We start from the raw sequence: 55719 nt of genomic DNA, 5'->3' as shown, positions 1-55719 counted from the left end.
AGCGAACGTCCAACTAAGCCAGGCACAGGACCAGGCTTCCAATGAGGCTGTTACAGCACCTGCCACAGGAGAAGTCTCTACTATGAACGCCGGCGAAGGAGACTTTGTTACGAACCAACAGCCTTTTGCCACAGTCGTCAGTTTGAACCCGATGACAGTCACAGCATCTGTCACGGCTGAACAACTGCCTTTGTTTGAAAAAGGAGAAGAAATAGAGGTAGAGATTTCTTCTTTAAATCAGAAAGTGACAGCAACAGTAGCTTATGTATCGTCCGTACCGGATGATACCGGTCTGTATCCGGTGGAAGCTACTGTCGGTAATGATAAAGAAAAAATTAAGCCAGGCATGATGGCAACATTCCTGCTGCCGGAAAATGTGGTTGAAGATACGTTAATAGTGCCGACTGACAGCGTTGTAGAAGAAAATGACGCCACTTATGTGTACCACGTGGTGGATGAAAAGGCGGTACGTGTGGATGTCGAAGTTTTGGAAGGGCAATCAGATTTCACTGCTATTTCAGCTGATCTCCCGGAAAATGCTGAAGTGATTACGACGGGCCAGTTGACCCTTTCTGATGGAGATAAGGTGAGCATCATGAAGGAGGAAGACTCTGATGAAGCTCGTTAATCTTTCTGTCAAAAGACCAGTTGGCGTCATTATGGTTGTTGCGGCTATTCTTGCTCTTGGCTTCGTATCACTGAGGAGTTTGACCATCGATCTTTATCCTGAAATCGATTTGCCGATTGCTGTCGTTTCTACATCTTACGAGGGGGCGGCCCCTCAAGAGGTGGAAAAGCTCGTCAGCCGACCTGTGGAATCATCGGTAAGCAGTATTGAAGGGCTTGAAGTGCTTCAGTCGCAATCTCAGGCTGGAGCTTCACTCGTTTTATTACAATTTAACACAGGTGTGGATTTAGATAGTACCTTGCTCCAAGTCCGTGAAAATGTCGATCAGGTTACAGATCTTCTTCCGGAAGGAGCTACAGATCCAAGCGTACTGCGATTCGATCCCCAGCAACTGCCGATCATGACTGTCGGATTATCAGGAGACACGCCGGCAGAACTTCAGGAAATCGCTGAAAATCGGCTCGTACCTTTTCTGGAAAGGCAGGAAGGTGTCGCTTCTGTAAGTGTTGAGGGTGGTAAAGTCAGTGAAGCTCAGGTTCTTGTTGATAGAGCCCAGATGGCTCAGTACGGCCTTGATTCTCAAACGGTGATTCAAGCGCTGAATGCGAGTAACCAGTCCGCTTCAGCAGGGAGTATCGAAAAAGGACAAAAAGATCTGCAAATTCGTATAGATGGGGAATTCGGTTCCATTGACGATGTGAAAAGTACTATTATTCAATCGCCGACAGGGGCTCAAGTCACGCTTGATCAAATTGCCGAGGTCAAAGAAACATTGACCAATTCGAATACAATCAGCAAAGTGAACGGATCTTCCTCAGTAGTATTGTCCATCCTGAAAAAAACGGATGCGAATACAGTGGAGACATCCGATAACGTACGCACGGCTATGGATGAGTTGGAAGGCGATCTTCCAGAAGGTGTCGGAACAGATATCGTGCTCGACACGTCCGAATTCATAAAAATATCCATCAATAGTGTCGTTTTGAACATCATCCTTGGTGGGATTTTCTCGGTACTCGTGCTCCTGCTTTTCCTTAAAAGCATACGAGCAACCCTTGTCATCGGGCTATCGATTCCGATTGCCATCATTTCCACCTTCACCTTAATGTACTTCACTGGAGAAACATTGAATGTGTTGACGATGGGAGGCCTTGCTCTCGGGATCGGAATGATGGTGGACAGCTCGATCGTCATTTTAGAGAACATCGTCAGTTATCGGCAGAGGGGTTACTCGATGGTGGAGGCGGCCAAAGAAGGAGCGTCAGAGCTTGCTCCTGCAGTTGTAGCTTCTGCAACCACTACACTAGTGGTTTTTCTTCCGATTATTTTTGTTGAAGGCATCGCTTCAGAACTGTTCACACCGCTGGCGCTGACGATCATGTTCGCTTTAATCGCATCACTCGCTGTTTCTGTAACGTTGATTCCGATGCTTTCGTCAAAATTGCTTACCAAATCATTAAAAGAGAACGGGCGCCGCTATTGGTTCGATCGGTTTCTTGATAAAGTCAATGATGGATACCGATCGATATTACGCTGGGTGCTGAAATTCAGGAAAACCACACTCGCGATCACCGCTGCACTCATCGCAGGCAGTGTCGCTTTAATTCCGCTGATAGGAACAGAGTTCATTCCGCCTTCTGATCAAGGACAGGTCGAAGTCCGGGTCAACATGCCAGAAGGTACGTCAATGGAAGAAACAGAGGCGCTCACTGAGGAAGTGGATTCCCGTATCGAGGATTTCCAGGAGATCATTGATGTCAGTTATCTGTCGATCGGCGGTGGCGGCATGGGGAGTGTAGGCAATGGGTCTTCAGATTTTGCCTCCTATACGATCCAGCTTGTCGAACCAGGAGAACGGGACAAAACGACACAGCAAGTGATGGAAGAAATAGATGAATCTCTATCAAGTATCCCAGGAGCTGAAATTCAGGTAAGTGAGATGGATGCAGGTCTAGGCACTGGTGCACCATTGCAAGTTCAATTGAATGGTGCTGAATATGAAGTGTTGGACCAGCTGGCCGGCCAAGTTGCTTATATGATGAATGAAATTGATGGAGTCAATAATGCCACCTCATCGACTGAGGAGGGCCGTCCTGAAATGCAAATTGATGTCAATCAAGAGAAAGCGGCACAGTATGGTTTGACCGATCAACAAGTGATTGGACAAGTCCAACTGGGTTTCAATGGGCAAATTGCGACACGATATCGAGATGGAGCGGATGAAATCGATGTCCGATTCATTTTACCGGAAGAAGAGAGGCAGACCATTGCAGATTTAGAGGGGATGCCTGTGCAAACACCGAATGGTGCCCTGATTCCATTAGCGACGATAGCTGAGCTGAATCAAGTTCAAGGCCCTGTATCGCTTCTCCGCCAAAACCAGCAGCCTCAAGTGAATGTGGAAGCGGAAATCGGAGATGGCGATTTAGGTACAGCAACAGAAGAAGTTAGAGCTGAATTGGAGAGATTGAATTTTCCTGATGGGTATTCCTATAGCATCGGGGGAGAAGCTCAGGATATGCAGGATGCCTTTGGTGACTTATCTCTGGCCCTGATTTTTTCAATCTTTCTTGTTTATGCTGTAATGGCGATTCAGTTTGAAAACTTCCTATTTCCTTTTATCATCATGTTTTCACTCCCTGCTACTGTCATTGGAATTTCAGGCGGGTTGTTTATGACAGGATTGCCATTCAGCCTGCCTGCCTTTGTCGGGATCATTATGCTGGCAGGTATTGTGGTCAACAATGCGATCGTCTTAGTAGATTACATTAATATTCTAAGACGGAAATCCTACGATCGGTATGAAGCAATTCTGGAAGCAGGTCCTAACCGGATGCGTCCGATTTTGATGACGACATTGACGACAATCTTAGGAATGGTCCCACTGGCCATTGGTATTGGTAGAGGGGCAGAAGCTCAGCAGCCACTAGCAGTCACGATCATTTTCGGGTTGACCGTTTCAAGTTTCTTTACACTTGTGCTTATCCCGGTCGTCTATACGTATTTCGATGATTTATCGACGAAAGTGACAGAATTCTTCCGTCGCAGAGCAGCAAAGGAATAAATGGAAATTCAAGGGACCTCAAGTCATCCAATATTTGGATGACTTGAGGTCCCTAAAAAAAGCCAAATAAAAGAGCCTCCATTATGGAGACTGTGATTCCAACAGTGGATTTGTGACCTCATCAAGTGAATCTCCAAGTTGTTGGATGATATTTTTCAAACGTTCCGGAAATCCGAATACATGGACGCCACATGTCATGTTTTGGTCTTCCATTTTCAACCAAATGACTCTGCCTTCTGCTGTGAATGTCTCATTTTCATAGATGAACGAAAGAAATACTTCATCTTTCGTGGACAAGCCGGGTTCGGGAGCGGCAGAAAAACGTAAGCCGTTCATACTTATATCATTAATGCTTATAGGACCGGATATATGTCTGTTGGTTTTTTTGTTATAAAACCCCGGGAGTGGTACGTGGAAGGGGTAACGGAAAGGCTCATGTCTGCGTTCGTGCAAAATCGAACATTCCCTTCTCCAAATAGTTGTTGCTTCCATCATATACCTAAACAGCCGGGCGTTCAATCATGTTCCTTATGATTCTGATAAACAGATCATTCATCGTCCTCCTGGCGGTCGACTTTAATCAAATCCCATGTTGTGACAATACCCATCGGCAAGTCATCAGGACTTCCTGACTCCGTTAAAATGACAGCTTTTAGCTTCCGATCCTCATCCAAGCTTTTTTCGAAACGTTCTTCGAGCTCGAAAACGGTCGCATTTGCTCCTAAAAACTCTACATTAGTATTTTTTTCGTGATGTAACACCTCTTTTGGGGTGATGTCTTCCAACCGTGCATGGCCGTCTACCATCGTTTGAGAGAGCCAGCGAACGATGCCATCATTTGTGAGCAGCCCGAGAAAATTCCGCTCTTTAGTATAAATAGGAAATTGCGAAATTCCGTGCTGATCAAAAGCTTCTATGATATGTGTAATAGCTGTATCTTCTTTAAAGAAAAGGACGGGACGGGTCGCAAAATCAAGGGCTTCAGGCGGTTGATCAAGCGTTTGTTTAATTTTCTTCAAATGCTCGACAACATCTTTATGAGGTGTTGCAATAAAGTAATCTCCACTGATCCGCTCGTGCACGATTGCATTTCTCAACTTCGCATATTGCTTCAGTTGATCGAAGTGAACACGGATCACACTGTGCTTCAATTTTGATCGTTGTAGGAGTTCAGCGAAATTATCATTTTTCGGGAAGCCGTTCAATTCCTTCAAATGCTGATGGATTTGATTGAATGTGACTTCGAACTGTTCCACAATTTCATTCATCTTGCTCACCTTTTTCCTCGTTTCCCTATAGTATATCTTTTCTGGCCACATCTCACTCATATTGGGTAAAAAGAACAAAATATGCCCAGGACTTAAATAATCATTAAGAAGAGACGATAATAAAAGGTGAGGAATACGGAGTATACATTTGTAACTTGATTGAACAAATCTAGGACTCCCTCAGGATTTTTGTGCTTTAAATAGAACGAACCTTTAAAATATGCTATACTCAAATTACTAAGAAAGAAGGTGAGAGTATGATCGGTGAACGAATTAAGAAAATACGTAAAGACCGACATATGTCGCTATCTGAATTAGCTGAAAGAGCGGGTGTCGCCAAATCTTATCTAAGTTCGATCGAACGGAATATCCAAACGAATCCGTCTGTTCAATTTCTGACTAAAATATCCCAGGAATTAGATGTCTCTATAAATTTCTTGTTACATGGGGAAGCAGAACCAAAAGACGAAACACTTGATGAAGATTGGACGCACCTCGTGCAAGAAGCTATGAACTCAGGTATATCAAAAGAGCAATTCCGCGAGTATCTGGAATTCAATAAATGGAAAATCCATCAGAATAAATAAATCGGCCTGTCTCATTACAAAGAGTCAGGCTATCTTTATATGCTCAGCGGACTTTGTTATCAGTTCCATATAAGCAGAATAAAAGAAGGTCGTGAAAACCACGACCTTCTTTTATTTCTGCTCTGTTAAATTTCAGTGTTGATTTTTTGATATAAGCTCTCTTATCTGGAAGACTTGATTTCAAGATGTTTAGTGAGTGGGTCGAATCGGCGGGGAATGACTCGCTTTCCGCGGGAGCGCGGTGAGATTCCTCAGGCTTTCGCCTTCCGGGATCTCACCAAGCACTCTCTTCCCGCAGGAGTCTCACCATTCCCCGCCGACCCTTGCTATAATTGTTTCTCGAAATCACTTTTTCAGTATAGAAAACTTTCAGTACAAGAGGAGAGTTTAACATATCCCACCCACCATCCACTCTTACAAGTATCTCGAAACTATCTTGATTGTAGGGAGCTTTTGCGAATTAAAAATGCTACCATCCCAGCGCTTAAGTGTGGGTTTTTTCCACCAAGTGAAGGAAAGGTCTTGCGTGAGAATTGTACTGGAGGACGCTTTCTTCTAGAGCTTAAGACTCATCTCGCAGGGTTCGTTCATTCCATGTTGAAAGGGGTGGCTATGAAATGACGAGACTCCCCCGCAGGAAAGTGTTCAAATGCGGAATTGCCCTGGAAGACACGACTGGCATAAGCAGAACATCAACGGAATGTGCTTTTTCGTTCCTTTGATGTTCTGCTTATGACGCGAGTGTCTGGGCAATGGAACTGGACGAGTTGTTTCAAAGCCACCCCTACACCATATTAGGAAACGAAACCCATTATCTCGAAATAGAGTCTTTAAGAATCCTGCCATATAAGTGAATAACTCTCATAAGAAAAATCAACTGCAACCTTTAACAAAGCCTTTATTTCTGTAAATGTGGAAACTTCTCCTTCAGGTAATTCATGCTGACCTCAAGACTCTCAAGAGGGCTTGTGCGACTTTCGTCCTGCTCGACAATCCACCACTTGACCCCAACCTTTTCGCCCAAAACAAAAATGGTATCTAAATCAACACCACCTGTCCCTAACTCAGCAAAAAATTGCTCTTCATCAAGTGTCATGTCTTTCAAATGAATAAGGGGAGCCCTTCCCTTGTAGCGATCGATCCATTCAGAAGGCTGCTCGCCTGCTTTTTGCAGCCAGTATATATCAAACTCGGCTTTCACTCTATCTTCATCCGTCTCTTGAAAAATCATATCCAATGGTTTGCGGCCATCTTTAAAGGATTCCAATTCGAAATCATGATTATGATAGCAAAGAGTAATGCCCTCTTTTTGACAGGCTTCGCCGATGTCATTAAGATCCCTGATTAAAGTCCGGTAATCCTCTTCCTGACGCTTTTCAATGAAAGGACATACCACATAGCTGCTCCCGATCGTTTTTTGGTCCTCTAATACTTGAGGTAAATGGTTCTTCAATTCCTCTAGAGGTACATGACTGGCTGCGGCTTTTAAATTTAACTTGTCCAAAAGGTTTTTGACTTCCCTGGCGGTCATTTCTCCAAAACCAGCAAATTCTACAGCTTCAAACCCTAAATCAGCGACTTTGCGCAGTGTGCCGGCAAAGTCTTCTGCTGTTTCTTTACGTAATGTGTAGAGTTGAACGGCGAACGGTATCTTACTCATCTAATCTCCCCTTTTAACACTGATTAAAGAAATCCATCAAACGCTTTTGATCCATCCAGCTCCAGCGCCCAGCCTCTCGAGGTCTTAAGTCCAATCGTATAGTGAAGAAGACCGCTTCACTTTACGTTTGTTCTTAAGCTTGTCGAGGCTGATCAGGGCGCTTGCGCTTTTAATACTGGTTTATTACAAAGTTAGTTATTGAGCGTCAATTCTCCTCCTGAAACGGCAAAATTTCCTATAGAAAAATCATAAACTTCTTATCTCTGGGTGGATGTTTCTGATATTCGGCTATTCGTCTGGTTTGGAAAATTCCTTTAAACTATTGATAAGAAAGGGGGAGGGGACAGATGAGTTCTATTGAAGAGAAACTGAAGGAAATGAGAAACATCAGCTCAGTTTGTTGGAAGTGTAAAATCGAATTGAGAGGTGAGGATATGATTTCAGTGACAGACCGGCACAGCATAACCATTGTTCTGTGTCACGACTGCTACGAATTTTATCAGGAAGTGAGAAGTACATGGTCTTCAGAGGGTTAGGCACATTACTCCGTTTAAAGAATAGGATATCACAACAAAAGGTGAGGTGAACTTGAATGCCCGTATCCGTAGTGTTCAATCAGATTGCAGTGAATTCACTCAATGATAATGCGAGTATCTCAACTGGTCAAAATAATCAACCGGACTGGTCCTGGCAAGGGAAAAATAATAATGCAGCAGGTCTTACCGTCGGTTTTTTCATAGCGACTAATAATGTAAATACGATTATTGACAATGATTTAGCAGATACACCTTTCTATAACCCTACGATAAATAACCCTCAGCCGAACATTCAATATTAGGGGGCGAGGACATCAATATACAGTTTGATTCCATCTACGTAAACCAGATCATGAACAATTCTGGTATTTTTGTCGGTCCCAATACCCAAAATCAGTGGGATACACATGAAAAGCATAATGCTGCGTTAGGAACCGTTGTGGGAGAAGCTAACATCTTGGCCTATAATATCAATGTCATCCATGATGAGGATATGGTAGATATGCCGATAAGGAAAGAAAACGGCGGCTCTAAACAAAAAAAGGAAAATGGAGGAGGTCATTCTTCTGATTGACCCTCGTTTTCCATTTTCCTTTTTATCATGGATTCCACCCAATCAGGGATGTCATGCTCTTTGTCTGTCATCATCATATCCAGAATAGCTGAATCACTCAGGATTGACCGCAACCCTTCAAGCGTATTCCCATCACCATGGACCGTACCGAATCCTTGATTTAACTTTTGGTGACTTTCAAATCCGTTCGGCACATTATTCCCCATATTCAAACAAGAAGCATTTTCGATCGTGCCGATTCGGATATTACCTATGAAGAAATTCGGAGATAATAAGGGCATATTAGTCCTCCTTTGATTTGAAGGTGAACTTGAACCCATCCTTCGTATTTTTTAACTCAGGAGGGGATGAATCTTTAGGTTTGACATGGACACCGAAGTTGTTCCCCATATTCAGTGCACCACTGAGTTCTTCAATATCCAGGTGATCTAATTGGAAAGTGAGCTGTTCAAGGGTGGGCTCATGGACATCCACTTGATCAAAGTGAAAATGATACTCAATGTTTTTCTCGTTTCCACTCATTTCTTGAATTGTTTTTTTAAGCTTTGTGATTTCTTTGTATAATTCATCAACGTTCACGGAAGGTTTCGGGCGTTTTTTGAAGAAGAACATACCGGCTATTCTCCCTGTGAATCCGGCTTCTTGATCACTAAGTGTCTATTAGCCTGGAGGGTATTTCGATCGCCGACAACTCTTCCATTTCCTTCAAATTTAGTTTGTTCAGCTTTGAATTTGGACTGGGCGTTAGTGCCTGAAAAGATACCTGATGAATTGGATACTCGATCGACGGATAAGTTCTCAAAGATGATTCGGCACATGATGTCACCTCCTATCACTAATGTATGAAAGGAAAAGGTAAGCATGAAAGACTTTATGAATTGGTTCAACCCATCAGGAAATAAAGGGGAGCAAGGAGAGGCGCCTTGGGGAAATACATTTTCTGACCCGATGGCTGATATGAAAAAGATGAATGATTTTGTGCAGAAGTCGATTGAAGAGGCTTTTTCGCCTTCACAAAAAGGAAATACTCCCTTTCAAATGGGGAGGAAAGAAACATCCGAACATAAAGTGATTGAATTAATGAATGAAGTGATTGTCAAAATACAAGTCCCTTTAGAAATAGATATCGAGTCCATCCGTCTTGCTGTTGGGAATGGGAAGTTGTTTGCTGATGGGATATCCCAGGAAAGGATAGCCATCGCCCTGCCTGCTCAAACAAGCCGTAGAAATATCCATGCTCAATATAATGATGGAGTGATCGAAGTCAGGCTGCCGAAAAAACATTCGGACGAAAAAGAAATTTTCATTCATTATTAGGGTCTAGTTGAACGATGATTTCATTGTTTTTGTGCTGTTTATATATTGTGACGACAAGCAAGCCTTCATTGTATGAGGTAATGACATCTTCAAAGGAAAAGTGAAAAGGAATCGGTATGGTCCGTTTGAACTTGCCGATCAACCTTTCATTGTGAAGTAATTTTTCATGGGGTACAGGATACGGGTAGAGGATTTCGCCCTGAACAATGATATGAGTGCCTTCCTGGGTCAAATGGAGGGGGTGTTCCTTAGTGAGACCAGGCAGTTCAATGACAATCACGCCCTGTTCTTCGGTTTCGAAAAAGTCATAAGAAGGACCTCTCTTTGGGATGACATGGTGCATGTCGTTCCAAAAATCTTCTCCTAATACCTTTTCGACATTCTCAGAGAAAGCCTCCCAGTCCAACTTAGCGCTTTTCTTTTTCATGATTTCTCACCTCATGATTTAAAAGTATGTGAGAAACCCTTTGTTCATGCATAAGGCGAGTTCGGTATGTGTTGAAAGCGCTCTCTATTTATAGAATTATTTGAAAATGATGTTGTATTTGTCATATCTGCGTGTTATGATTTATTCAACTTCACTGATCAATGAATTTTATGCAAACGTATTCACTTATAATTTATAGCTATTTTCCAACTCATTTATGTACAAGCTAATGAGTTTTTAAAATGTCAGTTGTGCAAACGTATGCGCATGTATTTGCACAGGCGTATTAGAAACTCATTTTTAAAAAGGTGATATGTAAGCGGATTCATTGATTAATAAATTTATAGGAGTGGATGAGATGAAAAGAAACAAATTTTACTCGGGTATTGCGACAGCTTTGTTAGCTTCAACTGTTGCTCTTGCGGGATGTTCTTTCGGTTCCGATGAAAGCAGCGGTGATTCAGACACAGGCGGATCTTCAGGAGAAAGTGTAACGGTTGATGTATTCCAATTCAAAGTCGAATTCAAAGAGCAATTTGAAGAATTGGTATCCAAGTACGAAGAAGAGAACCCTGATGTCAACATCAATGTGAAAACTGTCGGGGGAGGTAACGATTATGGTGCTTCCTTGAAGACATCCTTTTCATCCGGAGAAGAGCCGGACATCTTTAACGTTGGCGGACCGACAGACGTAGATGAATACGAAAGTTACTTAGCAGATTTATCAGATACAGCAGCTGCAGATGCCGCTTTGGAAGGTACACTGACAGGTGTTTCACGTGACGACAAAGTTCTGGGACTTCCATTCAACCAGGAAGGATATGGATTGCTTTACAACAAGCAGGTTTTTGAAGAAGCAGGTATCAATCCTGATGAAATCACAACTTTTGAAGCGTTGGAAGAAGCGGTTCAAACATTGGATTCCCAAAAAGATGAACTGGGAATTGACGCACCATTCGCTTTCCCTGCCAAAGAAAAATGGGTAATGGGTAACCACCTGGCTAACGCTTATTTAGCAGATGAGTTCAACCATAGTGTGATGGAAGCATATGAAGCGGATACAGTAGAATTCGCTATGGGCGACCAGATGAAACGCTTCACAGATCTCCAAAATGAGTATTCTGTACAACCGACGTTGAGCCTGGACTATTCACAACAAGTTGAGGAGAATTTCTCTCTAGGTAAAGTCGCGTTGATTCAACAAGGAAACTGGGTGTATAACACGATCGAATCCATGGATCCTGAATTTGCTCAAAACAACGTAGGGCTTCTTCCTATTCCAGTTGAAGGTTATGAAGGAAGTATCCCTGTAGGCGTACCGAACTACTGGGTAGTAAACAAAGAATCTGACGATGAAGTTGTACAAGCAAGTAAAGATTTCCTTGATTGGATGTACACATCTGACACCGGTAAAAAATTCGTAACGGAAGAGTTCAAGTTCATTCCAGCTTACGAAGGTTATGAAGATCTTGAAATCGCAGATCCGATTTCCCAAGAGATTTATAACTATGCGAAAGAAGGAAATACACTTGGCTGGGTATTCTTAGGTGCTCCTACTGGATGGACGGAAGGTGCTCTGGGTGTAGCCATGCAAGAGTACATCGCAGGTGACATCACTTGGGATGAGGTAGAACAAAAAGCTACAAAAGCTTGGGAAGAGTCCCGTCAATAAATAGAAGTTGGTACAGCAGCCAAGAGACCTGCCAGGGTTTCTTGGCGCAGCTGGCCAAGGCGCGATTGTTTTGGAAATTACAAAATATCTCCTCTATTAAAATATTTACATAGTCAGGTATGTTAATGGATGAGATGTTTTGTTTTAACCAGGTATGAAATCGATATCACACACTCACGGACTAAGTTCCGTATACAGTATTGGAGGAGTTGGACATGCAGAATCGCAGCTTAGCATTTTGGTTGTTTTTGACCCCTGTTATTCTCGGCTTGGGAATTGTTGTCGTCATCCCATTCTTTTATGGTCTTTTCTATTCATTCACCGATTGGAACGGGATAACGGCTGACAGATTTTTAGGTTTTGAAAATTACATCAACCTGTTCCAGGAAGATGAATTTATGAGTTCCATTTGGTTTACCGTGAAATTCGCTATCGTTACGGTCATTTTATTAAATATCATGGGGCTTGGTTTAGCTCTGTTAGTAACACGCAATATTAAGTCCAGCAACTTGCTGCGTACCGTATTTTTTATGCCGAACTTGATTGGTGGTCTGATTCTAGGCTTTATCTGGCAGTTCATTTTCATCAGTGTATTCGGGGATATTGCGGGTTTGACAGGCATTGAAGGCTTGAATGGCTGGTTGTCGACCACGAATACCGGTTTCTGGGGACTTGTCATTTTGACAGCTTGGCAAATGGCCGGTTACATTATGATCATTTACATTGCATATTTGGAAAACATCCCCAAAGAGTTGATTGAAGCAGCCAAAATTGATGGAGCAAGCAGTTTCCAACGTTTTAAAAACATTACGTTCCCTCTAGTGGCACCAGCATTCACTGTAAGTATGTTCTTGACGCTGTCTATGGCTTTCAAGATATATGACCAAAACTTATCGCTGACAAATGGTGGTCCGTTCAACTCCACACAGATGGTGGCAATGGAAATTGTGCGAACGGCATTCTCTGATAACCAAATGGCGTATGCCCAGGCGAAAGCCGTCATTTTCTTCCTGATCGTGGCTGTAATTGCAATGACCCAAGTGTATTACAACAAGAAGCGGGAGGTTGAGATGTAATGAAAAAGAACAATGAAAAGAGAAATCTGATTTCTATTGAAATTCTCGGCCTTCTGCTTGGCCTGATCTGGCTGGCTCCCTTTTACTTAATGATTGTGAATGCTTTCAAGACGAAACGCGACATTTTCAGCGGGGTGCTTGGGTTTCCAGAAGAACCTGTTTTCGCAAACTTTGTCGAGGCTTTCATCGACCTTGCGTTTCTGAAGTCTTTGTTCAACTCCGTGTTGATCACAGGTCTCAGCATCGCCATCATCATCCTGTTTTCTTCGATGGCTGGCTATGCACTGGCCAGGAACAAAAGTAAAATGAGCGGCATCATGTTTTTCATATTTGTCGCTGCAATGTTAATTCCGTTCCAATCTGTCATGATTCCGCTTGTTTCGATCTTCGGCCAAGCGAATATGTTGAATGCAGGTGGCCTGATCTTTATGTACTTAGGTTTTGGATGTAGTTTGTCGATCTTCCTTTATCACGGGGCGATGACAGGCGTATCGAAGTCAATGGATGAAGCGGCGATTATTGATGGAGCAAACCGCTTCCAGTTGTTCTGGTATATTATTTTTCCATTGTTAAAGCCTATTTCTGTGACTGTCGGCATTTTGAATGTCATCTGGATTTGGAATGATTATTTACTTCCTTCCCTTGTACTGAGTGAATCGAATGCTACAATTCCATTGAAGATGTTCTACTTCTTCGGCCAATACACGAAGCAGTGGCATTTAGCACTGGCAGGCTTGACCATCGCCATTCTTCCGGTTATCATCGGATATTTCTTTGCACAGAAACAAATTATCAATGGCGTATCAGAAGGAGCTGTTAAATAAGTACGGAGGGAGTAGATCAACGTGTCTGTAACGATTAAAGACGTTGCCAAGAAGGCGGACGTCGCTCCATCTACGGTCTCTCGTGTCATTTCGGACAGCCCGCGGATCAGCGAAAAGACGAAACGGAAAGTAAGGAAAGTGATGGATGAACTTGGCTACCACCTTAACTACAATGGGCGGGTGCTGGTGAGCCAATCAACGCAGACGATTGGTATCGTCACAAAAGTTTCATCCGTGCATTCCTTTGAAAATCCTTTTTTTTCAGAATTGTTGAGGGGAATCAGTGATGCATGTCATGAAAGTGATTACAGCATCTATTTGACGACTGGGAATACAGAGGAAGCCATTTACCAGGAAGTTGTAAAAATGGTTCAGGGCAAGAGGGTTGATGGAGTCATCGTCCTCTATTCCCGGCAAGATGACAAAGTCGTCCCTTATTTGCGGGAATGTGAATTTCCTTTTGTCATGGTCGGCAAACCAGTTGATCGTGCCAGTGAAACGATGTTCGTCGACAACGACAATATTCAAGCCAGTAAAGATGTGACGGAGTATATGATTGCTCTTGGCCATGAAAAAATCGGGTTCATTGGTGGAGATTCGCATTATGAAGTGGCACGGGACCGCTTAGAAGGATTCAGATTAGCCTTATCAAACCATAATCTCAAAGCGAATGAAGAATTACGGAAAAACATACATCCCGGAAAAGTAGATGCAGATGAAGTGGTGAAGGAATTGATGGACTTACCTGATCCACCGACAGGGTTAGTGATTACAGATGATTACAATGCCCTGCTTGTCATGCGTGCTTTGGCAGCAAGAGGTGTGAAGCTGCCCGAGGACATGAGCATCGTCGGTTTCAACAATACGATGATCGCCCAACTGTCCAACCCTCCGCTGACTACTGTTGATACACAGTCCATACAACTTGGGCATGAGTCCGCTCGGAATTTGATCGATTTACTAAATCGTCCGGATATGATCAAAAAAAGCGTCATTATCCCGACAGTGATCGTCGAAAGGGAATCCTGCAAAGAACGGTGGATTTACCCGCAAGAGTAATAGTTTTTCAGATTAAAAGGAAAAGTGAATGAATAAAGAGAAAAGGGGAATGAACATGAATGTACTCGTATGGAATGAAAACCGTCATGAAAAAGAAAACCAGGTCGTTGGAGATATTTACCCTGAGGGGATCCACGGGGCCATTGCTGAATTCTTAGGAGAAGACCACGGAAATGTCAAAACAGCGACATTAGATGAGAAGGAACATGGTCTCACAGACGAAGTGCTTGCTGACACGGATGTCCTCGTATGGTGGGGACATAAGGCTCATGATGAAGTGGAAGATGAAATCGCTGAAAAGGTGAAACAGCGTGTCCTTGACGGAATGGGACTTGTGGTCCTTCACTCGGCGCATTTCTCAAAACCGTTCAAAAAGCTGATGGGTACCTCCTGTGATTTGAAGTGGCGTGAAGCAGACGAGAAAGAACGGATTTGGGTCGTCGAACCGACACACCCGATAACAGAAGGAATCGGCGAATTTATTGAAATTGAAAAAGAAGAAATGTATGGCGAGCACTTCGATATCCCGACACCGGATGAATTGATTTTCCTCAGCTGGTTTGAAGGTGGGGAAGTCTTCCGGAGTGGTGCTACCTTCCGACGCGGGAGAGGGAAAGTCTTTTATTTCCGACCTGGACACGAAACATATCCGACTTATTACAACAAGGAAGTGCAAACAGTCATTAGAAATGGTGTGAAATGGGTGAACAATACCGAAACACCTACACCTGTCTATGGGAATGCTCAACCTTTAGAAGAAATTTCAAATAAATCGTAAAGGAGCTTTTCAAAATGACAAAACTAAAAATTGCTGTAATCGGTTGTGGAAGCATTGCTCAAAATCGTCACTTGTTAGAATATGAGGCTAGTGATCATGTGGAAATCACAGCCGTTTGCGATATCGTGGAGGAACGCGCACGAGAAATTGCTCAAAAATACGAAGCAAAATCCTACACAAGCTATGAAGAACTTTTAGACCAAGAGACTGTAGATGCTGTGAGTGTTTGTTTGCCGAACTATTTGCACGCACCTGTGTCGATTGCTGCTCTGAACGCTGGATCCCATGTCCTTTGTGAAAAGCCGATGGCCACCTCTAAAGAGGAAGCGGAAGAAATGATCCAGGCAGCTGAAAAGAATGGGCGGAAATTGATGATTGCCCACAATCAGCGGTTCGTACCGTCTCATGTAAAAGCGAAAGAACTGATTGAATCCGGTTCTCTCGGAAAAGTGTACAGTTTCCGTACGGCATTCGGCCATGGTGGTCCGGAAGGTTGGAGTGCTGAAGGAGAAGATAGCTGGTTTTTCAAAAGAGATCAGGCATTCATCGGTGCCATGGGGGATCTCGGAGTACATAAAGCGGATTTGCTTCGTTACATCCTCGGTGAAGAATTCGTCGATGTTGCAGGTTTTATTGAAAACAATGCGAAAGATAAGATCACGGTTGATGATAACGCGGTTTGTATTCTCCGTTCAGAGTCCGGCGTTGTAGGTACGATGGCGGCAAGCTGGGCATATAACCCGCAAGAAGACAACTCGACCGTCATTTATGGAGAGAAAGGAACATTGCGTTTAGAAGATGATCCAGTCTACTCTCTTGTCGCTCAATATACGAATGGAGACACGGTCAATTATCAATTAGGAAAGATCCAGTCGAATGAAGATGGCGGGCAGAGTGACACCGGTGTCATCAATCATTTTGTTGACAGCATTCTTAATGACAAAGAACCATTGATTACAGGACAGGAAGGATTGAAGTCCTTAGAAGTCATCCTTGGCGCACTTCGTTCTGGTGAAACGAGACAGATCAGCAGCCTGGAGAGGGTTTCTAAATGAGTCAGTTAAGAATGGGAATGATCGGAGTAGGGGGAATTGCCCAGGGGAGGCATATTCCCTCTTTCCTTGAATTAAAAGATAAAGTCGTTTTGAGTGCAGTGCAGGATGTGAACGAAGAGCGGGCGAAAAAAGTGGCTGAGAAATATAACATCCCACAGGTATTCAGTGAGTACGAAGAAATGTTCAAAGAAGTGGATGCAGTCACCATCTGTACTCCGAATAAGTTTCACGCAGAAATCTCGATCGCTGCGCTCGAGGCAGGTGTCCATGTTTTATGCGAAAAACCGATGGCGATTACAACGGCAGAGTGTGAGGCCATGATGGAAGCGGCCAGGAGAAACAACCGCCTGCTTTCAATTGCTTACCACTACCGTTACACACCAGAAGCTCAGCTTGCGAAAAAGGCGGTGCTGAATAATGAAATCGGTGATCCGTTAGTAACGAGAGTGCAAGCGATGCGAAGGCGGAAGGTCCCTGGGTGGGGTGTTTTCACTAATAAAGATTTGCAAGGTGGAGGCAGCTTGATCGATTTCGGGTGTCATTTACTTGATTTAGCGTTATGGCTGCTGGATGATCCGAAACCTGTAGAAGTGATGGGGAAAACATACGACCGCCTGAGTAAAACGCCAGGACAAGTCAATGATTGGGGGCCCTTCGATCACGAAACCTTCAATGTAGATGATCACGTAACGAGTTACATTACCTTTGAAAACGGGGAGTCCATGCAGTTCGAATGTTCATGGGCTGCCAATATCAAAGAAGACCATACCTCATTGACCATATCTGGTGTGGACGGTGGAGTCAGTGTCTATCCCTTTGAACTCTATCAAGCGAAATATGGAGCGCTTCTTGATAGTACGGCAAAAATCAGAGAAGGTGAGCCAAGTCCTGGGCTTCTCCAGGCGAGCAACTTCGTGGATAGTTGTCTAGGAGAAGACGAACTGATCGTTGAACCAGAGCAGGCGCTCAAAGTGACGAAGTTGATGGAAGCCATTTATGAAAGCAGTCAAAAAGGTTCAAGTGTGAAATTAAACTAAAAAAGAGCGGAGGAATTCAAATGAAATTAGGCGTATTTACCGTTTTGTTCTCTGATCAGTCTTTTGAAGAAATGCTGGACCATGCTGAAGCATCCGGATTGAAAGCTGTAGAAATCGGCACAGGGGGCTATCCGGGGAATGCTCACTGTAATGTAGACGAATTGTTGGAAAGTGAAGCGAAGCGTGAGGAATATTTGGGGAAAGTTCAGGAACGCGGCTTGACTATCAGTGCTTTCAGCTGCCACGGGAATCCGATTTCCCCTGATCAAACGTTCGCTCAAGAATCTCATGATGCATTCGTCAAATCAGTAAAGCTGGCCAATTTGATGGATGTTCCAGTCGTAAATACATTCTCTGGCACCCCTGGTGGTCATGAAAACGACACAGCGCCAAACTGGCCGGTGACTCCATGGCCGCCGGAATATTCGGATGTGTTAGAATGGCAATGGAATGAGAAATTGATTCCATATTGGAAAGAACAAGGGGAATTTGCTGAAGAGCATGGTGTTAAAATCGGTCTTGAATTGCATGCAGGCTTCCTTGTACATACACCACACACGATGCTGAAACTACGCGAAGCTACGAGTGACAGCATTGGTGCAAACTTGGACCCGAGTCATTTATGGTGGCAGGGAATCGAGCCTGTGGCAGCTATCAAGATTTTGGGTAAAGAAAATGCCATCCACCATTTTCATGCGAAAGACACGTATATCGACCAGGATAATGTGAATATGTACGGACTTACAGATATGCAGAACTATGCAAACGTCCAAACACGGGCATGGAGTTTCCGCTCAGTCGGATATGGACACGGAATACAGGAATGGTCGAATATCATCAGTGCACTAAGGACCTACGGCTATGATCATGTCGTAAGTATCGAGCACGAAGATCCAATCATGTCTATTAATGAAGGATTCAACCAGGCGGTCAAAAATCTGAAAGCCGTATTGATTGAAGAGCCAGCGGCAGAAATGTGGTGGGCTTAAGCAGCCAATTGAGAGAACCCCTTTGCAACGTGGAAAGGGGTTCTCTTCAAAGAGGAAGGGGAAAACTATGAATCAAACATCAGGAATCAAAGGTGGTCTTTATGCTGTAAGTGAATGGATCATGAGATTTTCGCTCACAAACCTGCAATGGGCATTGTTCAATTTGCCGGTTGCGCTTCTATTGTTGAGCTTATTGAACATCAGCAGGACGAGCGATCTCTGGTACTTGCTTCCACCACTAGCTATCCTCACCCCTTTCATCTTCTTTCCTGCTACCACAGCGATGTTTGCAAAAGCACGTGAATGGGTGAGAAAAGATCACAAGGAAACACCTGACCAATCCTTTTTCAGTTACTACAAAGAGAATTATGTAGGAAGCCTTAAAGGTGGATTTATATTGACAGTGTTGTGGGGGATTTTAATCGCTGATATCTCCTATTTTTCAACGAGCAGTCCGCTGCTCATGAACATCTTCTTCGTTCTGGGGATTCTTTTGTTCGTATTCACCATCAATTTCTTCTCGGTGAAGGTCCACTTTGCTATGAGTGTGAGAGATGTGCTGAAGCAGGCTTTTTTGATTACTTTTGTCAGCCCGATCCTGTTTCTGACTGTGAGCATCAGTTGTGGATTCATCTTGATGATCAGCCTTTATATCTTTCCTTTGATCATCCCGATCTTCTCTGGAAGCATCATCGCCTTTCTGTCTTTTTCAGCGTTCTACCGCTTATATCTAAAAATGAATGATAAGGAAAAAAATGGATGACCTGAGGAAGAGGTCATCCATTTTTTTCCTTATAGAATCAGCAGGAATGAACCTGCGATGATGAAAGTGACGCCGATCACTTTCTTGAATGTGATGATTTCTTGCAGAAAGAAATACGATAACAACAATGTCCACACATATGTGATAGAGGTAAGAGGGAAAACGATGGTGTAAGGGAGATAATTGAGTGTAATGATATTCAATATCGCACCTGCACCATAGAAACTTCCGCCTATGAACAAATGTTTAATGAAATAGCCGTTGAGGGCAAATCCATGAGTCGTAGCCTTCTTGAAAAAATACCCGCCGATGGCACCGAATAAAGTGAAGAGAGCGACAACCAGAATCCATTTAATTGTCACCACCTCCGATCAATGCAGCTCCTACGATAATGAGAAAGGTTCCTATCAGATTGCTCTCCGTAATCGTTTCCTGCAGGATGATGCTTCCGAAGAAAAGTGCGAAAACATAGCCGATACTCAAGAGTGGATGGAGCACGGATAGGCTTCCGAATCGGAAAGAAACAATCATCAGAACAGCGCCAAGTGAATAAAGGAAAAAGCCGAGCAGGAGATAAAAGTTGATCTCTCCGCCGGACATTTTCCAAAACATTTGCCCAAGAGCGGTTTGCAAAGCAGCCAGTACCATTAGAGAGATGCCTAAACCGTTGTCTTTGATCGACCGGGTGAATTTATTCATGTTGGACCTTCTTCTTATTAGAGTCAAAATCAATGAACATTACCCCGACCATTATAAACGCTACTAAGACGTTTGCGAATTGGTAGCGGAAATCTTGAGCAGGTGTAGCCAGCAACATGGTACCTGTATTAAGCAGGACAGGTAAAATGATGAGTAATGCTTTCGCGCCGTTCCTTATTGTTAGTACAGTGCCGGCAAGAAGGATAATGGCCGTATAGAAGGCTGGGCGTAATAATGGTTCCAATAAATACGTTTTAATTTTTTCTAAATAACTATTAACAACCTTGTACACACCTGAATGCAGGGGATCTGTTTTCAGGTCGTAATCATTGTACAGATAAACATTACGGGCATAAGTACTTGTGTAACCATCTTCAGGTTGATTGATCTGCCATATGATTGACGTCTGGTCTAAATATGCTTCTACGGCTAGACCGAAGTTATTAGAAACGACTGAGGCCCATGTTTTCAGATAATATCCAAAGTCATCAAAGATAACATCTTTATCATATTTTCCGGAAAATTTTATCGGATTTGTTATATAAGGATCATAATTTTCCTCCCATAATTCCAAAGGGAAAATATCGTCAAGATAAGCCCTTTGCTCCTGGGTAAGATCCCCATCTTCTGAAACGATATGAGCGAACTGCTGAGTAGGAATACTCAATGCCTCATTCGGATCTGTACCCCGGACTTCCATATAGTTGAATAAAGGTCCTGTAATGAGGAAGTAGCAGGTGACAACGAATAATACTGTAACGAAAAGTCTCAAAAGATAAGCTCGATAAACAATTAATAATAAGACGGCCATGACTGCGAATATCGGCAAACCATTACTCCTCATTAAGGATATGGCTAATGCATTGATCGCTAATATCAGCAAGTGCCAAGGAGAGTGCAGCCACCGTCCATTAGTAGATACAATATTATAAATCAATATCGTGAAAAGGAAGATGAAGCCGCTAAAGAATATGTCCTTCCATATAGCGATTGGGAAAATCCCGTTCAAAGGGTACGCGGAAAATAGTAAAACGCCTATCCAAACCCATGTAGTGGACAGGCCGGTCTTTTCTAAGCGATAAGCCCCGTATCCACCAAATAAAGCCAAAATGACGATCTGAGAGAAAGCTACAATCGCAGGAGTCTTCCATATGGAAGTGAGAAGCATGATATACCACGTGTACACTACAGGATGCCAATTACTGAAATCATAGGTGTGAATCTGCTCCCAATGCAGAAGTGAATCTGGTGTCATTGTACCTGGATAATAAGCTACTAAATAAATCGACCAAAAGAAAATCGGCAATAGAGCATAAATGATTATTTTCCATTTGGATGCTTCGGTATATTTTCCTGATATGGAAATGTTTGAAAGTGAAATCATAAGCCAGCAGACGATGAAAAATAACGTCAAATACGATAATACAAGTACAGCACTTCCGGTAAGGAGCGATCCTTGTATGGGAGTAGCACTTGGATCTTTAAGGCTCCATAGCAGTACAAAAGAAAATATAATCCCAAAGACTAATAGTGGAAGTCGTTTGATTTTCTGTAAAATCAGCTCGGGGTTATTCCTGATTGATATGAACATCAGGTAGCCCAGGGTAGACAAGACGATAAAAGTAAAAACAATCACAATCAATAAAGTGTGGTCAAGCTTCTGGTACCATGATATAAGTGATGCGGTACTCAGGGCACCGAAGAGAATACTGAATATCAAAGATATTAAATAACGGTTCATTTTATAGTTCCTTCATATCTTGTTTGATTTTATTCAATTCCCATTCAAACTGTTTCTTGAAGTTTGCAGCTACGGTATCTAGAATCAATCCACATCCGAAAGATAAAACGGATAAAATAACGAGCCCTACGGCAAGAATCGCTGAAGGGACTTTTGTAATAAATCCGGTATTAGCGAATTCTACAAGGACAGGGATTCCTGCTGCTAACCCTAATACCAATAGAATGATCGACCAGAAAGAGAAGAATAACATCGGTTTATATTCTTTGAATAAAGTGAAGATTTTGTTCAACACTTTATAACCATCACTGAAGGTGTTGAGCTTGGATTCGCTTCCTTCAGGGCGGTCTTGATAGTCGATCGGAATTTCCTTGATAGAAAATCTTTTATCAAGCGTGTGGATCGTCATTTCTGTTTCAATCTCAAACCCTGGGCTCATCACTGGCATGGATTTGACGAACAGCCGGTCAAATGCACGGTAGCCGGTCATGATGTCTTTTAAATCACTTTTATAAAGAAAGTTGATGAGTCCGCGGACGAGGTTATTCCCAAGGTTATGGAATTTTCTCTTATTCTCTTCGACATACGTCCCGTTTGATAACCGGTCGCCGATGACGATGTTCGCTTCCTGGCGTCTCAATGGCTCTAACAATTGATGGACAAATTTGGCTGGGTAAGTACGGTCACCATCAGCCATGACATAGTAATCCGCATCAATATCTCTGAACATGGAGCGTACAACGTGTCCTTTTCCCTGGCGCATTTCTTTTTTCACAATCGCCCCATGCTCGGCAGCGACTTCTGATGTACGATCTTTTGAATTATTGTCATAAACATAAATGTCTGCTTCTGGTAATTCTTTTCTGAAATCCTCTATAACTTCACCAATGGTTTGTTCCTCATTATAACAAGGTAAAAGAACAGCTATCCTCACATGAAGACTCTCCTTTAAATATAAGTTAAAAAAATACTACAACTTAAACAATATAGCAAATTTTGCTATAAAATTCTACATTTGCCTTCCTTATTATTAAAATATATCGCCTCTCTATTCAGAAAAGGAATTGCAGTCTGTAAGGAAAGCGGTTACAATTTAGTTAGTGAATAGTGATTAGCTGGACGGAAATGTGGTGGAACAATGACGCAAACGGTTAAAATCGGAAAACTTGCTATGCTTTTGGCATCACTCTCAGAAGAAGAGTTGCTTCCATTTGCTTCCTCCCTGGAAAAAGTGGAATATTGCCAGGGCAAAGCAGGTTCGATGGAAATACAGAAAGTGATCGCTGCCGTAGAAACAGCAGCGAAGCGGAATGAACTTATTTCAGAAGATGTCTACAGAGAAACCCATGCCTTATATCATGCGATTTTAGAATCCTTAGAGGGTGTGATGAGGGGGCAGTTAGGCGTTGGCGATATGATGAGGACGGTCGGACTCCGGTTCGCTGTCGTCCGCGGGGAACCTTATGACCGCCCTGGAGAAGGCGAGTGGATTGCCGTCGCTTTTTACGGGACGATCGGTGCGCCGGTGAAAGGTTTGGAACACGAGACATTTGGACTTGGTATTAATCATATATAAAGTATAGGTGGCCTATAGTCATGAGTTATGAGGAGGCGACAATGGTATTTCCCATGCCATTGTCGCCTCTTTTTTTAGAATATCCACCATGATCTTTTCATAAGAAAGGGGGATGTGGATGATTGAATTGACGGGAAAGGACCTTACCATTGAGCAGATGAAAGCTATTTGTTTTGAACAGGAACCTGTCACATTATCCGAACAGAGTCTTATTGACGTAAGGGCAAGCAGAGAGACAGTTGAAGAGATCGTTCAAAAAGGGCATACGGTTTATGGCATTAACACAGGGTTTGGCAAGTTGAGTGATGTACGGGTAAGAAGTGAGGATGTCAATGACTTGCAGCGTCATTTAATCCGTTCTCACGCCTGTGGGGTCGGCGAACCTTTTCCTGAAATCGTCAGCAGGGCGATGGTTGTTCTGCGCTTGAATGCACTTATGAAGGGGCTGTCAGGGGTGCGGGAAGTGGTTGTGAAACGCCTGAAGGATTTGATCAACCTGGGGATCCATCCGAGAATCCCATCACAGGGTTCGTTGGGGGCCTCGGGCGATTTGGCGCCATTAGCCCATTTAGCACTGGTGTTGATGGGAGAGGGCGAGGTTTTTTACAAAGGGGAGATCCACGAGACTGAAGTTGTGTATGACCAGCTTTCGATAGCGCCACTTCCTTTGAAAGCGAAAGAAGGGTTAGCGTTGATCAATGGCACCCAGGCGATGACGGCTGTAGGTGTGATCAATATGATCGAAGCAGAACAACTAGCTTTGCAGTGTGATTGGATTTCCGCGATGACCCTTGAAGCCTTGGAAGGAATCCGCGACGCTTTTCATCCGAGTATCCATGAAGCTCGTGGATATCCCGAACAAATGGAAGTGGCAGCACGCATCCGCCGCTTGATCCATGGAAGTCAGCTCGTTACGTATCAAGGGGAAAAAAGGGTGCAGGATGCCTATTCCCTCCGCTGTATTCCACAAGTACACGGAGCGACATGGCAGACACTCCACTATGTCAGGGAAAAGTTGACGATCGAAATGAACGCAGCTACAGATAATCCACTTATTTTGGAAGATGGAAAAGTGGTCGTCTCCGGTGGCAACTTCCACGGTCAGCCGATTGCCCTGGCTATGGATTTTTTAAAAATTGCGATGAGTGAATTAGCCAATATTTCAGAACGCAGAGTCGAACGGCTCGTCAATCCGCAGCTGAACGATTTCCCGGCTTTTCTAAGTGTGAATCCAGGGCTGCAATCCGGATTGATGATCGTCCAATATGTCGCGGCTTCACTCGTTTCTGAAAATAAAACGCTCGCCCACCCGGCAAGCGTCGATTCGATTCCATCATCAGCCAACCAGGAAGATCATGTAAGTATGGGGACGATTGGAGCTAGGCATGCTTCCAGCGTCATTGGAAACAGCTATAAGGTTTTGGCGATTGAACTGATTTGCAGCATGCAGGCATTAGAATTCCGAGGTGTGGAACGTGCTTCCCCATTGGCGAGGCAGCTATGGGAAGCAGCCAGGACCGTGGTGCCTGAAATCACTGAAGATCGTGTTTTCTCAACAGATATAGAAAATTTGGCCGCATGGTTGAAAGGTGAATTTTTTGATTGGAAGAAATGGAGTTCTGTTCACGAAGGGGGAAGTTCATATGTCGACAACGCGTAATGTGAAAGCGAAAACGGGGATGGAGCTTGAATGCAAAGGGTGGGAACAGGAAGCTGTCCTGCGCATGCTTTGCAACAACCTGGATCCATCCGTAGCGGAAAAACCTGAAGATCTGGTCGTTTATGGAGGAATTGGAAAAGCAGCTCGCAGCTGGGAGGCTTTTGATGCGCTTGTTTCAACATTGAAGCGGTTGGAAAAAGACGAAACAATGCTTGTCCAATCGGGTAAGCCTGTCGGTGTTTTCAAAACGCATGAAGCAGCGCCGCGAGTGCTGTTATCCAATTCTGTACTAGTTCCGAAGTGGGCGAACTGGCAGCATTTCCACGAACTGGACCGCAAAGGCTTGATGATGTACGGCCAGATGACTGCTGGAAGTTGGATTTATATCGGCTCCCAAGGGATTTTACAAGGAACGTATGAAACTTTTGCATCTCTTGCTGACAAACATTTCGGTGGTTCGTTGCGAAGTACCATCACATTGACAGCTGGACTCGGCGGCATGGGTGGTGCTCAACCATTAGCGATCACCATGAACGGAGGAGTCGCACTTGCCGTGGAAGTTGATAAGGAGAAAATCAAGAAACGCATCGATTCCGGCTATTGTGACCGGATGACCACATCGATTGATGAAGCGTTATTATGGGCGACAGAAGCGAAGAACAAAGGAGAAGCGTTATCTATCGGTTTACTGGGGAATGCGGCTGAAATTCACGAACAATTATTGCAAAGAGGAGTAGACATCGATATTGTCACAGACCAAACTTCTGCGCATGACCCATTGAACGGATATATTCCAACAGGGTACTCCTTGGAAGAAGCGGAAAAGTTGAGAACTGAGAATGCTGATGGCTATGTTGAAATCGCATCACAGTCGATGGCTGCCCACGTAGAATCCATGCTCGGCTTTCAAAAGAAAGGGGCGGTTGTTTTTGATTATGGGAACAACATCCGTCAAGTCGCTTATGACGAAGGTGTGAAGCATGCCTTTGATTTTCCCGGATTCGTTCCTGCCTATATAAGGCCGCTTTTTTGTGAAGGAAAAGGACCTTTCCGCTGGGTCGCCTTGTCAGGAGATCCAGAAGATATCTACCGGACGGATGAATTGATCAAAGAACTTTTTCCAGACAACGACAAGCTCTTGCGCTGGATTGATATGGCACAGGATAAGGTGCAATTCCAAGGGCTTCCATCGAGGATATGCTGGCTCGGTTATGGGGAGCGCGTGAAGATGGGGCTTGCGATCAATGAGCTTGTGAGAAAAGGAGAGTTGAGCGCACCCGTCGTCATAGGCCGGGATCATTTGGATTGTGGATCTGTCGCCTCCCCGAACAGGGAAACAGAAGCGATGAAGGATGGAAGTGATGCGGTAGGGGATTGGGCGGTGCTGAATGCTTTGATTAACACGGCTGCCGGTGGCTCCTGGATTTCTTTCCACCACGGAGGCGGTGTCGGTATGGGGTATTCCTTGCATGCCGGTATGGTTGCGGTTGCTGATGGTACCAAGCTTGCCGAAGAACGGTTAGAACGCGTATTGACTACGGACCCTGGGATGGGTATTTTACGGCACGCGGACGCCGGATATGAAAAGGCAGAAGAACAAGCAGAGCAGAACAACATCGATATTCCGATGGGAAGGAGGCATCCATAATGAGCTATGATACGCTTTTATACAATATTGGCGAGTTGATTTTACCTGCACCCGGACCGTTGAAGGGGGAAGGTATGAAGCAGTTGAAAATCAAAGAGAATGCTGCCCTCGCAGTCAAGGACGGAAAAATCGCCTGGATCGGTTCTCATGAAGAAAGCATACAGCAGCAAGCAGAAACAAAGGTCGATGCTGGAGGGAAAGTCGTGTCACCAGGTTTGGTCGACCCGCACACACATCTTGTTTTTGGCGGGTCGCGTGAGAATGAGCTCGCATTGAAACAAGCAGGTGTGCCTTACTTAGAAATTTTGAAAAAAGGTGGAGGCATCCTTTCGACTGTTCAGGCTACAAGGGAAGAGTCGGAAGATAAACTTTATGAAAAGGCCGGTCGGTCGTTACAACGGATGGCTTCGTTTGGGGTGACGACACTTGAAGCTAAAAGCGGGTATGGCTTAGACCGTGAAAATGAGCTTAAACAGCTGAGAGTCGTCCAACGTTTGCGTGATCAAGGGTCTCTCGATATTGTTTCGACGTTCCTCGGACCACACGCAATCCCACCAGAATATAAACAGGATCCGGATGGTTTCCTTGACGAGATGGTGAAGCTGCTCGCTGAAATCCGTTCAGAAAATCTTGCAGACTATACCGATATCTTTTGTGAAACAGGTGTATTCACGATCGAACAATCCCGGCGGTTCATGAAAGCATCACAGGATCTGGGCTTCCAAACGAAAATCCATGCTGATGAGATCGATTCGCTTGGGGGAACCGAACTTGCGGTAGACATGGGGGCAGCTTCGGCTGATCATTTGGTCGCTGCTTCTGACGAAGGGATTTCCAAGCTGGCAGAAGGACAGACGGTTGCGGTGCTGCTGCCGGGGACGACCTTCTACTTAGGGAAAAATGAATATGCGAAAGCAAGGAAAATGATTGATCAGGGAGCGGCGGTCACATTGGCTACCGACTTCAACCCGGGCAGCTGTGTCACAGACAATCTGCAAATGATCATGTCTCTAGCTGCCTTGAAATTGAAAATGACACCTGAAGAGATATGGAACGCGGTGACGGTGAATGCCGCCCATGCGATCGGAAGAAGCGACAAGGCAGGAACACTTGAAATTGGATCCGCAGCCGATCTTGTCCTGTGGGATGTACCGAACTATCAATACATTCCGTACCATTACGGCGTCAATCATGCATTAGCAGTGTGGAAGCATGGCCGGAAAATTTGGGGAAGGAGGGACGCTGATGTCTTTTCGGTACCTCAACCCGAAAGAGAATACTAAATTCAAAGACCGGCACACAATCAAAGCGGAGGACCGAAAGCAATGGTACGAAAAAGGGAAGAAAGCCGATGTGGGTATCATCGGTCTCCCTTTTTCCAAAACATCGATTTCCTATTCGACCGCTTCTGAAGCCCCTTCGACTATTCGCAATGCCCTTGGATCATACACGACCTATTCAGGGGAGAAGGATGAAGATTACAGCAATGTAACGATGTTGGATTATGGAGATGTGCCCATCCATCCGACGGATACAGAGGAAACACTGAAACGGCTCCAGGTCAGTGTGATGGAAATGCTTGAAACAGAAGCCTGCGAAAAATCGATCATCCTGGGTGGTGATCATGGCATCAGTTTCCCCTCCATTTCCGCGTTTCAACAAAAGTATGGAAGTATAGGTGTCATTCAGTGGGATGCCCATCATGATTTGAGGAATTTGGAAGATGGGGGCAGAACGAATGGGACCCCTTTCCGCAGCTTGCTGGAAGCCGGTGTGATAGAAGGAGAGAATTTAGTCCAGGTGGGCATCAGGGATTTCTCAAATGCCAAAGCCTATGCCGAATATGCCAAAGAGCATGGGGTGCACGTCCACACGATGCAGGATGTAGAGGAGAAAGGGATTCGATCGATAGTTTCTGAAGAGATAGCGAGATTGAAAGAATCAGTAGATATGATTTATCTTTCTGTTGATATGGACGCCGTCGACCAATCCTTCGCCCCCGGCTGTCCAGCGATCGGGCCAGGAGGGTTAACCGCTGGAGAATTGTTGGCGAGCGTTGCGCTTGCGGCAAAAGAACCCCTTGTCAAAGCGATGGATATCGTTGAAGTGGATCCTGGCAAAGACGTCAGGGATATGACCAGCCGCCTCGCCGCCCACGTCATGCTCCGGTTTATGTATACGTGATATGGAAATTAAACCCACCTCAAGTCATCCAGATATTGGATGACTTGAGGTGGGTGTTTTTGGAAATAGATAGGCAGGGGAGAGGGAATATGGTAAAGTGTTTTTAAGTAATGTTCGTTTAGCTTGTAAGAATAGGAGATTGATTAAATAAGCGATGAAAGAAATGATTATATTATTAGCTGATGTAGTTAACGTTTGGCATGATGTCATCCAGAAGTTCTCCCGGATGATGGGGTGGGACTTTTCTGATAAGGACCTGCATTTTTGGGTGATTGGGATCCTGGGATTCGGCGGTCTTATTTTCGTGGATATTTTATTTCATGCCTTAGCGAGATTGAGCATTACAGCCATATCGTTCCTGTTCACATTTGCCATGGTGCTCGTTTTTGTATTTGCGGTGGAAATCCAGCAAAAAATCACCGGCAGCGGCAACATGGAATTCGGAGATGCCCTCGTGAGTATACTCGGGTTTTTCTTATTTTGCGGTATATACTTTGTTTTCCGGCTTATCGGTAAAGGAATTAAATTATATAGACAGAAAAATGAAGATGAAACCGCCGCTTAAGTGGCGGTTTCGTTATGTGAAAAACGATTTGATCAAACGTCCGTTTAAATAAGGGGGCATGCATAGCGCATGTTTCTAGACTGATAAAAAGCCCTTTTCTTTTTATTAGGCTTTGTTAAGGTTGTTGATTTTTCATATGAAGTTATTCAATTATATGGCAGGATTCTTGAAGACACGATTTCGAGACATTTTGGGAGAGGATCGGGGCGGCGGGGAATGCTTCGCTTTCCGCGGGAGCGCGTTGAGCCTCCTCGGACGCTGTCCTGTGGGGTCTCAACATGCCCTCTCTTCCCGCAGGAGTCTTCGCATTCCCCGCCGCCCCTTGCTATATGTTTTTCTCGAAATTCGTTCAGAAAAATACTGACATATGTGAGTGAGAATCAAACATCTTACGCTTAATTACAGGGTTTCCTCCATGAATGCTCCCCTTGAGATGTAGTTTCGAGAGTCTTCCTAATCGTATGGTTGGCTGGGAAACACGAACTGCCACAGGAAAAGACGAACAATAGAGTGGAATGGATCAAATGGAGCGTAGGCAACATACGTAGACTCCTGCGGGAACAGCACGAGCGGAAGACCCCGGAAGAAAGCGGTCTTTGCTTTCTGAGGAGGCTGAGGCCGTGCCCGCGGAAAGCGAAGTATGTTGACGGAGCGGCGTATGCGTTTATTGCTACATTAAGAAAACCCGAACGAATTCGTTCGGGTTTTCCAGCGGAAAAATTCTTTTGTCCCAGCCTCTGAAAACAGTTATTCAGATCCGAAATCAACAATCATATCGTGAGTTTTTTGTACTTCTTCCTCGGACATGAAAATCAAGTACATGCCGTTCACCATTCTTCCATCACCTTCCATTTGGTAGGTGGAAGAGTTTTTGCGGGCACTGCTGTAATTCGTGGCAAGTCTTCTCATGTCTCCGAATTGCATGTTCGTACTCACGTTGTCTCCGAGTACGTCCATGACATCACCGACTTTGTTGACAACATCGAGCCGTGCACCTTTATCGATGATTCCCTGAATGACCTGACGTTGGCGTTCATTACGTCCGATGTCTCCTTGTGGGTCATTCTTTCTCATGCGAACGAAGGCCAGCGCTTCACGGCCATCCAGTTTAATTTCACCTTTTTCAAAATCAAAACTGCCGGAGCTGAATGCGCGATCGTTTTGAACCGTCACACCATCGACAGCGTCAACGACTTGGGAAAGTCCTTCCATATTGACGCGGATATAATAATCCAGGTTAATATCCAAGAAGTTTTCCACTGTATCGACCGCCATATCACTTCCACCATAGGCATAAGCGTGGTTAATGCGGGTAGTGCGTCCGTCCCCGGCGATTTCTACACGTGTATCTCGTGGAATGCTGACCATTTGCATTTGGTCATTGTTAGGATCCAGGGTCATGACGATCATCGTGTCTGAGCGACCGACATCGTTTTCCCGCTCGTCCACCCCGAGCAATAGAATATTGATCGGTTCTTTTTGGTCGACTTTTTCTTTCGTTTCATCTGTATCGATAGAGGAGACATCCTCATGCAGGTCCTGATTGACTGTTGTACGCACATCATTAATGATCGTAAATAAATAAATGCCTCCGATTAATAACACTAAACCTATGACGACAAGGAGGACTTTCCAACCTCTTCTTTTGCGCCGCTTTTTCTTCTTTACTTCTCTTCGACCCATTCCCCCACCTCTTTTATAAAAAGTTCCTTCTTTATTATACGTTTTTTGTAGATTTATGTAAAAACAGTTGACTGACATTTCCTCGTTTTTATAAAAAGAGTTACAATATATGAAAACCATTCATAAAGGAGTGTTACACATGGGGATTCAAATCGGTGTGGATCTTGGCGGGACGAATGTACGTGTAGCAACGGTTGATGGACAAGGAACCATCGAGCAGATGCTGCAGGAAAAAACGGAAGTGGAAAAAGGATACGAATATACAATTGAAAAAATCATCCGCATGATCGAAAAGATTTCGGAGGGAAAAGAAATCGATCGCATTGGAATTGGAGCACCAGGTCCCTTGGATCCTCGTAAAGGGGTCATTTTGAGTCCACCTAATCTGCCTGGCTGGGAGGAGGTCCCTATTGTCAAAGAATTGGAAGGTCATTTTTCCGTACGGGTGCAGCTCGAAAACGACGCAAATGTTGCTGCATTGGCTGAAGCGAAATTCGGAGCTGGGAAAGGTAAGGAGAGTGTCTTTTACATAACAGTGAGCACCGGGGTCGGCGGAGGCTTTGTTTTCAATGGAACAGTATTCAGCGGGGCGCATGGTTATGCTGGGGAAATCGGCAATATGATCATTAATCCGAACGGTTATCAGTACAGCAACCTGAATAAAGGGTCTTTAGAAAGTTATGCAAGCGGGACGGCGATCGGGAAAAGAGCACAGGAATTATACGGCATTGAAGGAGGATCAGAGCGGGTATTCGAACTCGTCAGTGCAGGGGATGAGCAGGCTTTGCGCATTGTCAATGAAGCGATTGATTATTTGGCGATGGGGATTGCCAACCTTGCCCACGTCCTTAACCCGGAAGTGTTTGTGATCGGCGGTGGAGTCATGAATGCCGGAGAGCTGATATGGGTGCCGTTACAAGAACGAGTGAGTGATTACTTGTTTCCAGGACTAGCGCCGCATCTGCAAATGAAACCAGCTGAACTGAAAGGCGATGCAGGAGTCATCGGTGCAGCGCTCTTGGGTTGATGCAATGAACTCAACAACCACCTCAGGTCATCCAGAATTTGGATGACCCGAGGTGGTTTTTTTTTTCCACTAAATGAGCTCAAAGCCTGGTGATATTTATGCAGACCTTCACGTATAGTGGTATAAGCTATACTTATGGAGGAATGTAATTGTGAGAAAGTGGATTGGGCTTTTGGTGGTCGTGGGTTTGCTGACAGGATGCACGGATAGTTCTACACAACGAACCATTCAACAGTTTACAACCTCCATGGAAAATGAGCTTCACTTTGTTTATTTTTATGATGATGCCCCACCAGAAGAAAAGGTGCAGTCACAACTGAAAGGGATGAAGGTTTTCTTAGCAAGAAAGAATATTCAGGCTAAGATTACTTATCAGGAAATCTATGGAGAGCGAAATTTTGAAGAACGATTAGGAGTGGAAGATAAGCAAATTCTTGTCTTCGACTATAAAGGGATCCGCTTTAACGCGAAGAATATCCATGTCTTAGAAGGAATGATACTGCAAATACCATAATGCTTGGATTTAGGAATAACTGCCACCTCAAGTCATCCAGATTCTGGATGACTTGAGGTGGCAGTTATTTACTTTTCTTGAGCGACTATATGCGGGAGTAGATTGACAGTTCAGTAACATTTGAGAGATAGTTAGAGCGCAGGACATACAACTGCATAGGCTTTATGGTGGCTTCTTAAGGAAGCTGAAAAGGGAAGTCTGGTGAAAATCCGACACGGTCCCGCCACTGTAATGAGGAGGTCCTAATTAGAATCCACTGCTTTAGATAGCGGGAAGGAATAGGGCTGATGAATCTGAGTCAGGAGACCTGCCATAAAGAAGAACATGAAGTCCTACGGGAGATAGGAGGGTGTTACGTGTATAAAACCAGGAAGATGAACTGGTTTCATGAGTCATGCTCATAAGTGTGCACACCTTCATTATAAGAAGGTGTTTTTTTGTGCAACTAGATGTTAGAGGTACGAACCTAAAGGAGGAAAACTCATGAAATCACCCTTACCGGTCAGTTATTCAAAGATGGAACAGACAAGGCTCGTCCTACCACCTGATACGAACCATTTAGACACGATATTCGGGGGAAAAGTGCTTGCTTATATTGATGAAATTGCAGCTCTGACAGCTATGAAACATTCAAGCTGTGTTGTGGTTACAGCTTCGATAGATTCAGTGGATTTTATGTCTTCGGCCAAAGTAGGGGATGCCCTTACCCTTGAGGCAAGTGTTACGTGGACGGGAAGAACTTCAATGGAAGTATTTGTCCAAGTATCTGCTGATGATTTATTAGCTGGACAAAAGGTGATGACGACGGAATCATTTTTAACCATGGTAGCTGTCGACCAGAATGGGAAACCGACAGAAGTTCCACGGTTGATCCCTGAAACAGAAGAGGAAATGCGTTTGTATGAAACAGCTACAGCGCGAAAAGAACATAGAAAAAGCCGCTCTACCTTACGTTGATGAATGGTATTTATCCCCACCTCAGGTCATCCATATTCTGGATGACCTGAGGTGGGGGATTTGAGGTGGGGTTATTTTACAATAAAAAGATTGCTATGGTGGTTGAGATGATTAATCCTGCCATGACAGGGATGAAATTCTTCCTCACAAGGTCCATCACCGATACGCCGCAGAAACCAGCAATGGCAATCAAGGAAGACCAGGCGATGAGAGTCCCGCCACCTGTCCAAATCGTCCCCATTTGCCCGATTGCAGCAAGAGTTGATGCGTCAATGCTTCCATTCGATAGTGAAGCAGAAAGAGCTCCTGTCAAAGGGAGACCGGAAAACCCAGAACCATCAAGTCCTGTGATGATGCCGATCAAAAGTATACTGAAAGCGGTCAGGAAAGCATTTTGCGGCAAGAAATCCTGACTGGATTGGACCAGGTCAAATAATAGAGATGGCGTTTCTTCAGTGGGAAGGACCAAAATGTCTTTAGCAAATTCTGCGCTGCCCAGAAAGAAAAATCCGGCTATAGGGATGACTGGCCCCATCGCTTTGAATGCGAAAACGAACCCTTCTGTAATATGGTCACTTACATAATCAAGGGCTCGGTGTTTTCCGAAAGCGATCGTCGATAGGAGCAGGAGAATGACAGCCACTCCTCCTATGAAGGCGGCGCCGTTCCCCCCTTCAAAACCACCCATACGTCCCGAAGTCAGCTTAGTTGAAATCATGAAAACCATGACAGCTAACATCGCTAACGGAACGAGGATGGAAAAGGTTTTGCTCCACATATGAATATTACGGCTGGAGGGAACCTGGTTTTTTTCTGTAACTCCCTGCATCGTGTTTATTTCTTTTTCATTCATAGGATCATTCTTCGATCGGAAATTTTTCCGGTTGAAAAAATAAGCCATCGTGATAGCGACGCCCCCGGTGATGAGAGACAAAATCAAAGCTTGATCCATGACAGCAGTTGTTTCGATACCGGCAGCTTTTGCGGACAGCCCTGGGGCGACCTGGATGATATAGTCGGAGGATAGTGCCATTCCCTGGCCGGCGAGTGCGACAGCTATTGCAGCGACCATCGCGGGCAAACCGGAACGAATAGCTGCAGGAACTAAAAGCGCACAAATGAGAGGGACGGCAGGTGTCGGCCAGAAGAAAAGCGAGATGACGTAGGTGACGATAACAAGTACAAAAAAAGATACGTGACTGTTGATCATGATTTTCTGAACAGGCTGAATCATCCTGGTATCTGCACCCAGGTCTTTGAGGGAACGGAGCAGGGCGACCATGAATGTAATAATCAGAAAGATATTGAACAATTCTCTTGCAGCGACCAAATTGGCATTGAATACGCCGACAAAACCACTGATGATATCTCCATTGAACATCCAGGCGACGACAAACGTTCCGAGCAAGGTAGGCAGAACGACACCTTTCCGGAAAACCATCGTCAAAATAATGATGAAAGTGAATAAACCATATATCCAATGAGACATAGTAAGCTCCATGGGAAGGCCCCCTTGATGTTTTCTTCATATAATGAAATAGCGATTGTATAACCTGATAGGCGGTGTGAACACTATAGGCTATTCAATTAGAGGGGGAGGAGTGAAAAGTGGCCGCTGGTAACTTACCAAAAACAGGCACCTCAAGTCATCCAGATTTTGGATGACTTGAGGTGCCTGTTTTTTCCATATTTCAACCAACTTTTTCCCGTTTCCACATCATCTGACGAACATAAAAAAAAGCCACGTTCGGCACGTGGCTGAAACTGTATTTATTTTGTCTGATTGTCCGGAGGTTCGCACCCGTCATCGGTACAGGTGGCTCCCTCATTACCTGACAAATCTTCAAACGCTGGTTGTTTCTCTTCTTCAGCGAAAGCTTTCTCCATTCCTTGCACAAACATTTCTGTCGGCTGTGCTCCTGAGATTGCATATTTTCTGTTGATCACAAAGAAAGGTACGCCCTGGACACCGATTTGCTGGGCTTCTGCTTCTTCTGCACGAACATCCTCTGTGTAATCCGTTCCATTCAATACACTGATGACTTCCTGGCGATCCAGTCCAGCCTCTGCTGCTAAATCAGCGATGGTCTCCGTATCTCCAAGGTCTTTGGAGTCCGTCAAAACCGCCTTGAAGAATCGTTCAGTGACTTCTTTTCCAAGGCCCTGTTCATTGGCGAACTGGGCAACGCGGTGGGCATTAAAAGTATTGGTAGGAATCATGCTGTCAAAGTGAAAATCAAGCCCGGACATTTTGGCTTGTTCCGTCATGTTCCTCGTCATTTCTCTAGCTTCATCGAGGGACCGGCCGTATTTAGCCGCCAATTTTTCATGCATGTTTCGGCCTGTGTTGCGCTCTGCCTGAGGGTCTAATTCAAAACTCTTATAGACAACCTCCACATTTTTCCCTGGGAATTGTCCAAGTGCTTCTTCTAATCTTCTTTTTCCGATATAACAAAAAGGACAGACGAAATCTGACCATACTTCTATTCTCATTAATGATTCACCTCTCTATTAGAGTACAAGTACAATTTTACGTTGTCTTTCTAAGGAATGCCATCATTCTGTTCGGCCATCTCGCTGGATAATCCTCCTTTTATCCAAGAGTCCATCAATTTTGCGGTTGGCCTCCTGCATTTACCGTTCATAGCCTTTTTTCATACAAAGATGTACCAGCTTCACCCGGTATGTTTCTGACACCCGGAACACTCCTCGTTTCGATTATAGAAATAAGGAGGGATGTTGGTGATCAATATTTTAAAGGAACGCAGTTTGAGAAAAATGGGAAAGGTACAGGAAGATGTCAGGGGGAAGGCTCTCAAGTTAATTGAAAAGGCGTTTGCAGAAGGGATTTACGTCCAAATCTCATCAGGATACCGTTCGTTCACAGAACAAGCACGTTTATATGGTCAAGGTCGGCCGGATTATCACTGGAATGGAAAGAGATTCGGCACCAGGGGAAATATCGTCACCTATGCTGAACCGGGCCAAAGCAATCATCATGACGGCCGAGCGATTGATTTTTTCCTCGTCTCCTCAGATGGGGGCAAAGCGCTCTGGACCGTTAATGATCAGTGGCGGAGAGTAGCGGAAATCGCCAAGTCCATGGGGTTTACATGGGGCGGGGATTGGAAAGATTTCAAAGACTATGCCCATCTCGAACTCCATGCACCGAAGAACGGTGACAACAAAGTAAAACGAATCCAAACCATGCTCGCTCAGCTCGGTTATTCTTTAGGTCCCCACAAGGTGGATGGACGTTATGGACCAGATACGATAACGGCGGTGAAGAAGTTTCAGAGAAAGGAGCGCCTCAAGGAAGATGGGGTGGTGGGGCCGATCACCATCGCTATGTTACAAAAACGTACGTACCCCGGTAATCCCATCCGAATCGGCATGAAAGGCGTTCTGATTAAACAAGTGCAAAAGGTGGTTGGTGTACAGGTTGATGGCCTGTTTGGGAAAAGGACAGAAGCAGCCGTCCGCGATTATCAGGAGCGCCACAGCCTGTCGGTAGATGGCATCGTCGGGCCGGTGACCTGGAGGGCTATGTTCGGCATATGAAGGAGAAGACCGCATCCGATTCGTAGTGGATGCGGTCTTCGCGTGTGAATTCCTCCTGACCAGAAATATTTGAATGGTAAAAAAACGCTCCCTAAGCCTTAACCAGCCAGCTTCAATTCACTAGTAATTTTTATAAGGTTGACAAATTGTGATAATTTTATAATAATATCAGTTGTAATATTCAGTTAATTCTAACTATTCTTAAAAAATTTTAAAGAATGATGTTAACGCTTTCAAAAAAGGAGGTCGAATCATGCTTATACCTATCATTCTTGCCGTCATTACCGTACTTTCTGTCGTATTGGCCTTGAAAAAGAAGCGTCCGATTTTTTTCGCTCTGCCGATCATAGCGCTTTTTGCGGTCACGCTTACGAAAATCATTATGGTCCCCATGCCATTTTGGGAAACCGTCCAGTTCATCTTTGATTTGAGAGGATAACTTGAAAGGAGGTGAAACATTTTGAGAAAAATGGATCCTGAAAAGGCGCAGGCATACTTTCGTTTACGTACAACTCTGATTTTTATTTATTTGGGGATAGGTGTCCTCGTCTCCTATATGGTCGTTCTTTTTGCCGAAAGTCTTTCATCCTTTAGTGTGATGGGCATTCCATTGCCATATTACATGGGCAGTCAGGGGGCGGTTATAACATTCATTGTACTATTGTTTTTCAATGCAGCGATCAGTGATGTCATCGACAGGAGGTTCGGTTTAATTCCTAAAGATAAGAATACGGATACAGATAATAAAGCAGTAAATCAATAAGATAGGGGGAGAAGAATGGACGCACAGTTTATGGTCTCCCTTGCTTTGATTGTCGCTACTTTTGGATTGTACATAGGTATCGCCATTTACAATAAAGCAAGGGCTACATCAGATTTTTACGTTGCAAGTCGCGGGGTACCTCCTGTGTTCAATGGAATGGCGATCGGCGCGGATTGGATGAGTGCAGCTTCATTCATAGGAATGGCCGGGACGATCATGGTTCTGGGATACGATGGATTAGCCTATATTATGGGCTGGACAGGCGGTTATCTGCTGCTGACTTTCCTTTTGGCTCCTCAATTAAGAAAATACGGCCGGTACACAGTGCCGGAATTCATTGGTGACCGATACCGGAGCAATACAGCCAGGCTGATTGCAGCGGTTGCGACAATCATCATCAGCTTCACTTATTCGATCGGACAATTATCTGGTTCAGGTGTCGTCATCGGTCGTTTACTGGAAGTGAATACGGTGATCGGAACCTTGATCGGTGTAGTATTGATTGCTTTCTATTCAGCACTTGGCGGAATGAAGGGAATCACATGGACACAAGTGGCTCAATATTTAGTTCTCATCATCGCTTATTTGATTCCTGTTATCTTCATGTCTCTGCAGCTTACACAAAACCCGATGCCATGGCTCTCCTATGGGGATGTCATTTCTGAAATGCGGGTATTGGATCAAGAGCTCGGGATATCTGAATATGTTGTTCCTTTTACAGAAAATACGAAATGGCAGTTCATCGCCTTGATGTTCACTCTGATGGCCGGAACTGCCGGTTTGCCACACGTCATCGTCCGTTTCTACACGGTCGCGACTATGAAAGCAGCACGCTGGAGCGGGGCATGGGCATTATTATTTATCGGTCTCCTTTATCTATCTGCTCCTGCATATGCCGCATTTTCTCGATTTATCTTGATGACGGAAGTCGCAGGTTCTTCGTTGAATAACCTTCCGGCGTGGACACAAGCATGGGTCGATACAGGAAGGCTATCATTGGCGGATAGTAACAGTGATGGGGTATTACAATGGACAGAACTCGTCATCAGTAATGATATCGTCGTCATGGCGACGCCGGAGATCGCCGGCCTGGGGATTTTCGTTATCGGTTTGATGGCTGCAGGTGCTATGGCAGCCGCACTTTCGACAGCAGGTGGCCTTATGATCGCGATATCTGCAGCATTGTCCCATGATATCTACTTCCGTTCCGTCAATCCGCAGGCATCAGAAGAGAAGCGTTTATTTGTCGGACGCTTGTCGATCGTATTAGCTACGATTGCCGCAGGACTGATCGCCTTGAACCCACCTGGAGCGATTACGCAAATTGTCGCCTGGGCATTCGCCCTTGCTTCAGGATCTTTCTTCCCGGCGTTACTCTTAGGTGTATGGTGGAAACGTGCGAATGGACCAGGTGTCATCGCTGGGATGATCACTGGTTTATCTGTTACGCTCGGTTATATTTTTGCAGCCAAGTATGGTGGATTCACCCTCTTAGGAATCATCGATACAGGGGCAGGAGTATTCGGAGCGACTGCAGCCATCCTGGCCAATATCATTGTTTCCTTAATGACGGCACCGCCATCCCAGCAAACACAAGATGAAGTCACAGACCTCCGTTACCCGGAACAAATCGAATACAAAGACGGAGAGTATTGGCTGAAAGAAGATGCCAAGTGATGGATAACAAAATAAGGGACCTCAAGTCATCCATATTATGGATGACTTGAGGTCCCTTGAAATTTTCGGATCATAACCGGTGAAGTTGTTCGAAGTCTGTCTGCAGTTTGTGTGAGACGGATTGATAGACGTCGAATAGCTGGCGGTATTTTTGGTGATTTTCTTCATTTGGAACATAATGCTGATTCATAGGAATGGATTCCTTGATGTCTTCCAAGCGGTCAACATGGCCTAAGCTGTAAAGCGCAACCCATGCAGCGCCCCAAGCAGAGCTTTGGTGGCTGACAGGGATATCGATACGCTTGTTGAACAAGTCGGCAAGCATCTGCACCCAGACCGGGGAGCGGGCGAACCCGCCGCTTGCGAAGATTTTTTCGTGCTTATTTCCGAGTCTTTCGAGCGCACTGGCGATATGTAATATCGAAAACAGTACACCTTCCATCGCTGCGCGGGTCATGTGTTCTTTACGGTGGGAAGGAGTCAGACCGATGAACGATCCTTTGGCTTCGGCTTTCCAAAATGGAGCACGCTCTCCGTTCAAATACGGGAGGAAAAGCAAGTTTTCCGAGCCAGCTTCCACTTCAGCGGCCAGTTCTGACAATTTCTCCAACGGCAGTGATTCGCTCTCTGTTTCAAAAAGTTGCTGCACCCACTTCAATACGAGCCCGCCATTATTGGAAGGACCGCCTGTGATCCACAAGTCATCTGTGAAGCTGTAAGAAAAAATTTCCTGCCGATCATCCAGCAATGGCTCACTGGAAAATTGCCGGATGGCCCCACTGGTGCCGATGGTAATCGCTGTTTCCCCTGGTCGTATGGCTCCGATGCCAAGGTTCGCAAGGGGGCCGTCACTGCCTCCGATTACGAAAGGAGTCGAGCGTTCCAAACCAGCTTTTTCAGCAAATTGTTCTCGCATGTTTTCCATTGCATACGTAGGCGTTACTGGTTCGAACAGCTGTCCTTCACTGATTCCGGCCAGCTGCAATGTTTCCTCATCCCATTTATGGGTGTGGATATTGAATAATCCCGTCGCAGCTGCAATCGAATAATCCACCACTTTTTTACCGAACCAGCGATAAAGTAAAAACTCTTTGACGGAAACAAAGTAATCCGCCTGCTCCCAAGGGTCATAACGATACTTTTTCATCCATAGCAGCTTGGATAGTGGTGACATCGGGTGGAGAGGTGTTCCTGTACGCATATATACATCAGGAGATTCTTTTTTCAACAATGCTGCTTCCTCAGCGCTGCGAGCGTCTGCCCAGATGATGGAAGGTGATAATGGAACACCATTTTCATCCATACAAATCATCGAATGCATGGCTGCGGAAATTCCGACCCCGACGATGTTTTCTGACTCGACATGGCGCGTACTCAAATTCAATGCTTCTAAAGCGGCCGTTTCCATTTGTAATGGGTCCTGTTCGGCATAGCCTACTTGTGGATGGTTAAGCGGGTAATCGACTTCATGTTCGGCAACCACATGGCCGTTCTCCTGGAAGACGACCGATTTGGCACTTGTCGTTCCAAGATCTAAACCAATGACATAGTTCATTTAAGACTTCCTTTCTATACACGTTTCCTTGAAATGGCGCCACGCATTTTTTGGGTGGCTTCCTGTGTTTTCTCTTTATTCTTCATGCTGTAGATGACAAAAAGGGAATCGATCAGCGAAAGCCCGGCAATTCTTGATGCGAGCGCTTCTGAACGAAATTCGGTTTCCTGTGCGACGGTGTATAAGCAAAGGTCGACAAGCTTCGTCAAGGGAGACTTGGCGAAGTTGGTGATGGCGATCGTTTTTGCCCCGCTTTGTTTTGCGACTTCAACGATATCAAGCAAATCTTTATTGGATCCCGTGTGGGAGATGACCACAGCCACATCTGTTTCTCTCAATTGAGATGCAGACATCAGCTGCAGGTGGGTGTCTGCATAGGCGTGTGCTTCCATACCTGTCCGGATGAATTTATGTTGAGCGTCTAAAGCAAGTATGTTCGAGCCGCCACTTCCAAAGAAGAAGACTCGCTCTGCTTCGACTAAACTATCCATCGCTTTAGATAAGGATTCCGGATTTTGGACATCTCGGGAAGATTCCAATGCTCTTATATTCGCCTGGAATACTTTTTCAGTAATTTCAAAGTCCGTATCTGTTTCAGAAATCGTTTCATGAATATCTTTAATCGGGTTGACGATTTCCGAGGCTAAAGCAATTTTCATCGCTTGATAACCTTTGAAACCTAATCGTTTACAAAACCTGAAAACGGTTGCATCAGCGACCATAAGGTCATCGGCTACCTGGTTGATGGTAGAGTGGACGATTTCATCTCTATTCTCTAAAATGTAATCGGCGATCAGCTTTTCTTTTTCACTAAATTGGCTGTAAGACGAACGGATTCGATTGATAACGTGCTTGGTTGGTGCTTCAATCATAAGGGCTCCTCCTCAGTGTTCTTTTCAACTTCTTCCATTGTAAACGAAATTTTTTTCGAATAAAAGTTAAAGTGATTGAAATTTTTTTCGAGAAAAGCATTGAACTAAAAAAGATTTATTGTATAATCGTAATTGTAGAAAAAATTTTTCAGATGAACGTTCGATACTAGAGAGGGGTCAGATTATGCAAGTTGGTTTAGTCGGCCTTGGAAAAATGGGATACAACTTAGCGTTGAACCTTATGGACCATGGTCACAAAGTCGTTGCGAACGACGTAAACCCAGAATCGGTTGACAAATTATCAAATGAAGGTGCTTCACCAGCGAAAGATTTGAAAGCGCTTATAAGTCAACTGGAAAGCCCGCGCACGATATGGGTGATGGTTCCGGCGGGGGACGTTACAGAGTCCGTTATCCAGGAGCTAGCCAAATCACTTGAGCCAGGCGACCGCATCATTGATGGAGGAAACTCCAACTATAAAGATAGTCTGCGCCGCGCCGAGGAATTAAATGAGAAAAATATTTTCTTCTTCGATGTCGGAACAAGTGGTGGTACAGACGGGGCTCGACACGGAGCATGTTACATGATCGGTGGAGATGCCAAGCAGTTTTCTGAAATTGAGTCGCTCTTTTCTGACACAGCTGTTGAAAGCGGTTACCACTACTCGGGACGTGCCGGAAGCGGACACTTTCTGAAAATGGTCCACAATGGCATTGAGTATGGAATGATGCAGGCGATTGCAGAAGGTTATGAGATTTTGGACAAGAGTCCATTCGATTATGATTATGAAGCGGTATCCAAAGTTTGGAACAATGGTTCCGTCATCCGCTCATGGCTGATCGAACTGATGGAGAACGCCTTTTCGAAAGATGCGAACTTGGATGAGATTCGCGGCGTAATGAATTCATCAGGTGAAGGAAAGTGGACGGTCGAAACCGCATTGGAGTTGGAGATGGCGGCACCAGTCATCACAATGTCACAAATGATGCGTTACCGTTCACAAGAAAGTGATACGTTCTCCGGAAAAGTCGTAGCAGCTTTGCGTAACGAATTCGGTGGACATGCTGTAGTGAAAAAATAAATTATATATAAAAAGGAGAGAGGTTTTATAATGAAAAAATTATTTGGTCTTATGTGTGCAGTTCTTTTAATCACTGTCCTGGCAGCTTGCGGGAATGGTGAGTCGGATTCATCTAATGGGGACAGTGGTGAAAGCGCTTCAGAGGGAAGTGGTGACGCAAAAGTCATTAAAGCAGGAATTGGACTTAACGATGATCACCCTCAATACAAAGGTTTGTTGAAGTTTAAAGAAATCGTTGAAAAAGAAACAGACGGTGCAATTAAAGTAGAAACATATCATAGTGGTCAGCTAGGTGATGACCGTTCAATGACAGAAGCATTGCAGCTAGGTACACAAGAAGTAACAATTCCTTCTACAGCACCACTTGCAAACTTCGTTCCTGAGTTCAGCGTATTTGATATCCCGTTCCTTTTCCCAAATGAACAAGTGGCGGATAAAGTTCTTGATGGAGAAGTTGGCCAGGAATTGCTAGGCAAACTTGAAGAGCAGAATCTTGTAGGTCTTGCTTATTGGGAAAATGGTTTCCGTGATTTGACGAACAGCGAACGTGCAGTAGCGTCAGTAGAAGACTTTGAGGGTCTGAAAATCCGTACAATGGAAAACGACCTACACTTGGATGCTTTCAAAGCACTAGGTGCAAACCCGACACCAATGGCGTTCACAGAATTGTTCACAGCGATGCAGCAAGGTACAGTTGATGGTCAGGAAAACCCTTATGCAACAATCTATCTGCAAAAATTCTATGAAGTACAAAAACACGTTTCCAACACGCACCACATTTACAGCCCGTTCGTATTCCTTATGAGTAAATCTTTCTATGACGGTTTGAGTGAAGATCAGCAGAAGATCGTTAAAGATGCAGCAGTAGAAGCAGGAAAGTACGAACGTAAACTGAACCGTGAAGCGAACGAAAAATATCTTGAAAAGCTACAAGAAGAAGGTATGGAATACACAGAAATCACTGATGAAGCACGCCAGGAAATGAAAGACGCTGTAGCGCCGGTTATTGAAGAATATAAGAGCAAAATCGGTGAAGAAACAGTAGATAAAGTTTACAAAGCGATCGAAGAAGCTAAATAATAATCCAAGATTACGAGGAGGTGCGTTGCAGAAGGTTTGCAGCGTGCTCTTCTCCATTTACAGTAAAAATGAGGGTCAGTTGAGGTGAAAAAATGAACATCATTCGAGCGATCGACCGCAAATTAGAAGAAGTCTTGCTCGTCATTTTCTCGACCATCATGGTCAGTGTCATTTTCCTGCAAGTCGCCATGCGAGTTTCAGGAAACTCACTATCCTGGTCAGAGGAACTTGCACGGTACTGCTTCATTTGGTTAGTGTATATCGGTATAAGTTATGGAGTGAAGAAACAGCGTCACATCAAGGTGGATGTCATGCTGCTTTTGCTTAAAGGCAAAGGGAAATTGGTATTGGCCATTGCTGCTAATCTACTATTCTTATTTTTCAGCATTTATGTAGTATTCAGTGGTTATGATATCGCTGCCCAGCTCTTGTCATTCGGCCAGCAGTCTCCAGCTTTGGGCATTCCTATGGGAGCCGTGTACATGGCTACTCCAATCGGGTTCGGCTTAGCAGCCATCCGTTTGATTCAAAATCTTATTGTACAAATAAAAATGCTATTCGGTAAAAAGGAACTCGAGATCGCAGATGAGCGTGATCGTTTGCAAAAGCAGGAAGGAGAGGATGAGTCATGACTACAATTGTATTATTCGGGACATTCGCTCTCTTCCTGCTTCTTAGTGTACCGATTGGAATCGCTCTCGGACTATCTACACTTGCGACGATTTTCTATACAGGCGCCATTCCTGTTCAATTCTTAATGAAGGAACTTGTCACGTCTATCGATTCATTTCCATTGATGGCCGTTCCATTCTTCATTTTAGCCGGTGAGATTATGGGGAAAGGCGGGATTTCAGAACGCTTGTTCAATTTCGCCAACGCACTTGTCGGAAATAAAACAGGTGGATTCGCGATGGCGACCATCGTCACCTGTATGTTCTTCGCTGCTATTTCCGGCTCTGGTCCAGCGACCGTAGCCGCAATCGGTGGGATCATGATCCCTGCCATGGTCAGACATGGGTATGATAAAAAATTCGCAACAGCGACCGTAGCTGCAGCAGGTTCGATTGGTGTCATCATTCCACCAAGTATTCCGATGGTCATCTACGGTGTTGTCGGAAGTGCTTCCATCGGTGACATGTTCATCGCCGGAATCATCCCAGGTTTCATAGTTGGATTTGCCCTTCTTGCATGGGCTTATATCTATTCTAAAAAGCAAGGGTACAGCGGTCTGGATGAACCGACCTCCCTGAAAAAAATCGGGAAAACGTTTTGGGATGCAAAATGGGCCCTGGTTATCCCTGTCATCATTCTTGGCGGAATCTACGGGGGAATCTTCACCCCTACAGAAGCAGCTGTTATCGCCGTCGTATACGGAATCATTGCAGGTCTCTTCTTATACCGTGAATTAAGCATCAAAGATATGCCGAAAATTTTCGCTGATTCAGCTCTGACGACAGCGACTGTCTTGATCATCGTCGGATCAGCGACAGCATTCGGACGTTTACTGACAATTGAACAGATCCCGTCACAAGTAGCGAACTTCATGCTTTCCATATCAGAAAATGAGATCATTCTCATTCTCTTGATTACAGTGCTGTTGCTTCTTGTCGGTTGTTTCATGGATACATTGGCAGCTATCATCATTTTGACACCGATTTTATTGCCGATCGCTACCGATCTAGGTTACGATCCGATACATTTCGGTATCATCATGGTCGTCAACTTGGCAATCGGATTCATAACGCCGCCATTAGGTGTAAACCTATTTGTCGCCTCCGGAATATCGGGACTATCCATCGAGGAACTGTCGAAAGCGATCATCCCTTATTTCTTTGCCATGCTATTCTCGCTCTTAATGATCACGTTCATACCTGAATTATCTCTATGGTTGATCAGTTTCGGTGATTAACTAATTGCGGAACCTTTTTGAAAGCACTCCGCAAGCCTATTCAGCGCCTTGAGGTGGTAGTTTGACACCAGTAAGGGGAAGAGTGAAGTTCGGGGTTGCAACATCCTATTGCAACCCCGAACGACCCACATCGTGTGGAATCAAGATTAGCTACAAACAGAAACATTGAAAATTCTCAGCCAGTAAAAGGACTGACCCTCCTTGAAGAAACCCCGAAAATCCCTTGCTCCCACGCAAGGGGTTTTTGGTTATATCAAAAGTGCAGACCCCCTGATAGCCCCGACAAGCTCAAGCAGGCCCTTGAAGCGGCGATGTTTGCCGCAGCAAGGGGGGAAGCAGAAGTTCGGCTAAGTACGCAACGTCCTGTTGCAACGCCGAACGACCCCACGTAGTGTGGGGCCAAAAGTGCAGACCCCCTGGTAGCCCCGATAAGCTTAAGCAGAACCTTGAAGCGGCGCTGTTTGCCGCAGCAAGGGGGAAGCAGAAGTTCGGCTAAGTGCGCAACGTCCTGTTGCAACACCGGACGACCCCACGTAGTGTGGGGCCAAGTTAAAACAATATAGAATTTCAGGAAGAAGGGATCAAAGATATGGAATCCTTGGATGTTGTTACATTAGGAGAAACAATGGTGTTGTTCGGCAGTTCTGACCATGCGTCATTAGAATATGCCAATACGATGCAAAAACAAATCGGTGGTGCAGAATCGAATGTAGCCATCGGTTTAGCTAGGCTTGGCCATTCTTCAGGTTGGATCAGCAAGCTTGGTGATGATCCATTCGGAAAATATGTTCATAAGTTCATTCGTGGAGAAGGTGTAGATACTCGTGGAGTCACTTACACCAAACAAGCACCGACAGGAATCTTTTTCAAAGAGAAGTTGTCGGCCGACCATGTGAATGTTTATTACTATCGTCATCAGTCTGCGGCTAGTTTAATGGAACCTGTGGATTTACCTGATTCATATATTTCTTCTGCTAAAATATTGCACATTACAGGCATCACCCCAGCCTTGAGTGAAAGCTGTCAAGATGCCATTTTCCATGCGATTCATTTGGCAAAGGAAGCAGGACGTACAGTTGTTTTCGACCCTAATATTCGTTACAAATTGTGGGGAAATAAGGAAGAAGCGAAACAAGTTTTGAACCGGATTGCTGAACTTGCAGACATCATCCTTCCTGGGGTAGATGAAGCTGCTTTCCTCACAGGGGAAACGGATTATGAAAAGGCAGCGGAAGCCCTCAAAACCCAAAAAGGACAGACAGTTGTCGTGAAATTGGGGGAAGAGGGAGCTTATTATACATCTGCCGAATCATCAGGAATCGTTCCCGGAATTCCAGTGAAAAATGTCGTCGATCCAGTTGGTGCCGGTGATGGATTCGCTGCTGGTGTCATCAGCGGTGTCCTCGATGAAGTTTCTCTCGAGGAAGCAGTTGAACGCGGCAATGCGGTCGGTGCTTTTGTGGTGCAAATGAACGGCGATGTCGAAGGAGTACCGACCCGGGTGCAACTACAATCATTCATAGATTCTGGCGAGCGACTGAGCGATGTCGAGCGCTGAAGGAGGAAACAGATAATGAAAAAAATTGATATTTTACAAAAGTTGGAGAGTTCCGGAATCGTTGCGGTCATCCGTCGTCCCAATAGGGAGGAAGTTCTTCCTTTAGCCAAAGCGCTTGTGGAAGGTGGAGTGACAACACTTGAAGTGACTGTTGATACACCAGATGTGTATGGAATCATCCAGGAACTGAAACAGGAGTTGGGTGAACATGCGCTTGTCGGCGCAGGGACTGTTCTGGATGCAGAAACAGCCAAGGCAGCTATCGATGCTGGAGCACAGTTCATTTTTTCACCGAATTACAACAAACCATTGATTGAAATGGCGAACCGTTACGGTGTAGTTTCAATCCCAGGTGTGATGACGCCTTCAGAGATGGTTGATGCATACCAAGCTGGGGCAGATGTCGTCAAGGTATTCCCGGCTAGGGCGATGGGTCCTTCCTACATCAAAGACGTACAAGGTCCTCTTGGTCATATTCCGATGATTCCTACGGGAGGGATCAATAAGGATAATGCCGGCGAGTACATTGAAAATGGCGCGATAGCTGTAGGGGCTGGTGGATCTTTGATAGATAAGAATCTGTTGGCTGATAGAGATTACCAGGGTCTCACAGAGCTTGCACGTCAGTTTACCGAGCGTGTGCAGTCAGCAAGAGAAGGAGGAAATAACAGATGAAAATCGTAAATATGGAAACATTCGTCGTCCCGCCACGCTGGTTGTTTTTGAAAATAACCACAGATGAGGGGATTGTCGGCTGGGGAGAGCCGGTCATCGAAGGTCGAGCGGAAACGGTTGAAACCGCTGTCCATGAATTAAAGGATTATTTGCTGGGTAAAGACCCGCTTCCGATTGAAGATCATTGGAACGTCATGTACCGCTCAGGTTTTTACCGTGGCGGACCTATTCATATGAGCGCTATTGCTGGAATCGATCAGGCGCTATGGGATATTAAAGGGAAATATTACAATGCTCCTGTTTCTGAATTGATGGGCGGCGCGTGCCGTGAATCCATCGATGTGTACTCCTGGATCGGTGGTGACCGTCCATCTGACGTCGGCGGTGCTGCCAAGGAAGCAGTCGATCGCGGCTTCCGTGCTATCAAAATGAATGGCACAGAAGAACTGCAGTACATCGACACACACCGGAAAATAGACGAAACGCTCGAAAGGGTAGCGGCAGTAAGAGAAGCTGTCGGCAAAGATGTCGGGATCGGCATCGATTTTCACGGTCGTGTCCACAAGCCGATGGCCAAAATTTTAGCGAAAGAATTGGAAACTTATCGTCCGATGTTCATTGAAGAACCTGTGTTACCTGAAAATAATGAAGCATTGAAAGAAATCGCTGCCCATACATCGATTCCAATTGCGACAGGGGAACGGATGTATTCACGCTGGGACTTCAAAGAGCTGCTGGCGAGCGGTCATGTAGATGTCATCCAGCCTGACTTATCTCATGCAGGGGGCATTACCGAATGTAAAAAAATCGCCACGATGGCAGAAGCTTACGATGTCGCGTTGGCTCCCCACTGTCCATTAGGGCCGATCGCGCTTGCTTCATGCCTGCAGGTCGATGCCACCTGTCACAACGCCTTCATACAGGAGCAAAGCCTTGGCATCCACTATAACAAGGGCAGTGATCTGCTTGATTATATTGAAGATGCCTCTGTGTTCACGTATGAAGACGGCCAAGTGGAAATGTTGAAAGGGCCAGGCCTTGGGATTGAGATCAATGAAGATAAGGTACGACAAATGGCAGAGGAAGGACATCGCTGGCGCAACCCGGTGTGGAGACACCGTGACGGCAGCGTAGCCGAGTGGTAATTTTGTTATGACAGTATTCATTCAAGTCGTGTTTCCTGTCCTGTTAATCTTCGGGGCAGGTTACTTGATTCAAAAACTAGCAAATCTGGATATCAAATCAGTATCAACCATCGCATTGTACATCATGCTACCATGCTTAGTCTTCCAAACCTTTTATGAAGCTGACTTGAATGGTGAATATTTAATGATGCTCGTGTTCTCAGTGCTCCTGCTGTTCAGTATTCTCATCATCAATAAAATCGTCAGTAAAGTCCGGAACTATGATCAAAAAATGGAAAGTGGCCTGATTCTATCGACTGCTTTCATGAACTCCGGAAACTACGGTGCTCCGATCATTCTTTTTGCCTTCGGGGAAGAAGGATTCGTTTACTCGGTATCTTTTCTAGTCCTGCAAGCGATCATTATGAACTTCTTCGGGGTCTATTATGCAGCAAAGGGAACAGCCGGTTTGAAGATGGCGATCGTTTCCGTTTTGAAAATGCCTCCGACTTATGCTGTCCTTGTCGCACTTGTCATGAACTTAGGCGGCATTCCGATGCCGGAAAACTTGATGTCGAGTGTCGATCTATTAGCGGCCGCTACGATTCCGATGGTCATGGTTGTTCTAGGGATGCAGCTGGCAGGGATTCCTGTGAAAAACCTGGAGTGGTCAAAAGTTTCTTATGCTTCATCCGTCCGGTTGATTGCTTCACCTTTGATCGCGTTCGCTTTGACGTTCGTTTTGCCGATGAGTGATTTGATGGCGAGTGTGCTGGTTGTTTCAGCTGCAATGCCATCTGCCGCTACAACGACGATATATGCGGTCCAGTTCAATTCCAAACCCGAGCTGGTGTCGAGCATTACGTTGATGACGACATTGTTCAGTGTTGTGACCATTCCGGTTTTATTGATGATGTTTATGTAAGGTCATTAAAAGGAAACCCTAATGAAAGTTTCTTATTTAGTGAATTCCTATCGAAAGGGGGGAAATAGATGAGTGAAAAAGTGTCGAAAATAGTAGCTGTCCATATGAAGGAAACACAGACTATCATGGAGTTATCACAGATCATCCAGAGCTACGATTCGGAAATCTTGTTGAAGAAAAACGTACAGGGAAGCGTAATTGAAGCCAATCTCAAGAGTATACTCGGCTTGATCAACTTACGCCTGCAAGAAGGCGATGAAGTCGAAGTCACTTGCGTCGGCACAGACGCAGAACAAGCACTGGCAGAAGTTGAAAACTTCCTCCAGCCATAACATCCTTTTTATTTCCACCTCAGGTCATCCATTATTTGGATGACCTGAGGTGGATTTATTTGCCAATTGGACGAAGGTTTCATACTGCTTTACATCTTTGAAATAAGATAGTACGGTTTTCGTTGTTATCAAATCCGAGTAAAAGGGTGTAGGAGATAGATAGTGGGGATAACTGCTCCATTTGTAGGCTTCTGGTTCAAGGGTCAATAGGGCACGGCATGGATTCAAGTGGATATAGCGACTGACTTGGAGAATGGTATTGACATCGCCTTGCAGATGGGCTTTGTAGGGACCTTGGAAGAGGTGGCCGACATACCCATATTTTTTGTTGAAAGCGCGGGCATATTGGGAATGGATTTCTTTCATGAACGAACCGGGAGGCGTATCGATTGTTTCAATCAGAAGATGGACGTGGTTGGACATGAGGCAATAAGCGTGAAGGTGGAAGGGGTAGGTGTGTTTCGCTTCTCGAAGTAATTGCAAATACTTGAAGCGGTCGTGTTCATCATAAAAAATGTCTGTCTTACGATTGCCACGTGCGGTAATATGATACCAGGCGTTCGGAAACCAGACTCTCCGAGGATTGGGCATGTCATCATTCCTTTACTATATAGTCAAATCAATATGGCACTCGTTCTTATTCGCCATTACTCATCAGAAATCCTGCTGAAAATACCAATAACTGTTTCCTCAGGTCATCCAAATTCTGGATGACCTGAGGAAAACAATGGTAAAATGTGGATGACCTGAGGAAATACTAAAAAAATACTTCAATGCACGGGAGGGGAAAATATGGCGATCTTTTTTCAAGTGGTGCTTCCTGTGGTGCTCGTTTTTGTCGCAGGGTACGCCTTACAAAAAATCCTCCGCCTGGAAATCAAATCAATTTCAACCGTAACTCTTTATATCATGCTGCCCTGTCTTGTTTTCAAGACATTTTACAATGCAACATTTGATCAGGATTACCTCATGATGGTTATCTTTTCGGTATTATTGTTATTCAGCATTCTTTTCATCAATAAAATAGCTGCCAAGGTTCTGAAGTATGGAACAGCGACTGAAAGTGGACTCATCCTTTCAACGGCTTTTATGAATGCCGGGAACTACGGGGCACCGATCGTGCTTTTTGCTTTCGGTGAGCAAGGCTTTGTCTATTCCGTGTCTTTCATGGTATTACAGCAAATCGTGATGAACTTCTTCGGGGTTTATTACGCAGCCAAAGGAGCGGCCGGCATCGGTATGGCCATCAGGACAGTACTGAAGATGCCTCCGACGCACGCGGTATGGATCGCCCTCGTTTTCAAATACACCCCCATGTCGATCTCAGATAACGTCATGTCGAGCATTGAACTGGTCGGAAACGCGACGATCCCCACTGTGATGATCCTGCTTGGGATGCAGCTGGCGAACATTACGGTGAAAAATCTGGCCTGGGACAAGATTTCTTATGCAGCTACATTGAGGCTCCTCGGCTCTCCATTAATTGCCTGGCTGCTGACGATCCTGCTGCCGATGAGTGATATGATGGCGAATGTGATGATAATATCAGCGGCAATGCCGTCTGCTGCGACGACAACGATGTACGCAGTCCAATTCGATTCAAAACCAGACCTCGTCTCAAGCATAACGCTGATCACCACGTTGTTGAGCGTCATCACGATTCCGATCGCCTTGAATATTCTCACATAAAGAAAAGCCCGCCAGAATGTATGGCGGGCTTTCTGCTATACTCAACTATCTTTTTGCTTCTTCTTTTCTTTCCAAAACATATAAATGTTCGTCAAAATAAAGACAATACAAAGGACGGCACTGACAGAAGTCATTTCGATCGTGGTGGTAAACCATCCGAGAATTAAATAGCCGACGAAAAATGCGGCGAACACTAGATAAAACATGATCTCTTCCTTTCCATAAAACGTCCTGTTCATTATAACATTCCAGGGGAGAAGGGAAAAAATCATGCGGGAGGATACATGTGAAAGCGATAAATGGTGAATTCATTGCCGACTTCAATGTTGTAGGATTCAATCGGAATGGAAGAGAACGTCATTCCATCTGCTTGTTCGATGGAAATGTTGAGGATGAACTCTTTGGTCTCCATGATGGGAATGGGGTAGGGATTAACAATTTCGATCATCCATTCATAGTCAAGGCGTTCCAGGAAGGCGTGCGTGAACGATGTAGGTGTTTCATCCAACCAGATGTTGACAAGAGGAAAAAGAGATCGAGAGGTTTGTTCCAAGGCGATTCCTCCGTTATTTTAGGATGTTTGATATTTTCCCTTCTTTAATCAAAGATAAACTTTCTTGATCGCCACTTCCAGCTTCTGTTTCAGTCTTTTCCGGGCACGCTTGATCGTCGAAACACTTCTCTCTGTCAAAACAGCTGTTTCCCGGATGGTGAACCCGCTATAGGTGAAATGGAAAATCGAAGACTCAAGAGGGGTAAGTGCTGAGTAGTGAAGGATGTCGACGAGAATGAGAGGCTCAAGCAGAGGGTCAGACCATTTCAGAGGGGTGTTGTCGGAGAGTTGAGCAGTTGCTTCGCGCTCACGTTGTTCCTTTCTCAGGTGGGACTGAAAGTGGTGGTAGAGAATGTGGGTGAAGTAAGTGGAGAACTTGCTTTTGAGGGAAGAATCATACTTTTCAAGACTTTTTCTGAAAATCAGATAACCCTCCTGGAAGTAGTCATCATGCGGCTCAGGAATGTTCAAACGACGTAAGGTGAAATATATGAGCCCCTCACAATCGCGGAAAATAGGAATATTGTTTTTCATGGTATGCTCCTTTCTGCTTACTATTATCCTTCATTTTCCATATAAAAGAAAGCAGAAAATTCAATTTTTCATCACTTTTTACTTAAAAAATAAAAATTTCATCATTTTTTGACACCAAAAACCCTTTTTCTAACGATTATAGATATGAAAGTAAAAAAACAGAGGGTTGGTGCAAAAGATGGTCGTAGATGAAAAGTTTGAGAGAATTGTAGAAGAAAGCGAGCGCTTGATCCACTATCATATACGGAAATTGAACATCATCGATCGCAATGGAGACTTTTTTGCAGAAGGACTTTATGCACTTTGGAATGCTTATCTTACCCATAATCCGGAAAAAGGGGATTTCTCGAAATATATCAGTTGGAAAATACATAATGCCCTCATTGACCAGATACGGAAGGATTCCCGGAAACAGGAAAAAGAAGAAATCTATCAAGAGCATATGAAGCAGGAAGAACTGTACTTGTGTGAGGATACAATTTCAGATATCTATTTGTGGGAGCAGGTGCGTTCGCTTCTCACGAACAACCAGTGGAAATGGGTTTATCACTTCATCATCATGGATCGTTCCATCACACAAACCGCCCATTTGGAACAAGTATCGGTGGATGCGGTGAAAAACTGGGGCCGTCATGCGAGAAGGAGGCTGCAAGGTTTGAATTTAGAGCAATGAAAAGTCCTGGAGAAAAAGATCCCCAGGACGACGCTTATCTATCGATGGTTATATTAACTTTATTCAACCCTAAAGCACGAGCGGCTTTGATCATTTTGGCAGCTTCCTGCTCGGCATCATGGATGTGGACATCGCTTCTGGAAATGCTCAATGCTGTCCCGCCAGACAACATCTTCGGCGTTTCCGTAGTTTCTTCAGTTATGGATAGGACAGGCTGCTGTTCTTCTATGCTCAATTCTTCCTGACGCATACGGTTGACGCGTCCACGGATTTTACGACCATGATAGACGACACTCGCGTATGGGCAGCCTGTTTCAGCAGCGATTTCACGGTAGTTTTTATCTGTCTCACCGATCAATCGCTTGACCTCACTGAGATCATACTCGTACTGTTTACTCTTCTTCGCCAATTTCAAATCCCCCTTTTCTTATCTAATATTATTGTATACAAATTTTATCGTCATTAATAGTATAAGTTATTAATTATTTAAATTTATTGTAGATACTGAAATTTAGTGTAAAATATTCGTAAGCGAAGATACCTAGTCAAATAGAAAGTGTGAAAAAGATGTATAAAAAAGTTTTCTATGCCTTATTACCAGTATGTGTGATGGGGTTGATTTTCATCGCATCCTCTCAACCCTATGAGCAGCAAGACCTACGTCCTGCTATGAATCTCTATTTGCCTTTAGATTTTCTGAAGCCTGTATTAGAACCGATTTCAGTTACATACAAAGGAGAGCTGATCAGTATAGCTACCCGTGGTGTCGATGGCATGATCGAGTTTTTCATCAGGAAGGCAGCCCATGTGACGGTGTTTTTCTTGTTGATGGGGACCACTTACCTCGCTTTTGAAAAAAATACGAGCTGGAGATTCCAGATCAAGCTGTTTGTCTCGTTCCTGATCACCGTTATTTACGCCGGGTTTGATGAATACCACCAGTCTTTGACACCGAATCGGACGCCTTACATAGGAGATGTGGTGTTGGATAGTATAGGGGGATTGCTTGGGTGTGCACTCATTGTCTTTCTCTATTGGAAAGGCTCTGTTAAATTCCACTGAAAAACACTTTTCAATCTAGAGGAACTGTTAAAGTTTGTTGTTGCTTCTCACGAATCGCTTGTCGGTGGAAGCTTGCCGCGGGCACGGCCTCAGCTAACTTGGCCAAGAAGATCACTTGACCAAGTGGATCTTCGGCTCGCGCTGTTCCCGCAGGCGTCACCACCGAACGCTCCTCATGGAAGCAACGAGGCCTATCTGAAAAGAGTGATTTTCTTTGATTTATAAATGTCTTATCGAAATAAAGAAGCCGAGTTGAACGATAAAATCGTCCTGCCCGGCCTATCTTTGATGCATAACTCAGAAAGTTGCAGTTCTTCAGTAGCCTCCTCGAGCTAAAGCTCTGTGGGTCTTGCCAGCCAACCATACGATTAGGAAGATTCTCGAAACTACATCTCAAGGGAAGCATTCATGGAGGAAACCCTGTAATTAAGCGTAAGATGTTTGATTCTCACTCACATATGTCAGTATTTTTCTGAACGAATTTCGAGAAAAACATATAGCAAGGGGCGGCGGGGAATGCGAAGACTC

At 44.6% G+C, this 55719-nt stretch carries 63 protein-coding genes and 1 riboswitch (1 of these 64 only partly in view); of the genes, 41 read left to right on the top strand and 22 right to left on the bottom strand.

Going from position 1 to position 55719, the window contains the following annotated elements:
• Both ACTWPX_RS00315 and ACTWPX_RS00310 read left to right on the top strand, forming a co-directional pair.
• Positions 1 to 628, top strand: the 3' end of a protein-coding gene (locus tag ACTWPX_RS00315) for an efflux RND transporter periplasmic adaptor subunit (RefSeq protein WP_443118020.1). 719 nt of this gene lie to the left of the window's left edge; the window shows 628 of its 1347 coding nt (coding positions 720-1347); its start codon lies off the left edge, out of view; it ends in the stop codon at positions 626 to 628.
• Positions 615 to 3692, top strand: coding sequence for an efflux RND transporter permease subunit (locus ACTWPX_RS00310; RefSeq protein WP_443118019.1), 3078 nt, complete (start codon positions 615 to 617; stop codon positions 3690 to 3692). The genes ACTWPX_RS00315 and ACTWPX_RS00310 overlap by 14 nt, the downstream gene beginning before the upstream one ends.
• A gap of 81 nt (positions 3693 to 3773) precedes the next feature.
• Here ACTWPX_RS00310 and ACTWPX_RS00305 read toward each other — a convergent pair whose 3' ends face one another.
• Together ACTWPX_RS00305 and ACTWPX_RS00300 are read right to left on the bottom strand one after the other, a co-directional pair.
• Entirely contained in the window at positions 3774 to 4184 is a 411-nt protein-coding gene (locus ACTWPX_RS00305; protein ID WP_443118478.1) for a PilZ domain-containing protein, read from the bottom strand.
• Between the two features lie 56 nt (positions 4185 to 4240).
• The gene (locus ACTWPX_RS00300; protein WP_128525611.1) at positions 4241 to 4960 is read right to left on the bottom strand and encodes a CBS domain-containing protein; all 720 of its coding nucleotides are present in this window, start codon (positions 4958 to 4960) and stop codon (positions 4241 to 4243) included.
• 257 nt (positions 4961 to 5217) lie between these two features.
• On the opposite strand from ACTWPX_RS00300, the gene ACTWPX_RS00295 reads away from it, so the two are divergent.
• Entirely contained in the window at positions 5218 to 5547 is a 330-nt protein-coding gene (locus tag ACTWPX_RS00295; RefSeq protein ID WP_128525612.1) for a helix-turn-helix domain-containing protein, read from the top strand.
• A gap of 898 nt (positions 5548 to 6445) precedes the next feature.
• Here the strand turns inward: ACTWPX_RS00295 and ACTWPX_RS00290 are convergent.
• Positions 6446 to 7207, bottom strand: coding sequence for a sugar phosphate isomerase/epimerase family protein (locus ACTWPX_RS00290; protein WP_443118018.1), 762 nt, complete (start codon positions 7205 to 7207; stop codon positions 6446 to 6448).
• Between the two features lie 347 nt (positions 7208 to 7554).
• Here ACTWPX_RS00290 and ACTWPX_RS00285 point away from each other — a divergent pair, with 347 nt between their 5' ends.
• The 3 genes from ACTWPX_RS00285 to ACTWPX_RS00275 are packed head-to-tail and all read left to right on the top strand — an operon-like array spanning position 7555 to position 8317.
• On the top strand, positions 7555 to 7743 hold the full coding sequence (locus ACTWPX_RS00285) for a hypothetical protein (protein WP_128525614.1): 189 nt from the start codon (positions 7555 to 7557) through the stop codon (positions 7741 to 7743).
• A 56-nt stretch (positions 7744 to 7799) separates the two neighbouring features.
• A complete protein-coding gene (locus tag ACTWPX_RS00280) occupies positions 7800 to 8045 on the top strand; it encodes a hypothetical protein (RefSeq protein WP_443118017.1) in 246 nt (81 codons plus the stop codon).
• Positions 8046 to 8095: 50 nt separating this feature from the next.
• A complete protein-coding gene (locus ACTWPX_RS00275) occupies positions 8096 to 8317 on the top strand; it encodes a hypothetical protein (protein ID WP_443118016.1) in 222 nt (73 codons plus the stop codon).
• Here the strand turns inward: ACTWPX_RS00275 and ACTWPX_RS00270 are convergent.
• Genes ACTWPX_RS00270 through ACTWPX_RS00260 form a run of 3 tightly spaced genes read right to left on the bottom strand, consistent with a single transcriptional unit; the run spans position 8302 to position 9135 of the window.
• Complete coding sequence (locus ACTWPX_RS00270) at positions 8302 to 8598, bottom strand: hypothetical protein (RefSeq protein ID WP_128525617.1); 297 nt, start codon at positions 8596 to 8598, stop codon at positions 8302 to 8304. The genes ACTWPX_RS00275 and ACTWPX_RS00270 overlap by 16 nt on opposite strands.
• A gap of 1 nt (position 8599) precedes the next feature.
• Positions 8600 to 8929: a hypothetical protein gene (locus ACTWPX_RS00265; protein ID WP_443118015.1), complete on the bottom strand. Its 330-nt coding sequence runs from the start codon at positions 8927 to 8929 to the stop codon at positions 8600 to 8602.
• Between the two features lie 5 nt (positions 8930 to 8934).
• Positions 8935 to 9135, bottom strand: coding sequence for a hypothetical protein (locus ACTWPX_RS00260; RefSeq protein ID WP_128525619.1), 201 nt, complete (start codon positions 9133 to 9135; stop codon positions 8935 to 8937).
• Positions 9136 to 9178: 43 nt separating this feature from the next.
• On the opposite strand from ACTWPX_RS00260, the gene ACTWPX_RS00255 reads away from it, so the two are divergent.
• Complete coding sequence (locus ACTWPX_RS00255) at positions 9179 to 9634, top strand: Hsp20/alpha crystallin family protein (protein ID WP_443118014.1); 456 nt, start codon at positions 9179 to 9181, stop codon at positions 9632 to 9634.
• Here ACTWPX_RS00255 and ACTWPX_RS00250 read toward each other — a convergent pair.
• The gene (locus ACTWPX_RS00250) at positions 9621 to 10061 is read right to left on the bottom strand and encodes an Hsp20/alpha crystallin family protein (RefSeq protein ID WP_443118013.1); all 441 of its coding nucleotides are present in this window, start codon (positions 10059 to 10061) and stop codon (positions 9621 to 9623) included. The two genes, ACTWPX_RS00255 and ACTWPX_RS00250, sit on opposite strands and share 14 nt — an antisense overlap.
• A 358-nt stretch (positions 10062 to 10419) precedes the next feature.
• Between ACTWPX_RS00250 and ACTWPX_RS00245 the strand changes: the two genes are divergently transcribed.
• The 9 genes from ACTWPX_RS00245 to ACTWPX_RS00205 all read left to right on the top strand — a co-directional run bounded on the left by ACTWPX_RS00245 (position 10420) and on the right by ACTWPX_RS00205 (position 19314).
• The gene (locus tag ACTWPX_RS00245; RefSeq protein WP_443118012.1) at positions 10420 to 11733 is read left to right on the top strand and encodes an ABC transporter substrate-binding protein; all 1314 of its coding nucleotides are present in this window, start codon (positions 10420 to 10422) and stop codon (positions 11731 to 11733) included.
• A gap of 215 nt (positions 11734 to 11948) precedes the next feature.
• Positions 11949 to 12809: a carbohydrate ABC transporter permease gene (locus ACTWPX_RS00240; protein WP_443118011.1), complete on the top strand. Its 861-nt coding sequence runs from the start codon at positions 11949 to 11951 to the stop codon at positions 12807 to 12809.
• The gene (locus tag ACTWPX_RS00235; protein WP_443118010.1) at positions 12809 to 13633 is read left to right on the top strand and encodes a carbohydrate ABC transporter permease; all 825 of its coding nucleotides are present in this window, start codon (positions 12809 to 12811) and stop codon (positions 13631 to 13633) included. The genes ACTWPX_RS00240 and ACTWPX_RS00235 overlap by 1 nt, the downstream gene beginning before the upstream one ends.
• 21 nt (positions 13634 to 13654) lie before the next feature.
• On the top strand, positions 13655 to 14692 hold the full coding sequence (locus ACTWPX_RS00230) for a LacI family DNA-binding transcriptional regulator (protein WP_443118009.1): 1038 nt from the start codon (positions 13655 to 13657) through the stop codon (positions 14690 to 14692).
• Between the two features lie 55 nt (positions 14693 to 14747).
• Complete coding sequence (locus ACTWPX_RS00225; protein ID WP_443118008.1) at positions 14748 to 15470, top strand: ThuA domain-containing protein; 723 nt, start codon at positions 14748 to 14750, stop codon at positions 15468 to 15470.
• A 14-nt stretch (positions 15471 to 15484) separates the two neighbouring features.
• Positions 15485 to 16525: a Gfo/Idh/MocA family protein gene (locus ACTWPX_RS00220; protein ID WP_443118007.1), complete on the top strand. Its 1041-nt coding sequence runs from the start codon at positions 15485 to 15487 to the stop codon at positions 16523 to 16525.
• Positions 16522 to 17562 carry a Gfo/Idh/MocA family protein gene (locus tag ACTWPX_RS00215; protein WP_443118006.1) on the top strand — a complete coding sequence of 347 codons (1041 nt, stop codon included), beginning with the start codon at positions 16522 to 16524 and terminating at the stop codon, positions 17560 to 17562. Before ACTWPX_RS00220 ends, ACTWPX_RS00215 begins: the two co-directional genes overlap by 4 nt.
• Before the next feature lie 20 nt (positions 17563 to 17582).
• On the top strand, positions 17583 to 18551 hold the full coding sequence (locus tag ACTWPX_RS00210) for a sugar phosphate isomerase/epimerase family protein (protein WP_443118005.1): 969 nt from the start codon (positions 17583 to 17585) through the stop codon (positions 18549 to 18551).
• Between the two features lie 67 nt (positions 18552 to 18618).
• Positions 18619 to 19314 carry a YesL family protein gene (locus tag ACTWPX_RS00205; protein WP_443118004.1) on the top strand — a complete coding sequence of 232 codons (696 nt, stop codon included), beginning with the start codon at positions 18619 to 18621 and terminating at the stop codon, positions 19312 to 19314.
• Between the two features lie 29 nt (positions 19315 to 19343).
• Here the strand turns inward: ACTWPX_RS00205 and ACTWPX_RS00200 are convergent, their stop codons facing one another.
• The 4 genes from ACTWPX_RS00200 to ACTWPX_RS00185 are packed head-to-tail and all read right to left on the bottom strand — an operon-like array spanning position 19344 to position 22688.
• Positions 19344 to 19679: an EamA family transporter gene (locus tag ACTWPX_RS00200; protein WP_443118003.1), complete on the bottom strand. Its 336-nt coding sequence runs from the start codon at positions 19677 to 19679 to the stop codon at positions 19344 to 19346.
• On the bottom strand, positions 19666 to 20013 hold the full coding sequence (locus ACTWPX_RS00195) for an EamA family transporter (protein ID WP_128525631.1): 348 nt from the start codon (positions 20011 to 20013) through the stop codon (positions 19666 to 19668). Before ACTWPX_RS00195 ends, ACTWPX_RS00200 begins: the two co-directional genes overlap by 14 nt.
• On the bottom strand, positions 20006 to 21754 hold the full coding sequence (locus ACTWPX_RS00190; RefSeq protein WP_443118002.1) for a DUF6020 family protein: 1749 nt from the start codon (positions 21752 to 21754) through the stop codon (positions 20006 to 20008). The genes ACTWPX_RS00195 and ACTWPX_RS00190 overlap by 8 nt, the downstream gene beginning before the upstream one ends.
• Position 21755: 1 nt before the next feature.
• On the bottom strand, positions 21756 to 22688 hold the full coding sequence (locus tag ACTWPX_RS00185) for a glycosyltransferase family 2 protein (RefSeq protein ID WP_443118001.1): 933 nt from the start codon (positions 22686 to 22688) through the stop codon (positions 21756 to 21758).
• A 204-nt stretch (positions 22689 to 22892) separates the two neighbouring features.
• Between ACTWPX_RS00185 and hutP the strand changes: the two genes are divergently transcribed.
• From hutP to ACTWPX_RS00155, 6 genes are all read left to right on the top strand, one after another.
• Entirely contained in the window at positions 22893 to 23330 is a 438-nt protein-coding gene (hutP, locus tag ACTWPX_RS00180) for a hut operon transcriptional regulator HutP (RefSeq protein ID WP_128525634.1), read from the top strand.
• A 118-nt stretch (positions 23331 to 23448) separates the two neighbouring features.
• Positions 23449 to 24990 (top strand): histidine ammonia-lyase, encoded by a 1542-nt coding sequence (gene hutH / locus ACTWPX_RS00175; RefSeq protein ID WP_443118000.1) that lies wholly within the window; start codon positions 23449 to 23451, stop codon positions 24988 to 24990.
• Positions 24974 to 26638, top strand: a complete 1665-nt coding sequence (gene hutU, locus ACTWPX_RS00170) for a urocanate hydratase (protein ID WP_443117999.1) — start codon at positions 24974 to 24976, stop codon at positions 26636 to 26638. The genes hutH and hutU overlap by 17 nt, the downstream gene beginning before the upstream one ends.
• Positions 26638 to 27921, top strand: a complete 1284-nt coding sequence (hutI, locus tag ACTWPX_RS00165; protein WP_443117998.1) for an imidazolonepropionase — start codon at positions 26638 to 26640, stop codon at positions 27919 to 27921. The genes hutU and hutI overlap by 1 nt, the downstream gene beginning before the upstream one ends.
• Positions 27884 to 28822, top strand: a complete 939-nt coding sequence (hutG, locus tag ACTWPX_RS00160) for a formimidoylglutamase (RefSeq protein WP_443117997.1) — start codon at positions 27884 to 27886, stop codon at positions 28820 to 28822. The genes hutI and hutG overlap by 38 nt, the downstream gene beginning before the upstream one ends.
• 163 nt (positions 28823 to 28985) lie before the next feature.
• Positions 28986 to 29387, top strand: coding sequence for a hypothetical protein (locus tag ACTWPX_RS00155; RefSeq protein WP_443117996.1), 402 nt, complete (start codon positions 28986 to 28988; stop codon positions 29385 to 29387).
• A 747-nt stretch (positions 29388 to 30134) separates the two neighbouring features.
• Here ACTWPX_RS00155 and ACTWPX_RS00150 read toward each other — a convergent pair.
• A complete protein-coding gene (locus ACTWPX_RS00150; protein WP_443117995.1) occupies positions 30135 to 31070 on the bottom strand; it encodes an LCP family glycopolymer transferase in 936 nt (311 codons plus the stop codon).
• 139 nt (positions 31071 to 31209) lie between these two features.
• On the opposite strand from ACTWPX_RS00150, the gene ACTWPX_RS00145 reads away from it, so the two are divergent.
• The 3 genes from ACTWPX_RS00145 (at position 31210) to ACTWPX_RS00135 (ending at position 33568) form a co-directional block, all read left to right on the top strand.
• A complete protein-coding gene (locus tag ACTWPX_RS00145; RefSeq protein ID WP_443117994.1) occupies positions 31210 to 32097 on the top strand; it encodes an ROK family protein in 888 nt (295 codons plus the stop codon).
• A 151-nt stretch (positions 32098 to 32248) separates the two neighbouring features.
• Positions 32249 to 32611 (top strand): hypothetical protein, encoded by a 363-nt coding sequence (locus tag ACTWPX_RS00140; protein WP_128525642.1) that lies wholly within the window; start codon positions 32249 to 32251, stop codon positions 32609 to 32611.
• Between the two features lie 148 nt (positions 32612 to 32759).
• Positions 32760 to 32940: riboswitch (cobalamin riboswitch) on the top strand.
• Between the two features lie 154 nt (positions 32941 to 33094).
• Entirely contained in the window at positions 33095 to 33568 is a 474-nt protein-coding gene (locus tag ACTWPX_RS00135; RefSeq protein ID WP_443117993.1) for an acyl-CoA thioesterase, read from the top strand.
• Positions 33569 to 33644: 76 nt separating this feature from the next.
• Here ACTWPX_RS00135 and ACTWPX_RS00130 read toward each other — a convergent pair whose 3' ends face one another.
• A complete protein-coding gene (locus ACTWPX_RS00130) occupies positions 33645 to 35069 on the bottom strand; it encodes a hypothetical protein (protein ID WP_443117992.1) in 1425 nt (474 codons plus the stop codon).
• A gap of 269 nt (positions 35070 to 35338) precedes the next feature.
• Positions 35339 to 36061 (bottom strand): DsbA family oxidoreductase, encoded by a 723-nt coding sequence (locus ACTWPX_RS00125; protein ID WP_443117991.1) that lies wholly within the window; start codon positions 36059 to 36061, stop codon positions 35339 to 35341.
• Positions 36062 to 36310: 249 nt separating this feature from the next.
• Between ACTWPX_RS00125 and ACTWPX_RS00120 the strand changes: the two genes are divergently transcribed.
• The 4 genes from ACTWPX_RS00120 (at position 36311) to ACTWPX_RS00105 (ending at position 39569) form a co-directional block, all read left to right on the top strand.
• Positions 36311 to 37129 carry a peptidoglycan-binding protein gene (locus ACTWPX_RS00120; protein WP_443117990.1) on the top strand — a complete coding sequence of 273 codons (819 nt, stop codon included), beginning with the start codon at positions 36311 to 36313 and terminating at the stop codon, positions 37127 to 37129.
• A 253-nt stretch (positions 37130 to 37382) separates the two neighbouring features.
• Positions 37383 to 37568, top strand: a complete 186-nt coding sequence (locus ACTWPX_RS00115; RefSeq protein WP_443117989.1) for a hypothetical protein — start codon at positions 37383 to 37385, stop codon at positions 37566 to 37568.
• 30 nt (positions 37569 to 37598) lie between these two features.
• On the top strand, positions 37599 to 37892 hold the full coding sequence (locus tag ACTWPX_RS00110) for a DUF4212 domain-containing protein (RefSeq protein WP_443118477.1): 294 nt from the start codon (positions 37599 to 37601) through the stop codon (positions 37890 to 37892).
• A 15-nt stretch (positions 37893 to 37907) separates the two neighbouring features.
• Positions 37908 to 39569 carry a sodium:solute symporter family protein gene (locus tag ACTWPX_RS00105; protein WP_443117988.1) on the top strand — a complete coding sequence of 554 codons (1662 nt, stop codon included), beginning with the start codon at positions 37908 to 37910 and terminating at the stop codon, positions 39567 to 39569.
• 70 nt (positions 39570 to 39639) lie between these two features.
• Here the strand turns inward: ACTWPX_RS00105 and ACTWPX_RS00100 are convergent, their stop codons facing one another.
• Positions 39640 to 41124, bottom strand: coding sequence for a gluconokinase (locus ACTWPX_RS00100; RefSeq protein ID WP_443117987.1), 1485 nt, complete (start codon positions 41122 to 41124; stop codon positions 39640 to 39642).
• A gap of 14 nt (positions 41125 to 41138) precedes the next feature.
• The gene (locus tag ACTWPX_RS00095; RefSeq protein WP_443117986.1) at positions 41139 to 41996 is read right to left on the bottom strand and encodes a MurR/RpiR family transcriptional regulator; all 858 of its coding nucleotides are present in this window, start codon (positions 41994 to 41996) and stop codon (positions 41139 to 41141) included.
• A gap of 184 nt (positions 41997 to 42180) precedes the next feature.
• On the opposite strand from ACTWPX_RS00095, the gene gnd reads away from it, so the two are divergent.
• From gnd to ACTWPX_RS00050, 9 genes are all read left to right on the top strand, one after another.
• Positions 42181 to 43077, top strand: a complete 897-nt coding sequence (gene gnd, locus ACTWPX_RS00090; protein WP_443117985.1) for a phosphogluconate dehydrogenase (NAD(+)-dependent, decarboxylating) — start codon at positions 42181 to 42183, stop codon at positions 43075 to 43077.
• 30 nt (positions 43078 to 43107) lie between these two features.
• A complete protein-coding gene (locus tag ACTWPX_RS00085) occupies positions 43108 to 44157 on the top strand; it encodes a DctP family TRAP transporter solute-binding subunit (protein WP_443117984.1) in 1050 nt (349 codons plus the stop codon).
• 92 nt (positions 44158 to 44249) lie between these two features.
• Positions 44250 to 44789 (top strand): TRAP transporter small permease, encoded by a 540-nt coding sequence (locus ACTWPX_RS00080; protein WP_128525654.1) that lies wholly within the window; start codon positions 44250 to 44252, stop codon positions 44787 to 44789.
• Positions 44786 to 46066, top strand: a complete 1281-nt coding sequence (locus ACTWPX_RS00075) for a TRAP transporter large permease (protein WP_128525655.1) — start codon at positions 44786 to 44788, stop codon at positions 46064 to 46066. Before ACTWPX_RS00080 ends, ACTWPX_RS00075 begins: the two co-directional genes overlap by 4 nt.
• A 589-nt stretch (positions 46067 to 46655) precedes the next feature.
• On the top strand, positions 46656 to 47624 hold the full coding sequence (locus tag ACTWPX_RS00070; RefSeq protein WP_443117983.1) for a sugar kinase: 969 nt from the start codon (positions 46656 to 46658) through the stop codon (positions 47622 to 47624).
• Between the two features lie 15 nt (positions 47625 to 47639).
• The gene (locus ACTWPX_RS00065; protein WP_443117982.1) at positions 47640 to 48299 is read left to right on the top strand and encodes a bifunctional 4-hydroxy-2-oxoglutarate aldolase/2-dehydro-3-deoxy-phosphogluconate aldolase; all 660 of its coding nucleotides are present in this window, start codon (positions 47640 to 47642) and stop codon (positions 48297 to 48299) included.
• Entirely contained in the window at positions 48296 to 49444 is a 1149-nt protein-coding gene (dgoD, locus tag ACTWPX_RS00060) for a galactonate dehydratase (protein ID WP_128525658.1), read from the top strand. The genes ACTWPX_RS00065 and dgoD overlap by 4 nt, the downstream gene beginning before the upstream one ends.
• Before the next feature lie 7 nt (positions 49445 to 49451).
• The gene (locus ACTWPX_RS00055) at positions 49452 to 50348 is read left to right on the top strand and encodes an AEC family transporter (protein ID WP_443117981.1); all 897 of its coding nucleotides are present in this window, start codon (positions 49452 to 49454) and stop codon (positions 50346 to 50348) included.
• A gap of 68 nt (positions 50349 to 50416) precedes the next feature.
• Positions 50417 to 50680 (top strand): HPr family phosphocarrier protein, encoded by a 264-nt coding sequence (locus ACTWPX_RS00050; protein ID WP_128525660.1) that lies wholly within the window; start codon positions 50417 to 50419, stop codon positions 50678 to 50680.
• A gap of 24 nt (positions 50681 to 50704) precedes the next feature.
• On the opposite strand, the gene ACTWPX_RS00045 is transcribed toward ACTWPX_RS00050, so the two are convergent.
• Entirely contained in the window at positions 50705 to 51271 is a 567-nt protein-coding gene (locus tag ACTWPX_RS00045) for a transposase (protein WP_443117980.1), read from the bottom strand.
• A gap of 201 nt (positions 51272 to 51472) precedes the next feature.
• On the opposite strand from ACTWPX_RS00045, the gene ACTWPX_RS00040 reads away from it, so the two are divergent.
• Positions 51473 to 52369, top strand: a complete 897-nt coding sequence (locus ACTWPX_RS00040; RefSeq protein WP_128525662.1) for an AEC family transporter — start codon at positions 51473 to 51475, stop codon at positions 52367 to 52369.
• A 41-nt stretch (positions 52370 to 52410) separates the two neighbouring features.
• Here ACTWPX_RS00040 and ACTWPX_RS00035 read toward each other — a convergent pair whose 3' ends face one another.
• The 3 genes from ACTWPX_RS00035 to ACTWPX_RS00025 all read right to left on the bottom strand — a co-directional run bounded on the left by ACTWPX_RS00035 (position 52411) and on the right by ACTWPX_RS00025 (position 53456).
• On the bottom strand, positions 52411 to 52575 hold the full coding sequence (locus tag ACTWPX_RS00035; RefSeq protein ID WP_241655861.1) for a hypothetical protein: 165 nt from the start codon (positions 52573 to 52575) through the stop codon (positions 52411 to 52413).
• Positions 52576 to 52637: 62 nt separating this feature from the next.
• The gene (locus tag ACTWPX_RS00030) at positions 52638 to 52922 is read right to left on the bottom strand and encodes a hypothetical protein (protein ID WP_128525664.1); all 285 of its coding nucleotides are present in this window, start codon (positions 52920 to 52922) and stop codon (positions 52638 to 52640) included.
• A gap of 48 nt (positions 52923 to 52970) precedes the next feature.
• Positions 52971 to 53456 carry an RNA polymerase sigma factor gene (locus ACTWPX_RS00025; RefSeq protein ID WP_443117979.1) on the bottom strand — a complete coding sequence of 162 codons (486 nt, stop codon included), beginning with the start codon at positions 53454 to 53456 and terminating at the stop codon, positions 52971 to 52973.
• A gap of 178 nt (positions 53457 to 53634) precedes the next feature.
• Here ACTWPX_RS00025 and ACTWPX_RS00020 point away from each other — a divergent pair, with 178 nt between their 5' ends.
• Positions 53635 to 54129 (top strand): sigma factor, encoded by a 495-nt coding sequence (locus tag ACTWPX_RS00020; protein ID WP_443117978.1) that lies wholly within the window; start codon positions 53635 to 53637, stop codon positions 54127 to 54129.
• Between the two features lie 34 nt (positions 54130 to 54163).
• On the opposite strand, the gene ACTWPX_RS00015 is transcribed toward ACTWPX_RS00020, so the two are convergent.
• A complete protein-coding gene (locus ACTWPX_RS00015) occupies positions 54164 to 54538 on the bottom strand; it encodes a hypothetical protein (RefSeq protein WP_443117977.1) in 375 nt (124 codons plus the stop codon).
• A 158-nt stretch (positions 54539 to 54696) separates the two neighbouring features.
• Here ACTWPX_RS00015 and ACTWPX_RS00010 point away from each other — a divergent pair, with 158 nt between their 5' ends.
• Positions 54697 to 55191: a VanZ family protein gene (locus ACTWPX_RS00010; RefSeq protein WP_443117976.1), complete on the top strand. Its 495-nt coding sequence runs from the start codon at positions 54697 to 54699 to the stop codon at positions 55189 to 55191.
• A 10-nt stretch (positions 55192 to 55201) separates the two neighbouring features.
• On the opposite strand, the gene ACTWPX_RS00005 is transcribed toward ACTWPX_RS00010, so the two are convergent.
• A complete protein-coding gene (locus ACTWPX_RS00005; RefSeq protein WP_443117975.1) occupies positions 55202 to 55354 on the bottom strand; it encodes a hypothetical protein in 153 nt (50 codons plus the stop codon).
• Between the last annotated feature and the right edge of the window lie 365 nt (positions 55355 to 55719).

It is taken from the genome of Halobacillus sp. H74 (assembly GCF_052246715.1).
GTDB lineage: Bacteria > Bacillota > Bacilli > Bacillales > Halobacillaceae > Halobacillus > Halobacillus litoralis_A.
This window is presented reverse-complemented; position numbering and strand designations above follow the sequence as displayed.

Bases quoted from the DNA above. Each gene is read 5' to 3' on its own strand.
- ACTWPX_RS00285 (WP_128525614.1), top strand. From the start codon at position 7,555: ATGAGTTCTATTGAAGAGAAACTGAAGGAAATGAGAAACATCAGCTCA.
- ACTWPX_RS00125 (WP_443117991.1), bottom strand. From the start codon at position 36,061: ATGAGAATAGAAGTATGGTCAGATTTCGTCTGTCCTTTTTGTTATATC.
- ACTWPX_RS00305 (WP_443118478.1), bottom strand. From the start codon at position 4,184: ATGGAAGCAACAACTATTTGGAGAAGGGAATGTTCGATTTTGCACGAA.
- ACTWPX_RS00255 (WP_443118014.1), top strand. From the start codon at position 9,179: ATGAAAGACTTTATGAATTGGTTCAACCCATCAGGAAATAAAGGGGAG.
- ACTWPX_RS00260 (WP_128525619.1), bottom strand. From the start codon at position 9,135: ATGTGCCGAATCATCTTTGAGAACTTATCCGTCGATCGAGTATCCAAT.
- dgoD (WP_128525658.1), top strand. From the start codon at position 48,296: ATGAAAATCGTAAATATGGAAACATTCGTCGTCCCGCCACGCTGGTTG.
- ACTWPX_RS00300 (WP_128525611.1), bottom strand. From the start codon at position 4,960: ATGAATGAAATTGTGGAACAGTTCGAAGTCACATTCAATCAAATCCAT.
- ACTWPX_RS00270 (WP_128525617.1), bottom strand. From the start codon at position 8,598: ATGCCCTTATTATCTCCGAATTTCTTCATAGGTAATATCCGAATCGGC.
- hutH (WP_443118000.1), top strand. From the start codon at position 23,449: ATGATTGAATTGACGGGAAAGGACCTTACCATTGAGCAGATGAAAGCT.
- ACTWPX_RS00080 (WP_128525654.1), top strand. From the start codon at position 44,250: ATGAACATCATTCGAGCGATCGACCGCAAATTAGAAGAAGTCTTGCTC.
- ACTWPX_RS00105 (WP_443117988.1), top strand. From the start codon at position 37,908: ATGGACGCACAGTTTATGGTCTCCCTTGCTTTGATTGTCGCTACTTTT.
- ACTWPX_RS00150 (WP_443117995.1), bottom strand. From the start codon at position 31,070: ATGGGTCGAAGAGAAGTAAAGAAGAAAAAGCGGCGCAAAAGAAGAGGT.
- ACTWPX_RS00075 (WP_128525655.1), top strand. From the start codon at position 44,786: ATGACTACAATTGTATTATTCGGGACATTCGCTCTCTTCCTGCTTCTT.
- ACTWPX_RS00040 (WP_128525662.1), top strand. From the start codon at position 51,473: ATGGCGATCTTTTTTCAAGTGGTGCTTCCTGTGGTGCTCGTTTTTGTC.
- ACTWPX_RS00245 (WP_443118012.1), top strand. From the start codon at position 10,420: ATGAAAAGAAACAAATTTTACTCGGGTATTGCGACAGCTTTGTTAGCT.
- ACTWPX_RS00110 (WP_443118477.1), top strand. From the start codon at position 37,599: ATGGATCCTGAAAAGGCGCAGGCATACTTTCGTTTACGTACAACTCTG.
- ACTWPX_RS00025 (WP_443117979.1), bottom strand. From the start codon at position 53,456: ATGAAAAACAATATTCCTATTTTCCGCGATTGTGAGGGGCTCATATAT.
- ACTWPX_RS00145 (WP_443117994.1), top strand. From the start codon at position 31,210: ATGGGGATTCAAATCGGTGTGGATCTTGGCGGGACGAATGTACGTGTA.
- ACTWPX_RS00070 (WP_443117983.1), top strand. From the start codon at position 46,656: ATGGAATCCTTGGATGTTGTTACATTAGGAGAAACAATGGTGTTGTTC.
- ACTWPX_RS00100 (WP_443117987.1), bottom strand. From the start codon at position 41,124: ATGAACTATGTCATTGGTTTAGATCTTGGAACGACAAGTGCCAAATCG.
- hutG (WP_443117997.1), top strand. From the start codon at position 27,884: ATGTCTTTTCGGTACCTCAACCCGAAAGAGAATACTAAATTCAAAGAC.
- ACTWPX_RS00265 (WP_443118015.1), bottom strand. From the start codon at position 8,929: ATGTTCTTCTTCAAAAAACGCCCGAAACCTTCCGTGAACGTTGATGAA.
- ACTWPX_RS00010 (WP_443117976.1), top strand. From the start codon at position 54,697: ATGTATAAAAAAGTTTTCTATGCCTTATTACCAGTATGTGTGATGGGG.
- ACTWPX_RS00155 (WP_443117996.1), top strand. From the start codon at position 28,986: ATGATTATATTATTAGCTGATGTAGTTAACGTTTGGCATGATGTCATC.
- ACTWPX_RS00050 (WP_128525660.1), top strand. From the start codon at position 50,417: ATGAGTGAAAAAGTGTCGAAAATAGTAGCTGTCCATATGAAGGAAACA.
- ACTWPX_RS00045 (WP_443117980.1), bottom strand. From the start codon at position 51,271: ATGCCCAATCCTCGGAGAGTCTGGTTTCCGAACGCCTGGTATCATATT.
- ACTWPX_RS00035 (WP_241655861.1), bottom strand. From the start codon at position 52,575: ATGTTTTATCTAGTGTTCGCCGCATTTTTCGTCGGCTATTTAATTCTC.
- ACTWPX_RS00240 (WP_443118011.1), top strand. From the start codon at position 11,949: ATGCAGAATCGCAGCTTAGCATTTTGGTTGTTTTTGACCCCTGTTATT.
- ACTWPX_RS00020 (WP_443117978.1), top strand. From the start codon at position 53,635: ATGGTCGTAGATGAAAAGTTTGAGAGAATTGTAGAAGAAAGCGAGCGC.
- ACTWPX_RS00280 (WP_443118017.1), top strand. From the start codon at position 7,800: ATGCCCGTATCCGTAGTGTTCAATCAGATTGCAGTGAATTCACTCAAT.
- ACTWPX_RS00220 (WP_443118007.1), top strand. From the start codon at position 15,485: ATGACAAAACTAAAAATTGCTGTAATCGGTTGTGGAAGCATTGCTCAA.
- ACTWPX_RS00055 (WP_443117981.1), top strand. From the start codon at position 49,452: ATGACAGTATTCATTCAAGTCGTGTTTCCTGTCCTGTTAATCTTCGGG.
- ACTWPX_RS00190 (WP_443118002.1), bottom strand. From the start codon at position 21,754: ATGAACCGTTATTTAATATCTTTGATATTCAGTATTCTCTTCGGTGCC.
- ACTWPX_RS00115 (WP_443117989.1), top strand. From the start codon at position 37,383: ATGCTTATACCTATCATTCTTGCCGTCATTACCGTACTTTCTGTCGTA.
- hutU (WP_443117999.1), top strand. From the start codon at position 24,974: ATGTCGACAACGCGTAATGTGAAAGCGAAAACGGGGATGGAGCTTGAA.
- gnd (WP_443117985.1), top strand. From the start codon at position 42,181: ATGCAAGTTGGTTTAGTCGGCCTTGGAAAAATGGGATACAACTTAGCG.
- ACTWPX_RS00065 (WP_443117982.1), top strand. From the start codon at position 47,640: ATGAAAAAAATTGATATTTTACAAAAGTTGGAGAGTTCCGGAATCGTT.
- ACTWPX_RS00235 (WP_443118010.1), top strand. From the start codon at position 12,809: ATGAAAAAGAACAATGAAAAGAGAAATCTGATTTCTATTGAAATTCTC.
- ACTWPX_RS00295 (WP_128525612.1), top strand. From the start codon at position 5,218: ATGATCGGTGAACGAATTAAGAAAATACGTAAAGACCGACATATGTCG.
- ACTWPX_RS00130 (WP_443117992.1), bottom strand. From the start codon at position 35,069: ATGGAGCTTACTATGTCTCATTGGATATATGGTTTATTCACTTTCATC.
- ACTWPX_RS00310 (WP_443118019.1), top strand. From the start codon at position 615: ATGAAGCTCGTTAATCTTTCTGTCAAAAGACCAGTTGGCGTCATTATG.
- ACTWPX_RS00095 (WP_443117986.1), bottom strand. From the start codon at position 41,996: ATGATTGAAGCACCAACCAAGCACGTTATCAATCGAATCCGTTCGTCT.
- ACTWPX_RS00195 (WP_128525631.1), bottom strand. From the start codon at position 20,013: ATGAATAAATTCACCCGGTCGATCAAAGACAACGGTTTAGGCATCTCT.
- ACTWPX_RS00205 (WP_443118004.1), top strand. From the start codon at position 18,619: ATGAATCAAACATCAGGAATCAAAGGTGGTCTTTATGCTGTAAGTGAA.
- ACTWPX_RS00085 (WP_443117984.1), top strand. From the start codon at position 43,108: ATGAAAAAATTATTTGGTCTTATGTGTGCAGTTCTTTTAATCACTGTC.
- ACTWPX_RS00215 (WP_443118006.1), top strand. From the start codon at position 16,522: ATGAGTCAGTTAAGAATGGGAATGATCGGAGTAGGGGGAATTGCCCAG.
- ACTWPX_RS00225 (WP_443118008.1), top strand. From the start codon at position 14,748: ATGAATGTACTCGTATGGAATGAAAACCGTCATGAAAAAGAAAACCAG.
- hutI (WP_443117998.1), top strand. From the start codon at position 26,638: ATGAGCTATGATACGCTTTTATACAATATTGGCGAGTTGATTTTACCT.
- ACTWPX_RS00275 (WP_443118016.1), top strand. From the start codon at position 8,096: ATGAACAATTCTGGTATTTTTGTCGGTCCCAATACCCAAAATCAGTGG.
- ACTWPX_RS00290 (WP_443118018.1), bottom strand. From the start codon at position 7,207: ATGAGTAAGATACCGTTCGCCGTTCAACTCTACACATTACGTAAAGAA.
- ACTWPX_RS00135 (WP_443117993.1), top strand. From the start codon at position 33,095: ATGAAATCACCCTTACCGGTCAGTTATTCAAAGATGGAACAGACAAGG.
- ACTWPX_RS00250 (WP_443118013.1), bottom strand. From the start codon at position 10,061: ATGAAAAAGAAAAGCGCTAAGTTGGACTGGGAGGCTTTCTCTGAGAAT.
- ACTWPX_RS00210 (WP_443118005.1), top strand. From the start codon at position 17,583: ATGAAATTAGGCGTATTTACCGTTTTGTTCTCTGATCAGTCTTTTGAA.
- hutP (WP_128525634.1), top strand. From the start codon at position 22,893: ATGACGCAAACGGTTAAAATCGGAAAACTTGCTATGCTTTTGGCATCA.